General features: G+C 72.0%; 51 protein-coding genes and 3 tRNA genes (1 of these 54 cut by a window edge). 14 read left to right on the top strand and 40 right to left on the bottom strand.

The annotated features are described in order from the left end of the window. The 7 genes from ITJ54_RS00270 to ITJ54_RS00240 all read right to left on the bottom strand — a co-directional run. Positions 1–338: the 5' end (the start) of an AAA family ATPase gene (locus ITJ54_RS00270; protein ID WP_194625380.1), read on the bottom strand. Its footprint begins 3,382 nt before the window's first position; only the first 338 of its 3,720 coding nucleotides appear in the window; it begins with the start codon at positions 336–338; its stop codon lies off the left edge, out of view. 31 nt (positions 339–369) lie between these two features. After that, positions 370–1,368 carry a bifunctional DNA-formamidopyrimidine glycosylase/DNA-(apurinic or apyrimidinic site) lyase gene (mutM, locus tag ITJ54_RS00265; protein ID WP_194625379.1) on the bottom strand — a complete coding sequence of 333 codons (999 nt, stop codon included), beginning with the start codon at positions 1,366–1,368 and terminating at the stop codon, positions 370–372. A gap of 4 nt (positions 1,369–1,372) precedes the next feature. Next, positions 1,373–2,158 (bottom strand): ribonuclease III, encoded by a 786-nt coding sequence (gene rnc / locus ITJ54_RS00260; RefSeq protein ID WP_194625378.1) that lies wholly within the window; start codon positions 2,156–2,158, stop codon positions 1,373–1,375. 14 nt (positions 2,159–2,172) lie between these two features. Continuing rightward, positions 2,173–2,376 (bottom strand): 50S ribosomal protein L32, encoded by a 204-nt coding sequence (rpmF, locus tag ITJ54_RS00255; RefSeq protein ID WP_071273047.1) that lies wholly within the window; start codon positions 2,374–2,376, stop codon positions 2,173–2,175. Positions 2,377–2,422: 46 nt separating this feature from the next. Then, positions 2,423–3,010 carry a DUF177 domain-containing protein gene (locus ITJ54_RS00250; protein WP_323741536.1) on the bottom strand — a complete coding sequence of 196 codons (588 nt, stop codon included), beginning with the start codon at positions 3,008–3,010 and terminating at the stop codon, positions 2,423–2,425. A gap of 134 nt (positions 3,011–3,144) precedes the next feature. Beyond that, entirely contained in the window at positions 3,145–3,636 is a 492-nt protein-coding gene (coaD, locus tag ITJ54_RS00245) for a pantetheine-phosphate adenylyltransferase (RefSeq protein ID WP_194625377.1), read from the bottom strand. Positions 3,637–3,691: 55 nt separating this feature from the next. Beyond that, on the bottom strand, positions 3,692–5,893 hold the full coding sequence (locus ITJ54_RS00240) for an ATP-dependent DNA helicase RecG (RefSeq protein WP_194626156.1): 2,202 nt from the start codon (positions 5,891–5,893) through the stop codon (positions 3,692–3,694). 196 nt (positions 5,894–6,089) lie between these two features. On the opposite strand from ITJ54_RS00240, the gene ITJ54_RS00235 reads away from it, so the two are divergent. Continuing rightward, entirely contained in the window at positions 6,090–6,653 is a 564-nt protein-coding gene (locus ITJ54_RS00235; protein ID WP_194625376.1) for an RsmD family RNA methyltransferase, read from the top strand. Positions 6,654–6,770: 117 nt separating this feature from the next. Here ITJ54_RS00235 and thiL read toward each other — a convergent pair whose 3' ends face one another. After that, positions 6,771–7,796 carry a thiamine-phosphate kinase gene (gene thiL / locus ITJ54_RS00230; protein ID WP_194625375.1) on the bottom strand — a complete coding sequence of 342 codons (1,026 nt, stop codon included), beginning with the start codon at positions 7,794–7,796 and terminating at the stop codon, positions 6,771–6,773. A gap of 24 nt (positions 7,797–7,820) precedes the next feature. Here thiL and ITJ54_RS00225 point away from each other — a divergent pair, with 24 nt between their 5' ends. Beyond that, entirely contained in the window at positions 7,821–8,306 is a 486-nt protein-coding gene (locus ITJ54_RS00225; RefSeq protein ID WP_194625374.1) for a DUF3515 family protein, read from the top strand. A 396-nt stretch (positions 8,307–8,702) separates the two neighbouring features. Here ITJ54_RS00225 and ITJ54_RS00220 read toward each other — a convergent pair whose 3' ends face one another. Genes ITJ54_RS00220 through leuC form a run of 6 tightly spaced genes read right to left on the bottom strand, consistent with a single transcriptional unit; the run spans position 8,703 to position 15,208 of the window. Next, positions 8,703–9,788, bottom strand: a complete 1,086-nt coding sequence (locus ITJ54_RS00220; RefSeq protein WP_194625373.1) for a D-alanine--D-alanine ligase family protein — start codon at positions 9,786–9,788, stop codon at positions 8,703–8,705. 32 nt (positions 9,789–9,820) lie between these two features. After that, the gene (locus ITJ54_RS00215) at positions 9,821–10,948 is read right to left on the bottom strand and encodes an NAD(P)H-dependent glycerol-3-phosphate dehydrogenase (RefSeq protein WP_416354882.1); all 1,128 of its coding nucleotides are present in this window, start codon (positions 10,946–10,948) and stop codon (positions 9,821–9,823) included. Then, positions 10,941–11,807, bottom strand: coding sequence for a lysophospholipid acyltransferase family protein (locus ITJ54_RS00210; RefSeq protein ID WP_194625372.1), 867 nt, complete (start codon positions 11,805–11,807; stop codon positions 10,941–10,943). Before ITJ54_RS00210 ends, ITJ54_RS00215 begins: the two co-directional genes overlap by 8 nt. Position 11,808: 1 nt before the next feature. Beyond that, on the bottom strand, positions 11,809–13,176 hold the full coding sequence (murA, locus tag ITJ54_RS00205) for a UDP-N-acetylglucosamine 1-carboxyvinyltransferase (protein ID WP_071273028.1): 1,368 nt from the start codon (positions 13,174–13,176) through the stop codon (positions 11,809–11,811). Continuing rightward, complete coding sequence (gene leuD / locus ITJ54_RS00200) at positions 13,176–13,772, bottom strand: 3-isopropylmalate dehydratase small subunit (RefSeq protein ID WP_071273025.1); 597 nt, start codon at positions 13,770–13,772, stop codon at positions 13,176–13,178. Before leuD ends, murA begins: the two co-directional genes overlap by 1 nt. After that, positions 13,772–15,208, bottom strand: coding sequence for a 3-isopropylmalate dehydratase large subunit (leuC, locus tag ITJ54_RS00195; protein ID WP_194625371.1), 1,437 nt, complete (start codon positions 15,206–15,208; stop codon positions 13,772–13,774). Before leuC ends, leuD begins: the two co-directional genes overlap by 1 nt. Positions 15,209–15,377: 169 nt before the next feature. Here leuC and ITJ54_RS00190 point away from each other — a divergent pair, with 169 nt between their 5' ends. Both ITJ54_RS00190 and ITJ54_RS00185 read left to right on the top strand, forming a co-directional pair. Beyond that, positions 15,378–16,445, top strand: a complete 1,068-nt coding sequence (locus ITJ54_RS00190; protein ID WP_194625370.1) for an FUSC family protein — start codon at positions 15,378–15,380, stop codon at positions 16,443–16,445. A gap of 60 nt (positions 16,446–16,505) precedes the next feature. Beyond that, entirely contained in the window at positions 16,506–16,931 is a 426-nt protein-coding gene (locus ITJ54_RS00185; protein ID WP_194625369.1) for a GNAT family N-acetyltransferase, read from the top strand. Here ITJ54_RS00185 and ITJ54_RS00180 read toward each other — a convergent pair. The 3 genes from ITJ54_RS00180 to ITJ54_RS00170 are packed head-to-tail and all read right to left on the bottom strand — an operon-like array spanning position 16,928 to position 18,326. Further along, positions 16,928–17,530 carry a histidine phosphatase family protein gene (locus ITJ54_RS00180; protein WP_194625368.1) on the bottom strand — a complete coding sequence of 201 codons (603 nt, stop codon included), beginning with the start codon at positions 17,528–17,530 and terminating at the stop codon, positions 16,928–16,930. The two genes, ITJ54_RS00185 and ITJ54_RS00180, sit on opposite strands and share 4 nt — an antisense overlap. Continuing rightward, positions 17,527–17,901 (bottom strand): fluoride efflux transporter CrcB, encoded by a 375-nt coding sequence (gene crcB, locus ITJ54_RS00175; protein ID WP_194625367.1) that lies wholly within the window; start codon positions 17,899–17,901, stop codon positions 17,527–17,529. The genes ITJ54_RS00180 and crcB overlap by 4 nt, the downstream gene beginning before the upstream one ends. After that, entirely contained in the window at positions 17,898–18,326 is a 429-nt protein-coding gene (locus ITJ54_RS00170; RefSeq protein WP_194625366.1) for a fluoride efflux transporter FluC, read from the bottom strand. The genes crcB and ITJ54_RS00170 overlap by 4 nt, the downstream gene beginning before the upstream one ends. An 84-nt stretch (positions 18,327–18,410) precedes the next feature. On the opposite strand from ITJ54_RS00170, the gene ITJ54_RS00165 reads away from it, so the two are divergent. From ITJ54_RS00165 to ITJ54_RS00150, 4 genes are all read left to right on the top strand, one after another. Further along, a complete protein-coding gene (locus ITJ54_RS00165; protein ID WP_194625365.1) occupies positions 18,411–18,596 on the top strand; it encodes a hypothetical protein in 186 nt (61 codons plus the stop codon). Between the two features lie 26 nt (positions 18,597–18,622). Beyond that, positions 18,623–19,840 carry a cupin domain-containing protein gene (locus ITJ54_RS00160; protein WP_194625364.1) on the top strand — a complete coding sequence of 406 codons (1,218 nt, stop codon included), beginning with the start codon at positions 18,623–18,625 and terminating at the stop codon, positions 19,838–19,840. 95 nt (positions 19,841–19,935) lie between these two features. After that, positions 19,936–20,772: a sucrase ferredoxin gene (locus ITJ54_RS00155; RefSeq protein WP_194625363.1), complete on the top strand. Its 837-nt coding sequence runs from the start codon at positions 19,936–19,938 to the stop codon at positions 20,770–20,772. 69 nt (positions 20,773–20,841) lie between these two features. Beyond that, positions 20,842–21,969: a GntR family transcriptional regulator gene (locus ITJ54_RS00150; protein ID WP_194625362.1), complete on the top strand. Its 1,128-nt coding sequence runs from the start codon at positions 20,842–20,844 to the stop codon at positions 21,967–21,969. Here ITJ54_RS00150 and ITJ54_RS00145 read toward each other — a convergent pair. The 5 genes from ITJ54_RS00145 to ITJ54_RS00125 all read right to left on the bottom strand — a co-directional run bounded on the left by ITJ54_RS00145 (position 21,923) and on the right by ITJ54_RS00125 (position 27,515). After that, the gene (locus ITJ54_RS00145) at positions 21,923–22,978 is read right to left on the bottom strand and encodes a glycoside hydrolase family 76 protein (protein ID WP_194625361.1); all 1,056 of its coding nucleotides are present in this window, start codon (positions 22,976–22,978) and stop codon (positions 21,923–21,925) included. The genes ITJ54_RS00150 and ITJ54_RS00145 overlap by 47 nt on opposite strands. Then, on the bottom strand, positions 22,975–24,231 hold the full coding sequence (locus ITJ54_RS00140; RefSeq protein ID WP_194625360.1) for an ABC transporter substrate-binding protein: 1,257 nt from the start codon (positions 24,229–24,231) through the stop codon (positions 22,975–22,977). Before ITJ54_RS00140 ends, ITJ54_RS00145 begins: the two co-directional genes overlap by 4 nt. Before the next feature lie 64 nt (positions 24,232–24,295). Continuing rightward, positions 24,296–25,234, bottom strand: coding sequence for a carbohydrate ABC transporter permease (locus ITJ54_RS00135; protein WP_194625359.1), 939 nt, complete (start codon positions 25,232–25,234; stop codon positions 24,296–24,298). Then, the gene (locus tag ITJ54_RS17730; RefSeq protein ID WP_194625358.1) at positions 25,231–26,214 is read right to left on the bottom strand and encodes a carbohydrate ABC transporter permease; all 984 of its coding nucleotides are present in this window, start codon (positions 26,212–26,214) and stop codon (positions 25,231–25,233) included. The genes ITJ54_RS00135 and ITJ54_RS17730 overlap by 4 nt, the downstream gene beginning before the upstream one ends. Further along, positions 26,211–27,515: a glycoside hydrolase family 125 protein gene (locus ITJ54_RS00125; RefSeq protein WP_194626154.1), complete on the bottom strand. Its 1,305-nt coding sequence runs from the start codon at positions 27,513–27,515 to the stop codon at positions 26,211–26,213. Before ITJ54_RS00125 ends, ITJ54_RS17730 begins: the two co-directional genes overlap by 4 nt. A 142-nt stretch (positions 27,516–27,657) precedes the next feature. Here ITJ54_RS00125 and ITJ54_RS00120 point away from each other — a divergent pair, with 142 nt between their 5' ends. Then, positions 27,658–29,196, top strand: coding sequence for a glycoside hydrolase family 76 protein (locus ITJ54_RS00120; RefSeq protein ID WP_194625357.1), 1,539 nt, complete (start codon positions 27,658–27,660; stop codon positions 29,194–29,196). A 53-nt stretch (positions 29,197–29,249) separates the two neighbouring features. Here the strand turns inward: ITJ54_RS00120 and ITJ54_RS00115 are convergent. The 8 genes from ITJ54_RS00115 to ITJ54_RS00080 form a co-directional block, all read right to left on the bottom strand. Then, positions 29,250–29,325 (bottom strand) — tRNA-Glu (locus ITJ54_RS00115). A gap of 60 nt (positions 29,326–29,385) precedes the next feature. Further along, positions 29,386–29,461 (bottom strand) — tRNA-Glu (locus tag ITJ54_RS00110). Positions 29,462–29,583: 122 nt separating this feature from the next. Further along, the gene (locus tag ITJ54_RS00105; RefSeq protein ID WP_194625356.1) at positions 29,584–30,213 is read right to left on the bottom strand and encodes an MBL fold metallo-hydrolase; all 630 of its coding nucleotides are present in this window, start codon (positions 30,211–30,213) and stop codon (positions 29,584–29,586) included. A gap of 220 nt (positions 30,214–30,433) precedes the next feature. After that, positions 30,434–31,513 (bottom strand): LacI family DNA-binding transcriptional regulator, encoded by a 1,080-nt coding sequence (locus ITJ54_RS00100; RefSeq protein ID WP_194625355.1) that lies wholly within the window; start codon positions 31,511–31,513, stop codon positions 30,434–30,436. Between the two features lie 23 nt (positions 31,514–31,536). After that, entirely contained in the window at positions 31,537–31,821 is a 285-nt protein-coding gene (locus ITJ54_RS00095) for a hypothetical protein (RefSeq protein ID WP_194625354.1), read from the bottom strand. Positions 31,822–31,826: 5 nt separating this feature from the next. Continuing rightward, positions 31,827–32,738 (bottom strand): carbohydrate ABC transporter permease, encoded by a 912-nt coding sequence (locus tag ITJ54_RS00090; protein ID WP_194625353.1) that lies wholly within the window; start codon positions 32,736–32,738, stop codon positions 31,827–31,829. Then, a complete protein-coding gene (locus tag ITJ54_RS00085) occupies positions 32,735–33,757 on the bottom strand; it encodes a carbohydrate ABC transporter permease (protein ID WP_416354881.1) in 1,023 nt (340 codons plus the stop codon). The genes ITJ54_RS00090 and ITJ54_RS00085 overlap by 4 nt, the downstream gene beginning before the upstream one ends. 111 nt (positions 33,758–33,868) lie before the next feature. Beyond that, positions 33,869–35,128, bottom strand: a complete 1,260-nt coding sequence (locus ITJ54_RS00080; protein WP_194626152.1) for an ABC transporter substrate-binding protein — start codon at positions 35,126–35,128, stop codon at positions 33,869–33,871. Between the two features lie 303 nt (positions 35,129–35,431). On the opposite strand from ITJ54_RS00080, the gene ITJ54_RS00075 reads away from it, so the two are divergent. Further along, positions 35,432–36,763 (top strand): glycosyltransferase, encoded by a 1,332-nt coding sequence (locus ITJ54_RS00075; RefSeq protein ID WP_194625352.1) that lies wholly within the window; start codon positions 35,432–35,434, stop codon positions 36,761–36,763. 488 nt (positions 36,764–37,251) lie between these two features. Here ITJ54_RS00075 and ITJ54_RS00070 read toward each other — a convergent pair whose 3' ends face one another. Next, complete coding sequence (locus ITJ54_RS00070) at positions 37,252–38,565, bottom strand: glycosyltransferase family 2 protein (protein ID WP_194625351.1); 1,314 nt, start codon at positions 38,563–38,565, stop codon at positions 37,252–37,254. 159 nt (positions 38,566–38,724) lie between these two features. Here ITJ54_RS00070 and ITJ54_RS00065 point away from each other — a divergent pair, with 159 nt between their 5' ends. The 4 genes from ITJ54_RS00065 to ITJ54_RS00050 all read left to right on the top strand — a co-directional run bounded on the left by ITJ54_RS00065 (position 38,725) and on the right by ITJ54_RS00050 (position 42,803). Beyond that, a complete protein-coding gene (locus ITJ54_RS00065) occupies positions 38,725–38,934 on the top strand; it encodes a hypothetical protein (protein WP_194625350.1) in 210 nt (69 codons plus the stop codon). 103 nt (positions 38,935–39,037) lie between these two features. Then, positions 39,038–39,946, top strand: a complete 909-nt coding sequence (locus tag ITJ54_RS00060; protein WP_194625349.1) for a beta-1,6-N-acetylglucosaminyltransferase — start codon at positions 39,038–39,040, stop codon at positions 39,944–39,946. Next, entirely contained in the window at positions 39,943–41,565 is a 1,623-nt protein-coding gene (locus tag ITJ54_RS00055; RefSeq protein ID WP_194625348.1) for a lipopolysaccharide biosynthesis protein, read from the top strand. Before ITJ54_RS00060 ends, ITJ54_RS00055 begins: the two co-directional genes overlap by 4 nt. Then, positions 41,562–42,803, top strand: coding sequence for a glycosyltransferase family 4 protein (locus tag ITJ54_RS00050; protein WP_194625347.1), 1,242 nt, complete (start codon positions 41,562–41,564; stop codon positions 42,801–42,803). The genes ITJ54_RS00055 and ITJ54_RS00050 overlap by 4 nt, the downstream gene beginning before the upstream one ends. 157 nt (positions 42,804–42,960) lie before the next feature. On the opposite strand, the gene ITJ54_RS18180 is transcribed toward ITJ54_RS00050, so the two are convergent. From ITJ54_RS18180 to gltX, 9 genes are all read right to left on the bottom strand, one after another. Beyond that, the gene (locus ITJ54_RS18180) at positions 42,961–43,932 is read right to left on the bottom strand and encodes a glycoside hydrolase family 16 protein (protein WP_194625346.1); all 972 of its coding nucleotides are present in this window, start codon (positions 43,930–43,932) and stop codon (positions 42,961–42,963) included. Beyond that, entirely contained in the window at positions 43,929–46,046 is a 2,118-nt protein-coding gene (locus ITJ54_RS00040; protein ID WP_194625345.1) for a PIG-L family deacetylase, read from the bottom strand. The genes ITJ54_RS18180 and ITJ54_RS00040 overlap by 4 nt, the downstream gene beginning before the upstream one ends. Further along, the gene (locus ITJ54_RS00035) at positions 46,033–49,611 is read right to left on the bottom strand and encodes a glycosyltransferase (RefSeq protein WP_194625344.1); all 3,579 of its coding nucleotides are present in this window, start codon (positions 49,609–49,611) and stop codon (positions 46,033–46,035) included. Before ITJ54_RS00035 ends, ITJ54_RS00040 begins: the two co-directional genes overlap by 14 nt. Next, positions 49,608–50,576, bottom strand: a complete 969-nt coding sequence (locus ITJ54_RS00030) for a glycosyltransferase family 2 protein (protein WP_194625343.1) — start codon at positions 50,574–50,576, stop codon at positions 49,608–49,610. Before ITJ54_RS00030 ends, ITJ54_RS00035 begins: the two co-directional genes overlap by 4 nt. Next, positions 50,573–51,394 (bottom strand): glycosyltransferase family 2 protein, encoded by an 822-nt coding sequence (locus ITJ54_RS00025; RefSeq protein ID WP_194625342.1) that lies wholly within the window; start codon positions 51,392–51,394, stop codon positions 50,573–50,575. Before ITJ54_RS00025 ends, ITJ54_RS00030 begins: the two co-directional genes overlap by 4 nt. A gap of 334 nt (positions 51,395–51,728) precedes the next feature. Further along, positions 51,729–54,485: an alpha/beta fold hydrolase gene (locus tag ITJ54_RS00020; RefSeq protein WP_194625341.1), complete on the bottom strand. Its 2,757-nt coding sequence runs from the start codon at positions 54,483–54,485 to the stop codon at positions 51,729–51,731. A 282-nt stretch (positions 54,486–54,767) separates the two neighbouring features. Further along, positions 54,768–54,842, bottom strand: a tRNA-Gln gene (locus ITJ54_RS00015). A gap of 44 nt (positions 54,843–54,886) precedes the next feature. Continuing rightward, entirely contained in the window at positions 54,887–55,831 is a 945-nt protein-coding gene (locus ITJ54_RS00010) for an NAD(P)/FAD-dependent oxidoreductase (protein WP_194625340.1), read from the bottom strand. Positions 55,832–55,845: 14 nt separating this feature from the next. Next, a complete protein-coding gene (gltX, locus tag ITJ54_RS00005) occupies positions 55,846–57,333 on the bottom strand; it encodes a glutamate--tRNA ligase (protein ID WP_194625339.1) in 1,488 nt (495 codons plus the stop codon). Positions 57,334–57,484 lie beyond the last annotated feature (151 nt).

The following is a 57,484-nucleotide window of genomic DNA, read 5'->3' as shown; positions in this document are numbered from 1 at the left end:
GCGTACTCGCTGCCGCCGTTGCGGAACAGCGTGCGGGCGATCGTGACCTCGGTGTAGTCGATCGGCAGCAGGCCGTCGGTGTTGTCGATCGTGAGCAGCACCTGCGCGCGGCCGAGCGGGCCCCGGCTCGAGGTGCCGGCGAAGATGACGTCCTCCATCGTGCCGCCGCGGAGGGTCTTCGCCCCCTGCTCCCCCATCACCCAGGCGAGGGCGTCGACGACGTTGGACTTGCCCGAGCCGTTCGGCCCGACGATGCACGTGACGCCGGGCTCGAACGCGAACGTCGTCGGCTGCGCGAAGGACTTGAACCCCTTGATGGTCAGGCTCTTCAAGTACATGCGGTCTCCGGGCTCCCTCGTTGCCGGAAGGCTAACGCCTGGTGGCCCTCGGGCGCGGTTGGCACACGGGGCAACGGTGGCTGGACCGGTTCATGAAGGCCTCGCGCACGATCGGGGTGCCGCAGCGGGGACACGGCTTGCCCTGCTGGCCGTACACCGCGAGGCGTTGGGAGAAGTACCCGGACTGCCCGTTCACGTTGACGTACTGGGCGTCGAAGCTCGTGCCGCCGTCCTCGAGCGCACGGCCGAGCACGGCGCGGACCTCGGCGAGGAGCAAGCGCAGGTCGGCCCGGGTCAGGCGCTCGGCTGGGCGGTCGTAGTGGAGCTTCGCGCCCCACAGCGACTCGTCGGCGTAGATGTTCCCGATGCCGCTGACGACGCCCTGGTCGAGCAGGACGCGCTTGATGCCGCTCGCACGCTTCCGCGCCATCGCGATGAAGCGGTCGTCGTCGAACGCGGGGTCGAGCGGGTCGCGGGCGATGTGCGACACCTGGCTCGGGATGCTCCGGCGCCAGGCCGCGTCCGGGTGCTCGTCGTCGACGTGTCCGGCGTACCCGGCTGCTGCGCCGTCGATCGTCGGGACCATCGTGTCGATCGCCATCGAGCCGAACGTGCGCTGGTCGACGAACTCGAGCTCGACCGGGGGTTCCGGCGTGCCGTCGCGGTCGGTGCCGGCGGGCTGCACCGCGAGCAGGATGCGGCGGTGCTTCGCCGCGGGGCGGTCGCCGCGGCCGAGCAGGATCTGGCCGCTCATGCCGAGGTGGGCGACGAGGGCCTCGGGGTGCTCGGGGTGCTCGGTGGTGGTGGCTTCGCGGGTCGGTGCTGGTTCGAGCGGCATCCAGAGGAACTTGCCCCGTCGGACGGCCGCCGCGATCGTGCGGCCGGTCAGCCGGTGGGCGAAGTCCTCACCGGGGCCGTCGTGCCGGGTGAGCGCCCGCTCGTCGAGCACCTGCACGGCGAGGACCCGGGCACCGCTGACCGCGGGTTCGAGGCCGGCGCGGACGACCTCGACCTCGGGGAGTTCCGGCACCTGGTCAGGCTCCGCGCGTGCTGGATCCGCGCGTGCTGGCCGCGGTCGCCGCTGGGTCGGCCGTCTCGTCGGCGCGACCGGACAGGCGCGTCCAGGCCTCGAGCGCCGCGGACATCTCGGCGGTCTTCTTGCTCGACCCTGATCCGGTGGCGACGTCCTCGCCCTGCAGCACGACCGTCGCGTGGAAGGTCTTGTCGTGATCGGGACCCTCTTCGGTGACCCGGTAGGCGGGGTTGCCGAGCGTCAGGGACGCCGCGAGCTCCTGCAAGCTGGTCTTCGGGTCCATCGCGGCACCGAACCGGTCCGGGTCGATGAGCAGCGGGTCCACGAGCCGCAGCACGAGCGCGGTGGCGGGGTCGGGGCCGGCGGAGAGGTAGGTCGCGCCGATGATGGCCTCGACGGTGTCCGCCAGGATCGAGGACTTGTCGCGGCCGCCGGTCTGCTCCTCGCCCTTGCCGAGACGGAGCCAGGCACCGAGGCCGTTCAGCCGGGCGATCTCCGCCAGGGCCACCGTCGACACCAGGCTCGCCCGGCGCTTGGCCAGGTCGCCTTCGTCGAGGTCGGGGAAGTCGCGGAAGAGCTTGACCGTGACGGCCTGTCCGAGGATGGAGTCGCCGAGGAACTCGAGGCGCTCGTTGTGTCGGATGCCGCCGTGCTCGTACGCGTACGAGCGGTGGGTGAGGGCGAGCTCGAGCAGGTCGAGGTCGACGTCCACCGCGAGGAGTGCACGCAGACGAACGACGTCCGACCCCACCGGGTTGGACCCCGCGGAGCCGGACGTCGCTGTCATGCGTTCAGTCCGGATCAGACGTCGGCGACCTTGCGGCCCTTGTACTCCATGTACAGGGGCGTGCCGGCCGAGTCCTCGACGACCTTCGCGCGGTGCGGGAGGCTGTAGGTGACCTGACCGTTCTCGATCGTCTTCACGAGCTGGACCGGTGCGGCCTTCCACTGCGAACGACGGGCGTGCGTGTTGGAACGTGACTGCTTGCGCTTCGGAACGGCCATGGTGGTTCTCTTTCGGTTGGTCGGTGGTCAGTCGGTGGGCGTGCGGTCACTCAGCCGTGTCGGCTTCGGTCCGCGCCGCGCCATCGGTGGCATCGGGGGCGGTGGTGGTGCTGTGCGTCGTGCTGCTGTCGTCGAACCGGAGCCCGTCCAGCGCGGCCCAACGAGGATCCGTGGGCCCGGAAGCGGGACGGTCACCGAGGTCTGCCAGACGTTCGCCCGTCACCGGGTCGAGGCCTGGGCAGTCCGGTCGGCAGACCGGCTGGAACGGCAGTGACAGCACCACTGCGTCTCGAACGACCGGTTCACAATCCACGAGGTCGTCGTGAACATGGAAGTCGAAATCCTCCGAGGGATCATACGCGAACAGCTCGGCGAAATCGACCTCGACGGGTTCGGAGATGTCGATCAGGCAGCGCGAGCACTGCCCGGTGGCGTCGGCCGAGGCGTGGCCGGAGACCAGCACGCCCTCGTGGAGGCCCTCGAGCCGGAGTTCGATGTGCATGTCGTCGCCCTGGCGGACGGCGATGACGCCCGCTCCGAGGTCCTCGGGAACGGCGATGTCGAGCGTGTGCTCGCGCATCTCGCCCGGTCGGTGCGCGAGGTCACGCACGCGCAGGGCGTAGGGGCTGTTCACGGGGGAAGACACGATCGACCATCCTAGCGCGGGACCGCTCCCACGTCGAGGAGCGGCGTGCCGTGTCGGGGCGCGTCGGGCTGCTGTCGAGTCCGGCGTGCGGGGTGCGCCGGGCTGCTGGCGTCCAGCCGGGGTCAGCGCAGGCGGTCCTGCAGCGCGCGTTCCACCACGGCGGGGACGTACGGCGTCACGTCGCCGCCGAGCGTGGCGACCTGGCGGATGAGCGAGCTGGAGACGTGCGCCCGCGAGGCCTCTGGCAGCAGGAACACCGTCTCGACGTCCGCGAGGTGCCGGTTCATGATCGCCATGGGGGTCTCGTAGGCGACGTCCTCCCCGGAGCGCACGCCCTTCACCAGGACCGTGGCGCCCACCTGGCGGCAGTAGTCGACGAGCAGCCCTGCGGTCCACTCCCCGACCCGGATGTTGCCCGGCGCGCCGACCTCGGCGAGCGACTCCTCGATCAGGCGCACCCGGTCGACGGCGTCGAACATCGCCGTCGACTTGGCCGGGTTGTGGACCACGAGGACGTGGACCTCCTCGAAGAGCCCCGCCGCACGCCCGATCACGTCGAGGTGCCCGAGGGTCACGGGGTCGAACGAACCGGGGACCACCGCGATCTGCGTCATGCCCCCGACGATACCGGCGGTGCCCGCGGGGGCGCCTCGGCCGGTGCCGCTCGGGTCAGTTCTTGCCGAGGAACGCCGCGTCGGACTCGTCCAGCCGCCGAGCCAGGGCGTCGCGCAGTTCGGCCTGGTCGGCGAGGGTCGGGTCGCGCTCGAGCAGGCGCTCGGCTTCTTCCCGCGCGTCGATGATGACGTCGGCGTCTCGCACGACCCGGAGCAGGTTGAGCGACGAGCGCCCACCGGACTGTCGTTCGCCGAGCACGTCGCCCTCGCGCCGGAGCTCGAGGTCGACCCGGGCCAGCTCGAAGCCGTCGTCGGTGGCCGCCACCGCGTCGACGCGCTCACGGGAGGTCGTCTCGTCCTCGGCCGCGGTGACGAGCAGGCACACGCCAGCGTACTGGCCGCGGCCGATGCGCCCGCGGAGCTGGTGCAGCTGCGAGACACCGAAACGGTCGGCGTCGAGGATCGCCATCATCGAGGCGTTCGGGACGTCCACTCCGACCTCGATCACGGTGGTCGCCACGAGCACGTCGACGTCCCCGGCGGCGAACGCCGTCATCACGCGGTCCTTCTCGTCGCCGGACATCCGGCCGTGCAGGACCTCGATCCGCCGGCCCTGCAGCACGGACATGGTGCGCATGCGTTCCGCGGTGGCCAGCACCGTCGCGGGGGTGCGCTTCGGGGCGTCCTCGTCCGTCTCCGGGTCCGGCTCGCCGTCGTCCTCGGCGTGGGCGTCGTCGATCGCCGGGCACACCACGAAGGCCTGGCGCCCGGACGCGAGCTCCTCGGCCATGCGTGTCCAGATGCGCGACTCCCACCCGGGGTGCTCGGCGAGGCCCACGGTGAAGGTCTCGACGCCGGCACGGCCGGACGGCATGCCCGCGATCGTCGAGACGTCGAGGTCGCCGAACACGGTCATCGCGACGGTGCGCGGGATCGGCGTGGCGGTCAGCACGAGCACGTGGGGCGGAGCCTGGCCCTTCGTCCGGAGTGCCTCGCGCTGCTCGACGCCGAACCGGTGCTGCTCGTCGACGACGACGAGGCCGAGCTCGGCGAAGTCCACGCGGTCGCCGAGGAGCGCGTGCGTGCCGACGACCAGCCGCGACCCGCCCGAGGCCGCGGCCAGGAGCGATCGTCGTCGTTCGTCCGTCGACTGCGACCCGGTCAGGATCACCGGTCGCAACTCGGCGGCGAGGTCGGGTCCGAGGAACTTCACGATGGACCGGAGGTGCTGGGCGGCGAGCACCTCGGTCGGGGCGATGAGCGCGGACTGGCCGCCGGACTCGGCGACGGTGAGCATCGCGCGGATCGCCACGAGGGTCTTGCCGGAGCCGACCTCGCCCTGCACGAGACGGTGCATCGGCCAGTCGCCCGCCAGGTCGTGCGCGATCTCGTCGCCCACGGAGCGCTGGTCGTCGGTCAGGGTGAACGGGAGCGTGGCGTCGAAGCGCTCGAGGATCCCGCCCGGGGAGGCCGTGCGCGGGGTCGAGGCGGTCGCGCGGGCGGCGATGCGGCGCTGGACCAGGGCGGTCTGCAGCACGAAGGCCTCGCGGTACCGGAGGGCGTCCTGGGCGCGCTTGAAGTCGGCGACCTTCTCGGGGCGGTGCAGCAGCTCGAGGGCACGACGGAACGGCACGAGATCGAGCCGTGCGCGCACCGACGAGGGCACCGGGTCGGCGATCTCCGGCAGCGTGTCGAGCACCACCGCCATGGCCTTGGCGATCTGCCACGACGACAGCGACGCGGTGGCCGGGTAGATCGGGATGGGCTGGCGCGAGAAGCGGATCGCTTCTTCGGACTCGGGGTCCGCCGTGGCGCGGGGGTCGTCGGCGTCGAAGAGCTCGTAGTCCGGGTGTGCCAGCTGCCGGGCGCCGCGGTAGTCGCCGACTTTGCCCGCGAAGATGCCGCGGGCACCGACGACGAGGTCCTTCGTCCGCCAGCCCTGGTTGAAGAACGTCAGCGTGAGCAGGCCCTTGCCGTCGCCGATCTTGGCTTCGAGGATGGAGCCGCGGCGCTGGCGCATCGTGCGTTCGCGGACGTCGACGACCTCGGCGACGATGGTGACGGACTCCCCGATCGCGAGCGAGTCGAGCGCCGTCAGTGCCCCGCGTTCGGCGTACCGACGCGGCGCGTGCTCGAGGAAGTCGCCCACGGTGCGGTACCCGAACGCCTTCTCGACGGCCTTCGCGGTGCGGCCACCGAGCACGTTCGCCAGGCGGGTGTCGAGCGGCGCCGGTGCCCAGGCGGTGCCGGCGGGCAGGTCCGTCCCTGCGGGCGACTTCTCTGCTGGCACGTCGACTGCTCCGGCGGGGTCGCCGGATGACGCCTTCGTGCGCGCAGCGGCTCGTGAGGTGACCACACGGCAACGGTACCCGGGACGGCCGACGTGGTCCGAGCCTCCGAACCGGCCTGTGGACAACCCCTGCGAGCCAGCGGACGGCCGCTACGGTTGCTGCATGACCCGCATCATCGCCGGCGCCGCCGGCTCCACGACGCTCCGGGTGCCGAAGTCGGGCACCCGTCCGACGAGCGACCGCGTGCGCGAGGCACTGTTCTCCTCGCTGGAGTCACGCGGGCTCGTCGACGACACCGCGGTGGCCGACCTCTACGCGGGCACCGGGGCTCTGGGGCTCGAGGCCGCGTCGCGCGGGGCGGTGGAGGTCGTCCTCGTCGACCGTGCGGCGGCGGCCGCTGCTGCCTGTCGTGAGAACGCGCGGATCGTCAAGCAGCGGGTGCCGGGCGCCCGCATCGACGTGCACGCGCAGCCCGCGCTCGGGTTCCTGCGCGGGACCGTCCGGACGTTCGACCTGGTGTTCATCGACCCGCCGTACGAGGTCACCGAGCACGAGATCGCCGAGGTGCTCGAGGCCCTGGTGCCGCGGCTGACCGCCCAGGCCGTGGTCGTGGTGGAGCGCAGCAAGCGCTCCCCCGAGCCGAGCTGGCCGGCGGGGCTGGAGCCCTTCAGCAAGCGCAGCTACGGCGAGACCGTCGCGTGGGAGGCCGTGGTCGCAGCGGCGTGAGGCGGGGGCTGCGGCGCCCGACTCGGAACGACACCACCGCTGTCGTACGACCTCGACGGTGTCGCACGCTCGCCAGCGCTCACGATGCCCGACTCGGAACGACAGCACGCGCCACCCTCAGCCCGCGACGCCGTCCCAGTCCGCGTAGGGGTCCCACCCCGTCGTCGGCACAGGCTCCCCCGCGCGCACCAGGTCAGCATCGCCACGCGGGACGACGACGCCGACACGACGGAACCCACCGGGCAGCTCGACGTCCGCGGGGAAGGTCGCGAGCAGGCCGTGGTCCTCGCCCCCGTGCAGCGCGATCTCGTCCAAGACGACACCGGCACCGGCACCGGCGTCGAGCTCGAGCGTCACCCCGCTGGCCCGTGCGAGCCTCCCGGCGTCGATCGCGAGTCCGTCGGACAGGTCCAGCATCGCCGTGGCACCGGCGACCCCGGCAGCGGGGCCGTCGGCGATCGGCGGCACCGGGCGACGCTGCCGTGCGACGTCGGGGTCGGTGTCCAGCCCGGACGCCCGCACAGCAGCGGTCGAGGGTTCCCCGTGCGCGTCGACGCCGTCGCGGAACAGGCGCCCGAGTCCTCGCGCCGCGGCCCCGAGCTCGCCGGACACCGCCAGGACGTCGCCGACCCGCGCGCCCGACCGGAGCACCGGAGACCGGCCCTCGAGGTCGCCGAACGCCGTCACCGCGACCGTGAACGCCGACGAGGTCGACAGGTCCCCGCCGACGACGCCGCACCCGGGCACCAGTGCCGCGACGGCCAGTCGGAAGCCGTCCGCGATGCCCTCGAGCACCGCGACGGGGGTGTCCTGCGGCGCAGCCAGCGCGACGACGAGCCCGGACGGCACGGCGCCCATCGCCGCGACGTCGGAGAGGTTGGTGGCGGCGGCCTTCCAGCCGACGTCCTCGGGCGAGGACCACGCCCACCGGAAGTCCGGCCCGTGCACCATGAGGTCCGTCGTGACGACGAAGCGTCCGTCCGGCGCGGCCACCACGGCGCAGTCGTCCCCCGGGCCCACCAGCGGCGAGCCCGTCGGCAGCCGCGACGTCACCCGGTCGAGCACGACGAGCTCGCCCAGCTCCCCCACGGTCGGTCCGGTCCAGGGGTCCACGGGTCCGCTCGACTCGTCCGTCTCGTCCACACGAGAACGGTAGCCTGGTCGGCGATGGACACCGCGCGCCGCACCACCCGGATCACCGCCGGTCTCGCGCTGCTCGTGGCCGTTGCAGGTGTGCTCACCGGCTGTACGAACGCCGTCCCGATGACCGCTGCCCCGTCGGCGAACGCCGCGGCGTGCGCGAACGCGCAGGTCCGGCTCCCGGAGACGGTCGACACGAAGTACGCGCTCCGCAACACGACCGCGCAGTCGACTGCCGCTTGGGGTGACCCCTCGGCCGCGGTCTACCGCTGCGGCGTGGCCGTCCCGACGGTGTCCGACCTGCCGTGCTTCTCGCAGGGCTCCGTCGACTGGATCCGCGACGACCGCGGCAAGCAGGTCGTCTACACGACGTTCGGGCGCGACCCGGCCGTGCAGGTCGTCATCGACACGTCGAAGGCGACGTCGTCCGTGCTGCAGGACATCGGCAACGCGGTCGACTCGCTGCCGAAGGACGGCCACGAGTGCCTCGACCCGTCCCAGGTGCAGGGCTGACCGGTCACGACACCCCGCTCACGGGTGCCGAGCGGTCGAGACCCGTCGCCTGACGGCGCCGCAGGCGACGGCGGGTGACCACTCGGCGGACAGCGCGGTGCGTGGCGACCAACCGCCGGACGGGAGGCTCGGCGCACGTCCGGCACCGAGCCTCCCGTCCGGTGGAACGCGCGTTCCCACCTGCTGACGCCCCGGCGGCGAGTCGGATCGCGCGTTGGAGGTCAGGACTTCCGACGACCTACGCGCGAAATGACCCACCACGCGCGAGTCGACCTCCTCCGCGCGGGACGACGCACCACGCGGGACGACTGCCCGCGTGCGGAAGGACTCACTACGCGCGAAACGACCTGCTACGCGCGGAACGACTCAACACGCGCGGGACGACGCACCGGCACGTCAGCGGATCGCGGCGCGACCCAGCTCGATGAGCTCGGCGACGAGCTCCGGGTAGGACACCCCGGTGGCCGCCCAGCACCGCGGGTACATCGAGAACGGGGTGAAGCCGGGCATGGTGTTGACCTCGTTCACGACGAAGCCGTCGTCGGTGAGGAAGCAGTCGACCCGGGCCAGACCCGAGCCGCCGATGGCCTCGAACGCGCGGGCGCCGATGGAGCGGATCGCATCCGTCTCGTCCTCGGTCAGGGGCGCCGGGCAGAGGAGCTGCTCGTCGCCACCGAGGTACTTGGCGGCGAAGTCGTAGAAGCCGTCCTCGGCGACGACGATCTCGCCCGGCAGGCTGGTGCGCGGAACGCCGTCGCGGCCCTCGAGCACGGCGACCTCGACCTCGCGGCCGAGGACCCGCGGCTCGACGATGACCTTGCTGTCGTGCTCGAAGGCCAGGTCCATCGCGGCGCCGAGCTCGGACGGCTCGTCGACGCGCGAGACGCCCATGCTCGAGCCGGCCCGAGCGGGCTTGACGAACAGTGGCCAGCCGTGGATGGCGATGCTCTCGGCGGTCCCGAGCCGGTCCGCGTCCCACTCGCGGCGCAGCACCGTCGACCACGGTGCGACCCGCAGGCCGGCGTGCTCGAGGACCGCCTTGGCGACGTGCTTGTCCATGGCCAGGGCGCTGGCGAGCACGCCGTCCCCGACGTAGGGCAGCCCGGCGATCTCGAGCATGCCCTGGATGGTGCCGTCCTCGCCGAACGGGCCGTGCAGGATCGGGAAGACGATGTCGACCGCGACGGTGGTGACGGAGCCGTCCGGGTGTTCGACCGTGAGCTCGCGGGGTTCGGCCGCGCTCGGGAACCGCACACGCGTGCCGTTGTCCGGCACCACCGGCAGGTGCTGGCCACGGAGTGCCCACGCCGACGGGTCGTCCGGCTGGAGCGTGAAGTCGCCGTCCTTCGTGATGCCGACGGGGACGATGTCGTACGCGGTCCGGTCGACGGCGTCCATGATGCCGCCGGCGGTGACGCAGCTGATCTCGTGCTCGCTGGAGCGGCCGCCGAACAGGACGACGACGGTGGTGGTGCTGGTCATGGACGCTCCTGGTTGCAGAGTGGCCGGACCGGTCACTCGCCCTGGGGCTCGTCGGTCTCGGTGAGGTGCGGTGCGATGTTGCGCGGATCGAGCCTACCGGCGAGGACCTCGGCCACCTGGCCCACGATGGGCATGTCGACGCCGTTCGCCGCGGCGAGGGCGAGGATCGGCGCGACGGACGCGAGCCCCTCGGCGGTCTGGTTCATCTGCCGGACGACCTCGTCGAAGCGGTACCCCTGGCCGAGCAGCCGGCCGGCGGTGTTGTTGCGCGAGAGCGGCGACTGGCACGTGGCGATGAGGTCGCCGAGGCCCGCGAGCCCGGACAGCGTCGACGGCTGCGCACCGAGCGACACCGCGAAGTCGGTCATCTCGGCGAGGCCGCGCGTGATGATCGACGCCTTGGTGTTCTCGCCGTAGCCGACGCCGTCCACGATGCCGATCGCGACGGCGATGAGGTTCTTGAGCACCCCGCCGAACTCGGTGCCGATGACGTCGGTGTTGATGAACGACCGGAAGTACGGGTTCGTCGCGACGGCGGCGACGGCGGTCGCGGTGTCGATGCTCGAGGACGAGATGACGGCAGCGGTCGGCTGACGCCGGGCGATCTCGAGCGCCAGGTTCGGGCCGCTCGCGACGGCGATGCGGTCCTGGTCGATGCCGAGGCCCTGCAGCAGGACCTCGCTCATCCGCAGGCCCGTGCCCTTCTCGACGCCCTTCATCAGGCTGACGACGGGCACGCCGGCTGGCAGCAGTTCGCGGATCGCGTCGAGGTTGGACCGCAGGGTCTGCGACGGCACCGAGACGTAGACCTGCTCGACGCCCTCGAGCACCCGGGCCAGCGAGGTGTTCGCGGTCAGGGTGCGGGGCAGGTTGATGCCGGGCAGGTACTCCGAGTTGCGCTTGGTCTCGGTGATCTCGCGGGCGATCTCCGGACGGCGGGCCCAGAGGACCGTCTCCGCGCCGCCCTCCGCGAGGACCTTCGCGAAGGTGGTGCCCCAGCTGCCGGCACCGATGACGGCGACGCGCGGCTTGTCGGTGGACTGCATGACGACGCGGATGGCCGCGGTGTCGACGGCGCCGCGAGCGGCGACGGAGGGGTCCGGGTGGTCGTCGTGCGGGCGGAGGCCGGGCGCGGTGGTCCGGTCGGCTGCGTCACTCAAACTTGCCGGTCTCCTTCTGGTTGTTCGCGCTCGGGTCCCAGCGCTTGGCGGGGGCCTGCTCGCCGCGGAGCTGTTCGACGAGCGCGGTGATCTGCGCCATCAGCTCCGCCGTCACCTCGGCCAGCAGCTGCTGGTCGAGGGGCTTGCCGCGGTACGCCGACAGGTCCATGGGCTTCCCGACGATGACGTCCACGTGCGCCTGGCGGAACAGGTGCAGCCGCTTGGAGTACCGCGGCATGATCCGCTGCGTGCCCCAGTGGGCCATCGGGATGAGCGGCACGTCGTTCTCGAGCGCGATCCTGGCGGCACCGGTCTTGCCGCGCATCGGCCACAGGTCGGGGTCACGGGTGAGCGTGCCCTCCGGGTAGACGATCACCGCGCCGCCCTGTTCGACCAGGCTGCGGCCGCCGCCGAGCGGGTCGTTGAGGCGCGTGCGCCCCGACCGCTCCACCGGGATCTGGCCCATGCCGGTCATGAGACGCCCGACCAGCGGCACGCGGAAGATCGACGCCTTGGCGAGGAACCGCGGCAGGCGTCGACTGACCCAGACCGCGGTGCCGACGACCAGCGGGTCGATGTTCGTGTAGTGGTTCGGCGCGAGGACGAACGCCCCGTGCTCGGGCAGGCGGTTCGGCCCGTGCCAGCGGTACGCCGACACCCAGCGGAACAGCGGGATCACGAAGACCGAGGTGATGCGGAAGGCGGTGTTGCGCTCGCCCCGCTTCCACCGCCTGCCCGGGTTGGGCAGGCCGGTGGTGACGGTGTCGAGCGCGCGGGCGTCGTCGGGGCGGTCGACGCCGTCACGCCCGCTGCTGCGGTCGCGACCGGCGCCGTGCGCGGCGGCGTCGTCGTGCGTCATCTCAGCCGGCGAAGTCGAAGTCCGCCCCGAGCTTGCGCAGCTTCGGGATGAAGTGCTCGTACCCGCGGCTGATGATGCCGACGTTCGTGATGTGCGACTCACCCTCGGCGGTCAGCGCCGCGATGAGGTGGCTGAAGCCACCACGGAGGTCGGGGACGCGGACGTTCGCGCCGTGCAGCTTGGTCGGGCCGGTGATGACGGCGGCCTGCTCGAACGGACGGCGGGCGACGCGGCGGTCGTGCCCGGGCAGCCCCTCCTTGTGCACGACGATGTCGGCACCCATCTCGTTGAGGGCGTCGGTGAAGCCGAAGCGGTTCTCGTAGACGGTCTCGTGCACGACGCTGCGGCCCTCGGCCTGGGTCAGCGCCACGACGAGCGGCTGCTGCCAGTCGGTCATGAAGCCGGGGTGCACGTCGGTCTCGATGACGACGGGCTTCAGGACCTCGAGCTCCCGGTAGAACCGGATGCCGTCCTCCTGGATGTCGAACCCGCCGCCGACCTTGCGGAAGACGTTGAGGAACGTCATGAGCTCCTGCTGCTTCGCGCCCTCGACGAAGATGTCGCCGTTGGTCGCGAGCGCGGCGGACGCCCAGCTGGCTGCCTCGTTGCGGTCGTTGATCGCCCGGTGGGTGTAGCCGCGGAGCGACTTCACGCCCTCGATGAAGATCGTGCGGTTCGGCTCGACCGTGATGATCGCGCCCATCTTCTGCAGGATCGCGATGAGGTCCATGATCTCGGGCTCGATCGCGGCGTTGCGGAGCTCGGTGGTGCCGTCGGCGAGCGTGGCGGAGAGCAGGACCTGCTCGGTCGCACCGACGCTCGGGTAGGGCAGCTCGATGTCCGCGCCCTTGAGGCCGTTCGGCGCCGTGATGTGGATGCCGGAGATCTGCTTGTCGACAACCGCGCCCATGGCCCGGAGGGCGTCGAGGTGGAAGTCGATCGGACGGTCGCCGATGCGGCAGCCGCCGAGGTCGGGGATGAAGGCCTCACCGAGCTTGTGCAGCAGCGGGCCGCAGAACAGGATCGGGATGCGGCTCGAGCCGGCGTGGGCGTCGATCTCGGCGAAGTGGGCCGACTCGACGTTCGACGGGTCGAGGATGAGCTCGCCTCGTGCAGGGTCCGTGATGCGCACACCGTGCACCTCGAGCAGCGCCCGGACGACCTTGACGTCGGAGATGTCCGGGACGTCCTTGAGGATCGACGGAGTGTCGCCGAGCAGGGAGGCCACCATGGCCTTGGTCGCGAGGTTCTTGGCCCCGCGGACTTCGATGCGCCCGACCAGCGGCTTGCCACCGCGGATGACGATCTCGTCCGACTTGAGTCCCACGCGGGCTCCTGCTGCTGCTGCGTCCTGTACGAGAGAGTTCACTACTTCACCGGCAATGTTTTCGGCCGCCAGTTTCCACGGCGGGATTCGAACTCCGTGATCGAGGTCTCGTCACGGAGGGTGAGCCCGATGTCGTCGAGCCCTTCCATCAACCGCCAACGAGTGTAAGCGTCGATCTCGAAAGCCACGTCCACATCGCCCAGCGACACGCGCTGCGTCACGAGGTCGACCGTGGCCTCGATCCCCGGGTGGGCCTCGATCTCGGCCCAGAGCCGCTCGACGTCGGGCTCGGTGACCATCGCGGTGACCAGGCCCTGCTTGCCGGCGTTGCCCTTGAAGATGTCGGCGAAGCGGGGCGAGACCACCACGGAGAACCCGAAGTCGCGGAGGGCCCACACGGCGTGCTCGCGGGACGACCCGGTGCCGAAGTCGGGCCCGGCGACCAGGACCTTCGCGCCCTGGTACCGCTCCTGGTTCAGGACGAACTCGGGGTCCTGGCGCCACCCGGAGAACAGCGCGTCCTCGAAGCCCGTCTTCGTGACGCGCTTCAGGTACACGGCCGGGATGATCTGGTCGGTGTCGACGTTCGACCGCTTCAGCGGTGCGGCGATCCCGGTGACGGTGGTGATGGCGTCCATCAGACGGCTCCTTCGAGTGCGGACTCGTGCTCGTTCGTCAGGTCCCAGGGGCTCGACAGCGTCCCGCGCACCGCGGTCGCGGCGGCGACGAGCGGTGACACGAGGTGCGTGCGGCCGCCCTTGCCCTGGCGTCCCTCGAAGTTGCGGTTCGAGGTGCTCGCGCAGCGCTCCCCCGGCGCCAGCTGGTCCGGGTTCATGCCGAGGCACATCGAGCACCCGGCGAAGCGCCACTCGGCGCCGAAGTCGGTGAAGACCTTGTCGAGCCCCTCGGCCTCGGCCTCGAGCCGGACGCGGGCGGACCCCGGCACGACCATGACGCGCACGCCCGGTGCCTTCTCGCGGCCCTTGATCACGGAGGCGAAGGCCCGGAGGTCCTCGATGCGGGAGTTGGTGCAGGACCCCATGAAGACCGCGTCGACGGCGATGTCCTTCATCGGGGTGCCCGCGGCGATGTCCATGTACTCCAGCGCCCGGGACGCCGCAGCGCGGTCGTTCGGGTCGGCGTAGCTGGCCGGGTCGGGCACGGACTGCGACAGCGAGACGCCCTGCCCGGGGTTGGTGCCCCAGGTGACGAAGGGCTCCAGCGTGTCGGCGTCGATGAACACCTCGGCGTCGAAGACAGCGTCGTCGTCGGTGGCGAGGGTGTCCCAGTACGCGACGGCCTCGTCCCAGTCGGCGCCGGTCGGGGCGTGGTCGCGGCCCTGGACGTAGTCGTAGGTGGTCTGGTCGGGTGCGACCATGCCGGCGCGGGCGCCCGCCTCGATCGACATGTTGCAGATCGTCATGCGGCCCTCCATGGAAAGCGCCCGGATCGCCGAGCCGCGGTACTCGAGCACGTAGCCCTGCCCACCGCCGGTCCCGATCTGCGCGATCACGGCGAGGATGATGTCCTTCGCGGTGACGCCGGTCCGGAGCGTGCCCTCGACCGTGACGGCCATCGTCTTGAAGGGCTTCAACGGCAGGGTCTGTGTCGCCAGGACGTGCTCGACCTCGCTCGTGCCGATGCCGAACGCCATGGCGCCGAACGCCCCGTGGGTCGAGGTGTGCGAGTCACCGCAGACGACGGTGATGCCCGGCATGGTCAGGCCGAGCTGCGGGCCGACCACGTGGACGATGCCCTGCTCCTTGTCGCCCAGCGAGTGCAGGCGGACGCCGAACTCCTCGCAGTTGCGACGGAGCGTCTCGATCTGGATGCGGCTCGTCGGGTCCGCGATGGGGCGGTCGATGGCGAGCGTCGGCGTGTTGTGGTCCTCGGTCGCGATCGTCAGGTCGAGACGACGCACCGGGCGACCGGCCTGCCGCAGCCCGTCGAAGGCCTGGGGACTCGTCACCTCGTGCACGAGGTGGAGGTCGATGTAGAGGAGGTCGGGGTTGCCGTCCTCGCCCTTGACGACGACGTGGTCGTCCCACACCTTCTCGGCGAGCGTCCTGCCCATGCTCTCGACCCTTCGGTTCGTGTCCGTCCACCCCGCTGTCGCGGCGCGGTGCAGCGATGCTACCACTGGTATACCAACGCTCCCACCCCGCCGCGTGGCCGGTTCGGCACGGCCGGGAGGCTCGCCCTCCGTTCGGCGACACGTGTCGCGGTGAGAGGATGGCCGGGTCATGCAGAAGCCGCCGCACTCGTCCCGCACCGTCAACCTCGAGGGCGCGACGCGCGCCGCGATCGCCGGTGGGGCACCGCTCGCGCTGCTCATCGCCCTGGGCATGCCGGACTACGCGGCCTTCGCGATGTTCGCCGGGTTCACCGCGGTGTTCGGGCAGACCGAGCCCTACCGGCAGCGGGCCGTCACCACCGGGGTCGCCGGGGCGCTGCAGACGCTGTGCATGTTCGCAGGCATCGGGGTCGCGCTCGTCGGGTCGCCGCTGTGGCTACAGGCGGTCGGGCTCGTCGTCGTGCTCGTCGTCGCGGTCGGCACGCTCAGCGCGCTGCGGGCGATCCCGGCGCAGCCGATCTTCCCGGTGTTCGCGTTCGTGGTCTCGGCGCTCGTGCCGCTCCGGCCGTCGGACCTGCCCCTCGTGACGACGATCATCCTGGGGTCCGTCACGTGGGCCTGGCTCGTCGCGATGTCCGGCGCCGTGGTGCGTCGGGTCGGCCATCCGCGCGCCCCGCACGCCTTCCGCCCGCTCGGCGACCGGAAGCACCGCGACCTGTCGGTGCTCCGGACCGCCGCGCTCTGGGAGACCGTCGCGCTCAACGTCGTCGGAGCACTCGTCGCCGGGTCGGTCGCCGAGACGATCCCCGGACTCGGGCACCCGTACTGGGCGGTCATCGCGGTGGTGTCGATCCTGCCGGCCCTGCGACAGCGCCACACGGTCGTGCGCGCGGTCCAGCGCCTGGTCGGCACGGCGGGCGGCACGGTCATCGCGGTCGGCATCCTGCTGCTCGAACCGGGCCTGTGGTGGATCGTCGTGATCGCGGTCGTCGGGCAGTTCTTCGCCGAGGTCTTCGTGGCGCGGCACTACGCCGTGAGCCTGCTGTTCCTCACGCCGCTCGCGCTCGCGGTCTCGTGGCTGAGCCTGCCCGAGGCGCCGGAGCTGCTGGCGCTCGACCGGATCGCGCAGACGACCCTCGGCGCCCTGGTCAGCGTCGCCCTGCTCGTCGTCGGACGGGGCATCGAGCGGCGGCGTGGGCGAGCGCTCGGGGCCACGAGCACGATCCGCACCGTCTGACCGGCGGTTCCGTCTGTTCGGCGGTTCCGTCTGACCGGCGGTCTCGGGCAGGATCGCGTCATGGACACGAACACCATGCGGCTCGTCGAGGGCCCGCCGCCGCTGGCCCACTACCTCCGCCTCCGCCGCGACTCCGGGCTGACACCGGTGCGCGCCGACCAGGGTGCCGCCGCGGTCACCGGCAGCTGGACGGCGTGCCACGTGGTCGACGCCGACGGCGTGCCGGTCGCGATGGGTCGTGTGATCGGCGACGGCGGCTGGTACTTCCACGTGGTGGACGTCGCCACCGACCCGGACCACCAGCGGCGGGGACTCGGGCGCCGGGTCGTCGAGTGGCTGATCGCCGACGTCCGCGCCCGGGCACCGGAGGGCGCCTACCTGTCGCTCGTCGGCGATCCCCCCGGGCAGCGGCTGTACCGGTCGCTCGGGTTCGACGACGTCGCCCCGAGCCTCGGGATGGCGATGGTGCTCGGGGCGGACGACTAGCGCGGCTGCAGGTTCCAGGTGTCGATGACCGGGCGGCCGTGCTCGTAGCCGAGGATGCTGACCGAGGCCGTGCCGAGCTTCAGCACCGCGCCGTCCTGCGGGGCGAGGCGGATCCACGCGGCGCCGATCGCACGCAGGACGTGCCCGTGCGCGACGAACACGGCGTCGTGCCCCTCGGCGAGGAACGGCCGGGCGCGGTTCAGGACGCGTTCCGCCCGCACTCGGACCTCCGCGGCGTTCTCCCCCGGCGTGGCACCCGCCGGGACACCGTCGGTCCAGAGGTCCCACGGCCCGTGGCGCTGCACCTTGATCTGCGGCGTGGTCAGCCCCTCGTACGCGCCGTAGTCCCACTCGTACAGGTCGTCGTCGAGCTCGGGGTCGACACCGATGAGCGCCGCCGTGGCCCGGGCGCGCTGCAGGGGGCTGGACAGCGCGAGCGCGAACTCGCGGTCGGCGAGGTACCGGCCGGCCCGTTCCGCCTGTTCGATGCCGTTGTCGGTGAGCGGGATGTCCGTGCGGCCGGTGTGCTGGCCGCTCTTGGACCACTCCGTCTCGCCGTGGCGGACGAGGACGAGTTCGCCGGGGCGTTCCGAGGTCATGGGTTCCTTCCGATCCAGAGGCCGAGCGCGGCTGCGCCGACCGAGACGACGAGCATCCCGAGGCCGTTCAGGACGGCGAGCCGGGTCTTGCCGGATCGGAGGAGCTGCACGGTCTCGACGCTCGCCGTCGAGAACGTCGTGTACCCACCCATCATGCCCGTGCCGAGGACCGCGACCGCCGGGAGCGGCAGGGTCCCCGCCTCGCCGAGCCCCGTCAGCAGGCCGAGGACGAACGACCCGGAGACGTTGATGACCATCGTGCCGAGCGGGAACCCGGCGACACGCGCCTTCACGGTGCCGTCCAGCACGAAGCGCAGCGCCGCACCGACACCGCCCCCGACGGCGACGAGCAGCAGTTCGAGCGGGGTCACCGTGCGCGCTCCTGCCCGCGCACGCGTCCGGCCGTCCAGAGCCCCGCGACGACCGCGGCGAGCCCGAGCAGCACGGAGAGCAGCGCGTACCCGCTCCCCACGGCCCACCGACCCGAGTCGAGCAGCCGTGCGGTGTCGTCGGCGAGCGTGCTGTAGGTCGTGAAGCCCCCGAGGACACCCGTGCCGACGAACAGCCGGACGGTGCGTCGTCGCCCGACGTCCGGCCCACGACGCGCCAGGACGTCGAGCAGCAGCCCGAGGCAGAACGCCCCGACCACGTTGATGCCGAGGATGGTCCAGCTCACCCCGTCGACAGCCGGCAGGAGGTCCGCGAGCACCGCGCGGACGCCGGTGCCGAGCGCACCGCCGAGTGCGACCAGGCCGATGAGTCCCCAGCGGTGGTGGGGTGGTCGCTCGTCGTTCACCTGACCAATCCTGGACCGTCGCCAGCCGGACGTCCTACTCTCGGGCTCAGACGGCACTCCGGCCGACTGACGAGAGGGAGCTCCATGAGCATCAACGACGACGACATCACGACGGACACCCAGAACGCCGGCGAAGGCCCCGCTGACGGCGGCGCGAACCCGAACGGCCACGACGGCGGCGCGGACGGCTCCGCGGACGCCGGCGAAGGCCCCGCAGACGGCGGCGCCAACCCGAACGGCCACGACGGCGGCGCGGACGGCTCCGCGTGAGTCGAGGACCCGACACGACGGAGACGGTGAGCGCCCTCGACCGGTGCATCGCCGTCTCCGTCGCGGAGTTCGCCGCGGACCACTGGGGCAAGCGCGCGCTGCTGAGCAGTGCCGCTGACCTCGGCACCACGTTCGACGACCTCTTCTCCACCGAGGCCGCCGACGAGCTGCTCTCGGTCCGGGGGCTCCGCACGCCGTTCATCAGGATGGCGAAGGAGGGCTCGGTCCTGTCGCCCGGTGCCTTCACCGCGCCGGGCGGCTACGGTGCCGAGGTCGGTGACCAGGTCAGCTCCGAGAAGGTGCTGGCCGAGTTCGCCGCCGGGTCGACGATCGTGCTCCAGGGGCTGCACCGCACCTGGCCGCCGCTGCAGGAGTTCACCCGCCGGCTCGTCGCCGAGCTCGGACACCCCGCCCAGGTCAACGCCTACATCACCCCGGCGTCGTCCCGCGGCTTCGACCCCCACTACGACGTGCACGACGTGTTCGTGCTGCAGATCGCGGGCCAGAAGCGCTGGGTCATCCACGAACCCGTCCACGAGCTGCCCTTCGCCGACGAGCCGTGGGGCGACCGACGTGACGCGGTGGCCGCTCGCGCCACCGGGGAACCCGCCATCGACACCGTGCTCTCCCCCGGCGACGCCCTGTACCTGCCGCGCGGGTGGCTGCACTCGGCGACGGCACTGGTCGGCACCACGATCCACCTGACGATCGGCATGCCGGCCGTCACCCGGGCCGACCTGGCGCGGGACCTCATCGGTCGTGCGCTCCGGTCGGACCGGCTGCGTGCCTCGTTGCCGCTCGGCATCGACCTCGCCGACCCGGCACAGATCGCCGACGACGTCCGTGCCGCGGCGGAGGACCTCATCGCCTCCCTCCAGGGTGCAGCCGACGGCTCCGCCGTGGACGAGGTCGCGGTGCGGGTCGGGTCCCGGTTCCGCCGGTCGACCCGTCCGAAGCCGGTCCGCCCGCTGCACACGGTCGAGGTCGCCGCGGCCCTGACCGGGGCCGTCCAGGTGCGCTGGCGCGACGAACTGCACGCCGCCGTGCGGGAAGAAGGCGACCAGGTCGTCATCGTGCTCCCGACGAAGACGGTCCGGCTGCCTGCCGTGGCACTCGCGGCGGTCCGGGCGCTGCACGGCGGCGGGACGTTCGCCGTCGGGGCACTCCCCGCGCTCGACGAGGACGACGCCGTCGTCGTGGTCCGTCGGCTCCTCCGGGAAGGCGTCCTGGTACCCGTCCCGTGACCGAGTGGCGCCGAACGGGCCCTGCGCTCGGACCGCCCCGCTCCCGGGGCGGTCCGGCGTGCAGCGTGCGGTCCCGGGCGAGCGACGAGGACCTCGTGGCCACCGCCTCCCCGGGGCGGCGCTGGCTGCTCGTCGAGGTCGCGAGCGCCTGGGGCTGGGACGTCTGGACGCAGTCGCCGGCGCTCCCGCCCGAGATCGGCACCGCCCTGGCGCGGCGTGCCCAGCGTGCCGGCATGCGCATCCTCGCGATCCGCCGGACCGGGCGGCTCCGCGGTGCCGGACGCTGGCGGTGGGCCGTGGTCGACGCCGACGCCGACCAGCCGACGGTGCGCTGGGGCGAGGTCGACGGTCCCGAGGCGCTCCTGACGCTCCCGCTCGACGGCAGCACGGGCGAGCTGTCCGACCGACCCGTGTTCGCCGTGTGCGCCCACGGCCGTCACGACGAGTGCTGCGCGGTCCGTGGTCGCTCGGTCGTGGAGCGGCTCGCTGCCGCCTACCCCGACGAGACGTGGGAGTGCTCCCACCTCGGCGGCGACCGGTTCGCAGCGACGACGATGGTGTTCCCGCACGGGCTGAACCACGGCCGCGTCGACGAGCACGACCCCGTCGTCATCGCCGAGCAGTACCTGCGCGGCCGCGTCGCCCCCCTCGGGTTCCGTGGTCGGTCGACGCACACGCACGTCGAACAGGCAGCGGTCGCGGCCGCCGTCGCCGAGACCGGGGACGACCGGATCGACGCGTTCCGGCCGCTGTCGGTGTCCGAGCCGACGATGGACGGCACCGACTGGTCCGTCGACCTCGACACCGACGGACGCCGCGTGCGCGTCGACCTCGAGCGGGTGCGGACCGCCGCGACGTACACGACCTGCCGCGCGACGCTCGCCGTGGAGGTCCCGCGCTTCGTCGTGCGCAGCGTCACCCTCTCCGCGTGACCGTCGACCGAGGTCGAGCCATCGCTTCTGCTCTTGCCGTATTCTGAATAGACGGATTGAGGAGCGGCGATGCTGTACCAGACCACGTTCGAGGACCTCCGGTCCCGCATCACGAGCGGTGAGTTCCCCGTCGGGCAGCGTCTGCCGTCCGAGGCCGACCTGCTCGCGCACTACGACATCAGCGCGATCACGCTCCGACGTGCGCTCGACATGCTCCGGGAGGACGGCTACGTCGCGCGGCGACCACGCGTCGGCACCACCGTCGTGAGCGCGGAACCCACCACGGGCCGGCAGCCGACCGCACGCTCGGAGATCGGGGTCGTCCTGACGAACTTCGACGACACGTTCGGCACCCGGGTGCTCGAGGGGATGCTCGACGAGGCCGGCACGGAGACCGACGTCGTCGTCAAGCGCACCCACGGCGACCACGACGCCGAGGACACCGCCATCCGCGCGCTCGCGGGTCGCGTCCGGGGGCTCGTCGTGCTGCCGAGCAGCTCGGAGTTCATCCCGCCCGCCGTGCTCGAACTGCTGCCGGAGGGGTTCCCCGTGGTGATCCTCGACCGGCGGTACGAGGGCATCCCCGTCTCGGACATCTCGACGGACAACATCGCCGCGGGGGCCGCGGCCACCGAGCACCTGTTCGGCCTCGGCCACCGCACGGTCGCACTCGTGACCTCCGACAGCCGTGTCACCTCGAACGACGACCGCCGGCGCGGATGGGTTGGCGCGCACGCCCGCCACGACAAGGCCCTCGACGACCGGCTGGCCTTCCACGACGTCGAGTCGACGCTCCCCGGTGCCACGGACAGCCCGGATGACGACGTCGCCCGGCTGACGGCGTTCATCGAGGCGCACCCGGAGGCCACCGCGTTCGTCGCCGGCGAGTACAACATCGCCCTGCTCCTCCGCGACGCCCTGGAGCGGGTCGGCAAGCGGGTGCCGGACGACGTCTCCATCGTGTGCTTCGACCATCCCGACGCGACCTTCGACCGGCGGCTGTTCCGGTTCACGCACATCGCGCAGGACCAGCCGGGGGTGGGCCGTCAGGCCGTGGCGCAGGTGCTGCGACAGGCACGAGGCGAGAGCGGCTCCCGGAAGATCCTCGTGCCTGCGCAGCTGGTGCCCGGCGCGTCGACGGCTCCGCCGCCTACCGGTCGAGCCGGGCGCGCAGCTCGGTCGCCATCGCGGCGCTGAGCTGCGTGGAGAACGGCACCGGACCCACGGAGGCCGTGGTCCAGTCGTTCGCGGCCGGCCGGTCGAGCTCCTCCGGGAACGTCCCCCAGAGCGCGTCGGTCCCGGCACGGACGAACGCCGTCAGGGCGACGCGGTCGGGGTCCCCGTCCGGCAGCCGCTCGAGGAGGAGCCCGAGGTAGCGGTAGTACACGCCCTTGAACAGTCCCTCGTCGCCGCCGTCGCCCTCCTGGCGGAAGACGACGCCGTCGGACAGCTCGGTCACCGCCGTGCGCGCCGTGCGGACCGCGACCGCCACCAGGTCCTCGTCCGGTCGATGGTCGGCGAGCTCGACGGCGGCCCCGACGTACAGGCCCTGGTTGTAGGTGAACCGCCACTGCGTGTCCACCCGCCCGTCCCCCTCGCGGTTGACGCCGTCCTCGACGAACCCGTCGCGCGGGTCGACGAGGTGCTCGGTCAGCCAGTCGAACGCGGTGTCCGCGTACCGGGCGAACCGGTCGTCGTCCGTGAGGCGGTGCAGGCGTGCACCGAGGATGACGAGCGGTCCGTTGGCCGGCGTGTTCTTGTACGCGAGCTGCTGCCTGCGCCACGCCAGGCTGGTCCCGCCGTGGTCGTTCCACCCGTGCTCGACCACGTGGTCGAACAGGGCGACGACGTCCTCGAGGTACCTCGGGTCCCCGGTCGCACCGTGCAGGCGCAGGGTCGCGAGGGCGAACCACAGCATGTCGTCGAAGTAGTCGTTGAACAGCGATCCGCCGTTCCGTTCGACGATGTTCCGGTGCACGCTCCTGGCCTGCTCGAGCCGGACCGGGTCGCCACTGCGCTCGTATGCGTCGAGGCGGACGTCGATGAGGTGGGCCAACCACCAGTAGTTGAAGGTGCCGTCGTCGGCGTCCTCCACCGGCCAGGCGTTGTGGAGGTACTGCGGCCAGGGCGCCCCCCAGAGCTGCTCGATGCTGTCCTGGATGCGGTCGGCGCGGTCGGCCCAGACGCCGGTCATGGTGTCGGTCACTTGCGGTTCTCCTGGAGGATGCGGTCGCCCTGCTTCGCGGCCTGGGCGAGTGCCTGCTCCGCCGTCAGCTGGCCGGACATGAACTTTTCGAGCGCCGGGGTGAGGGCCTTGCCCTCGACGTCGCTGTACCCGGGCACGGCCGGGCGGACCGACGCGTAGTCGAGCGTCTTCACGAACCCGGCGTAGCGCGGGTCGTCGGTGAAGAACGGGTCGTTCGCCGACGACCGGTTGGCGGGGATCCACCCGGAGACCTTGGCGAAGTCCACCCCGTTCTCGGCCTTCGTGGCCCACCACTTCTCGAACGCCCATGCGCCGTCGGCCTGCTGCGCACCGGTCGGGATCGCGAGTCCGAAGCCGCCCATCACGGCGCCCTTGTCACCACCGGGACCGGCGACCGGCTCGGTCACGCCCCACTTGAGCCCGTCCGCCTTCTCCAGGTTCGGCACGTCCCACGGGCCGTCGTACTTCATCGCCGCCTGGCCGGCCGCGAAGACGTCGTTGCTGTCCCCGAACCCGTTCGTGTAGACGCCGTCGTCCATCAGGCTCTTCCAGAAGTCGAGCACCTCGACGCCCTGCGGGCTGTCGAACGCCGTCGCCGTGCCGTCCTTCGTCAGGAGTCGCCCACCGGCCTGCTGGAGCCACATCGAGAACAGCCCAGGGTCGTTCAGCATGAACCCGGACTGCTGCAGCTTGCCGCCCTTCGCGACGGTCAGCTGCTTCGCGTCGGTCTTCAGTTCGTCCCACGTCGTCGGCGGCGTGAGCCCCGCCTTCGCGAACAGGTCCTCGTTGTAGACGAGCGACCGGTTGTCGACGAGGAGCGGCAGTCCGTAGAGCTTGCCGTCGACACGCATCTCGGAGAGCGCCTGCGGGTAGAACTCCTTCGTGTCGACGTGGTCCTCCTCGACCCGGTCGTCGATGGCCTGCAGTGCCCCCTTCGGCGCGTAGAGCGAGGTCTGGTAGCGGTCCCAGAGCACGAGGTCCGGGACCTTCCCCCCGGCGATCGCGGTGAGCAGCTTCTGCTCGACGAGTTCCTGCGGGACGTACTTGACCGTGTACTTCGTCTGCGCCTCGTTGAAGGCGCTGGTCATGGTGTTGATCTGGCTGACCTGGTCACCGGACCAGGAACCCCACATGGTCACCTCCTGGCGGCCGCCGGCGCCGGTGGCGCCGGACGACCCGGAGGAACACCCGGTGAGGACGAGTGCAGCGGCGGCGAGCGCAGCGGCTGCGGCGATGATGCGTCGTGACGTCATTGTCGTGGCCTTTCTGATGTGCGGGGACCGGCAGGACCGGCATCCCCGGGGAGGACGGGATGACCTACTTGGTGCCGGCGTGCGCGATGCCCTCGATGATCCAGCGCTGCGCGAGGACGAACACGAGCAGGACTGGGAGCATCGTGATGATGGTCCCGGCCATGAGCGGGCCGTAGTTCGTGGTGTGGTCGTTGACGAACCCGGCGAGGCCGACCTGGACGGTCATCATCTTCGGGTCGTTGAGGACGATGAGCGGCCAGAGGAAGTTGTTCCAGCCGGCCTGGAAGCTGAGCAGGCCGAGCACGGCGAGCCCGGCCTTCGTGAGCGGGAAGTAGATGACGGCGAAGATGCGGAACTCCCCCGCACCGTCGATGCGGGCGGCCTCGCCGAGCTCGTCGGGCAGCGACTCGAAGAACTGCTTCATGAAGAAGACCGCGAACGCGCCGGCTGCACCGGGGACGATGACGGCCCAGTAGGTGTTGATGAGGCCGAGGCCGCCGTTGCCGCCGACGTCGTTCCCGCCGAGCAGCGGGAAGTGTCGGAGGATGAGGAACGTCGGGATCATCGTCACGATGCTCGGCACCATGAGCGACGACAGGAACGTGACGAACACGGCCTGACGCCCCGCGAACCGGAGCTTGGCGAGCGCGTACCCGGCGAGCGAGCCGAAGAACAGGTTCGCCACGGCACCGCCGACCCCGAGGACGAGCGAGTTGACGAAGTAGCGGCCGTACGGGACGGTCGTCACCGCCTGCACGTAGTTGTCGATGGTCGGGTTCGCCGGGATCAGGGACAGCGAACTCGCCAGGATCTCACCCGCGGGTTTGAGCGAGGTCGCGAGCGTCCAGACGAGCGGTGCGACCGTGATGACGCTGACGAGACAGACGGCGACCCACCAGGCGATGGTCTTCGTGCGCTTCACGGCCGCGGCACGGCGGCGCAGCTGGTCGCGGTCCCGCTCGGTGGCGGCTCCGGAGGCGGGGCGGGTGGCTGTCGTGGTCATCGGTCGGTGTCCCGGTTCGTGAGGCGGGCGTTGACGAGGGAGAACGCGAGGATGATCACGAACAGGATGAACGAGAGCGCGGACGCGTAGCCCATCTGCAGCGACCCGAACCCGCGGTCGTAGATGTAGTAGACGATCGTGACGGTGGAGTTGCCCGGACCGCCCTTGGTGAGCACGTACGCCTGGTCGAACACCTGGAAGGCGTTGATGATGAGCAGCGTCGACACGAGGAACGTGGTGCGGCGGACGCTCGGCACCACCACGTACCGGAAGACCTGCCACGCGTTCGCACCGTCGAGCCGCGCCGCCTCGCGGAGGTCCGGCGAGACGCCCTGCAGCCCGCCGAGGAAGATCATCATGTTCCCGCCGAAGCCGGCCCAGACGCTCATCATGACGATGGCGGTCATGGCCCAGTGCGAGTCGTACAGCCAGGCCGGTCCGTTGATGCCGAACCAGCTGAGCGCCTCGTTGAGCAGACCGTGCTGCGGGTCGAGCACCCAGTACCAGATGGTCGCGGTCGCGACGGTGGACGAGACGACCGGGATGTAGAACAGCGTGCGGAAGACGCGTGCGCTGCGGGCGCTGCGGTTCAGCAGCAGCGCGGTGGCCATCGCGATGACGAGGCCGAGCGGCACGTACAGCACCGTGTAGAGCACGGTGTTGCGGAGCGCGATCCAGAAGAACGGGTCGGAGGCGATGTCGACGTAGTTGTCGAACCCGGTCCAGGTGAGCGGGCCGATGACGGCGTAGTCGCTCAGGCTGACGACGGCGGCGATGACGACCGGGAGCGCCGTGAAGAGCAGGAACAGTGCACCCGGCAGCGCGAGGAACACCCACGCTGCCCGGGTCTGCTGCTTCCGGGTCGCGCTGACACCGCTCCCCCGCTCGGTCCGCCGCCGTCTCGGGGGCGTGGCGTCGAGGGCATCGTCGGCTTCGCCCGCGACGACGGCCTGCTCCTCGGGGGTCGTGACGACGCTCACCGCGTGCCCCGTCCCGAGACCGGCACGCGCACGGGTGCGGCGCGCAGCCCGGCGAGGTCGAGCACGAACTCGCAGAACATCGCGTTCGCCCAGGAGAACCAGGGGCGGGTGTACGTGGTGGGGTCGTCGACGTCGAAGGACTCGTGCATGAGCTCGGTCCCCGCGTGCGTGGCGCAGAGCTGGCGCAGCAGGAGTGCCCGCTCGTCCGGGTCGGTGGCGGTGAGCCCCTGGACGGCGAGGGCGATCGGCCAGACGTTGCGCCCGGGGGTGTGCGGGCTGCCGATGCCGCTGCCGGCCGCCCCGCTGAACCAGGACGGGTTCGTGGGCGAGAGCACGGCGGCGCGGGTCCGACGGTAGAGGGCGTCGTCCGGGTCGCACCAGCCGAGGAACGGCAGGGACAGCAGGCTCGGCACGTTCGCGTCGTCCATGAGCAGGGAGGCGCCGGCACCGTCGACCTCGTAGGCCAGGACCGTGCCGTGGTCGGGGTGGTCGAGGACACCGTGCGTCCGTATGGCGTGGTCGATCTCGTCGGCGAGGGCCGTTGCCCGTCGTGCCAGGTCCGCGTCGTCCAGCACCGCCGTGGCGAGCTCGGCGACGTGTCGCAGCTCGGTGACGGCGAAGGCGTTCCCCGGGATGTTGAAGCCCAGCGTCGTCGCGTCGTCGCTCGGCCGGAACGCGCTCCAGGTCAGACCGGTCCGCACGGTGCGCGGGCCGCGCCCCTGGCGGACGAGCGTGTCGCTCGGCAGCAGCGGGTCGGGTCGCTCGAACCGGTACGACGAGCCCGTTTCGTGGTCCTGCTCGACGGTCCACAGCGCGATGGCCGCACCCGCGACCTCGGCGAACCGGTCGAGGTGGTCCGTGCGTCCGGTGCGTTCCCAGAGGTCGTACGCCAGACGGATCGGGTAGCAGAGCGAGTCGATCTCGTACTTGCGCTCCCAGACCCAGGGATCCATCGTCGTGGCGTCGTCGGCGTGCCCGGCACCGTCAGGGGCGCGGTTGAAGGCGTTGGCGTAGGGGTCGATGAGGACGTACTCGAGCTGCCGCCGCGACACGGACGCCACGGTGTCGGCCAGCGCCTGGTCCTCGGCGACGAAGTGCAGGTACGGGGTGAGCTGCGCGGTCGAGTCGCGGAGCCACATCGCCGGGATGTCGCCGGTGACCATGAAGGTCGTCCCGTCCGGCATCGCCGTCATCGTCGTCGACAGGGTGTTGGCGAAGCAGTTCGCGAACACCGCGCCGACTGCTGACCCCATCCGGTCCTCGACCTGCTGGGCGACCCTGCCCACGAGGTCTGCATGCATCTGAGCCACGTTGCTCCCTTGACATTCACTGGTACTGCTCCAACTATATGGATTACCCCAATCCACGCAAGAAGTAGTTCAAGTATACTTTTTACGCCTGCACGCGGCAGGGCGGATCGGACCTCGGATCGAAGGAGATCCCATGCAGCACAGACTCGTCGGCCTGCTCGTGGCCGGTGCCGTCGCGACGGCCACGCTCACCGGCGTGGGCGTCGCGGCCGACCCTGGCCGAGCCTCCGCCCTGACCACCACGCAGGCGACCGACGCGTACGACGCGTTCGTCGCCACCTACTGGGACGCGGACGCGAAGTACTTCACCACCTACAGCGACCGCCAGGTCCACCAGGAGCACGCGGTCGGCCCGCAGGGCGGGCTGTACACCGACTACTGGTGGGAGGCCCAGAACTGGGAGGCGGTGATGGACCGCTTCGAGCGCACCCACGACGCCGCGAGCCGACAGATGATCGACGACGTCTTCGACGGCTGGCAGGCCGCCTACCCGGACTTCCGGCAGAACGACTGGAACGACGACATGGGCTGGTGGGCGCGCGGCGCGGTCCGCGCCTACGAGCTCACCGGGGAGCAGCGGTTCCTCGACGAGTCCGAGGAGGTCTTCGGCTTCATCGCACAGTACGAGGACACCACGTACGGCGGCGGCATCTGGTGGAAGAACGTCGACGTCGGCGACGGCAGCAAGAACGAGAAGAACGTGGCGACGAACGGCACCGCCGTTCAGACCGCGCTCCGGCTCTACGCGGCGACCGGGGACACGACCTACCGGGACACGGCCGAACGCCTCTTCGCCTGGCTGCAGACCGACTTCGACCGGAACGGGCACATCCGCGACCACGTCAGCGGCACCGGGCAGTTCACCGACTACGACTGGACCTACAACCAGGGGCAGTACGCCGGGGCCGCGCTGCAGATGTACCTGGTCACGAACGACCAGCAGTACCTCACCGCCGCCACCCGCTCGGTCGACTGGGCGATCGCGAACCTCACCGTCGCCGGCACCTTCGTGAACGAGGGCTCGAGCGACACCCAGGGCTTCAAGGCGATCCTGACCCGGGACATCCGTGACCTGATCGACGACGCCGGACAGACGCAGTACGAGTCGGTCCTGACCGCGAACGCGTCGCAGGCGGCCGCGCACGTCTCGCCCGAGGGGATCGGTGGGCCCGACTGGACGGCGCCCACACCGTCGATCGGCACGACGCCGCAGCAGTCCCTCGCCGCGTCCGCGACCGTCGCGGTGCTGCAGCAGGCCACGCCCGACGGCTCCACGGCCGTGGTGCAGGGCGACGGGGTGTACCAGGCCGAGAACATCGACCACCCGGGCATCGGGAGCGAGTCGTCGAACGCCGGGTTCACCGGCCGCGGCTACCTCGCCGGGTGGAACGCCGTGGGCACCGCGGCGACCGCCCACGTCAACGTCGCGGCCGCGGGGTCGCACACGCTCACGCTGCGGTACGCCGCGGCGGCCGGCACCGCGACCCGGACCGTCAGCGTCGGCGGTGGCGCACCTGTCACGGTGACCTTCCCGGCGACCTCGTCGTGGTCGACCTGGGCCACCGTCACCGTGTCCGTCCCGCTCGGCACCGGGTCGAACGCGGTGACGATCAGCAACGCATCGAGCAGCGGCAACTACCTGAACCTCGACCGGGTGGCCGTCTCGCTCTGAGGGCGCCGGACGACGACGAAGGCCCCCGCCGGATCCGGCGGGGGCCTTCGTGCTGGTGACCCCAGCGGGATTCGAACCCGCGTTACCGCCGTGAGAGGGCAGCGTACTAGGCCGCTATACGATGGGGCCGCGGCTGGCTTCGGGAACGACGTTCCCATGCCTGTTGTCGGACTCGGAGCATGTCACCTGTGGTGACCCCAGCGGGATTCGAACCCGCGTTACCGCCGTGAGAGGGCAGCGTACTAGGCCGCTATACGATGGGGCCGTTCCGACAACTCGACAAGTATGGCACAAGCCGCGCAGGCTGCCAAAACGCGGTGTGTCGCACGGGCGTGCCGCGTGACGGAGCCGAGCCGGGCCTCCCGTCCGCCCTGACGGTGACCCGCGTCAGACCGTGAGCGACTCGCCCGGAGCGAGCACGACGACCGAGCCGGTCGGGGCGACCGCGTCGCGGAGGCGACCGACGTGCATGTCGAAGCCGATGGCGGAGAGCGTGGCCTCGTGGACCGGGTACGCACGGCGTGGAGCCACGGCTGCGACGAAGTCCATCATCTCGGCGACCTTCAGCCACGGAGCGCCGACGGGCGCGGCGAGGACCTCGACCGGCACACCGGGGACCGTGTAGGCGTCGCCTGGGTGGAACAGCCGGCCGTTCACGAGCACCCCGGTGTTGTCGACGACGGGGACGGAACGGTGGATGACGTTGTGCCGGGTCCCGTGGAAGGTGAGCGCGAACGGGCCGATCTCGCGGTGGTCGCCGCCGGTGACGACCTCGACGTCGATCTCGGGCAGCACCCGGGCGACGCCGGCCGGGCCGAGGACGACGGCTCCGGGGTTGCGCTCGAGGATGCCGGCGACCTGCTCGGGCGTGACGTGGTCGGGGTGCTCGTGCGTGACGACGACGGCGACGACGCCGGTGGCCTCAACCGGGCGGGTGAAGCCGCCGGGGTCGATCACCAGGCGGGCGTCGCCGATGGTGACGACCTGGCACGCGTGCTCGAGCTTGGTGACGTCCATGCCGGCGAGCGTACGCGGGGGGCGGCGGGCGGCGGTTGCGGCGGGGCTGGCGGTGCGGCGCTGGCGGCGGGCGGCGGCCACGGCAATGCGTCGCCGCGGGTGCGCACGGCAGGATCGCGCCCCGGTACGGACATCGCGCCCCGTCAGACCAGGGCGCGATGTCCACGGCAGGGCGCGGCACGCGGCAGCCCCCCCCTACCCCGGCCCCGGCCGGCGCCCCCTACCCCCGCGGCACCCCCGTCGTCCCCCGCACCACGAGGGTCGCGGGCGCGGGCGGCACGGCCTCGGGCCGAGCCCCGTCGACCTCGGCGAGCACCGCCCGCGCGGCCACCCGCCCCTGCGCCTCGGGGTCCTGCGCGACCGTCGTCAGGCCGACGGCAGCGCCGTACTCGTGCCCGTCGATGCCGATCACCGACAGGTCGTCCGGCACCCGGAGCCCGAGCCGCCGTGCCGCGAGCAGCACCCCGAGCGCCATCTCGTCCGAGGCGCAGAACACCGCGGTCGGACGCCCGGACACGGACGCAGACCCGCACCCCGCCGCAGACCCGGACGCAGACCCGGACCCCGCCACGGACGCGGACCCGGTCCCGGACCCGCCGAGCAGCATGGCCCCCGCGGCCACTCCCCCGGCGAACGAGAACCGCCCGTCCGCCAGCCACGACGGCGGCACGTGCAACCCGGCAGCCGCCATCGCCCCGAGGAACCCGTCCCGCCGCCGGTACGGCACCGCGACGTTCATGCCGGCCTCGTCCTGCCCTCCGACGTACGCGATCCGCCGGTGTCCGAGGCCGAGCAGGTGCCCGACCGCGGTGGCCGCGACCGCGACGTCGTCGACCCCGACGTTCCGCAGGCCGGGTGCCGGTCCCCCGATCACGATCATCGGGTGCCTGGTGAGCTCCAGCTCGGAGCGCTCCGTCTCGTCGAGGACCAGCGAGAGCAGCACGAGCGCGTCGACCCGGTGCCGCAGCATCGACCGTCGGAACGCCCGGTCGCGGTCGCCGCCCGGCCCGCCGAGGTTGTAGAGCACCAGGTCGTACCCGGCCCGGCGCAGCTCGACGTCGACACCGCCGATGGCCTTGGCGTAGAACCACCGGTCGATGACCGGCACGACGACGCCGACCGCGCGCTGCCGTCCGGTGGCCAGGCCGGCCGCCGCCGAGCTCGGCACGTACCCGAGCTCGTCGGCGACCCGCCGCACGTGGTCGACGGTCGTCTCCGCCACCGACGGCAGCCCGCGCAGCGCCCGGGACACCGTCGCCTTCGACAGCCCGGTGACGGTCGCGATCTCCTGGATCCCCACCGCGGTGCCGGCCAGGAGGCTCGTCAGCCGTCCGACGCGCGCGTCGCGTCCCCGGGACCCCGGCTCGCGACCACGGGCGACGGTGCCGACGTCGTGTCCGCGCTCCGCCGGAGCACCAGGACGCGCCAGCGGTCGAGCACGACGACGACGAGGACCAGGGCCAGGAGCGTCAGCGCCCAGCCGAGCGCCGGCCGACCGGAGAGCTCGCAGGCGATGGTGACGACGAGGAACACGACACCGAAGAAGCCGACGAAGCCCATGGCCTCCTCGATCGGTGCCGAGGGGCGACGGGGTGCTCTGAGCGCCACGGTCGTCAGCCCTTCACGCCGCCGGCGGTGAGGCCCGCCACGATGCGTCGCTGGAACACGAGCACCAGGATCACGAGCGGGATCGTGACGATCGTCCCGGCGGCCATCACCGCGGTGTACGGCTCCTGGTGCGGCTGCGACCCCGCGAACGACGCGATCGCGACGGTGACCGGCTGCGTGGCGTCGCTCGAGAGCTGGGACGAGATGAGGTACTCGTTCCAGGACGAGATGAACGCCAGGATCGCCGTCGTGAACACCGCGGGGGCGGCCAGCGGCAGGATGATCCGGCGGAACGCCTGCACGCGGGTGCACCCGTCGATGCGGGCGGCCTCCTCGAGGTCCCACGGCATCTCGCGGAAGAACGACGCCAGCGTGTAGACCGTCAGCGGCAGCACGAACGAGATGCTCGGCAGGATGAGTGCCTGGTACGAGCCCATCCACCCGATGTCCGTGAAGAGCTGGAACAGCGGGGAGATCAGCGCGACGCCGGGGAACATCGACGCGGCCAGGATCGCGCCGGCGATGAGGGACTTGCCGCGGAACTCGAGCCGGGCCAGCGCGTAGGCGGCGGTCGTGCCGACGAGCAGCGCGATGACCGTCACGACCGCACCGATGAACACGCTGTTGAGCAGCGCGCGGCCCAGGTGGTTGCCGAGGGCGGTCGAGAACGCCGTCGCGTAGTTGTCCAGCGTCACGTGCGTGAACCACGGCGTCGGGTCGAACGTGTAGCCGACGTCCCGGAAGCTCGTGACGATCATCCAGTAGAACGGCAGGAGGCACCACACGGCGATGACGAGCGCCTGGATCGCGGTGCGGACCCGGGGGCCCGTGTGCCGCTTGACGCGGACGTCACTGGTGTCGACGGCGTGGTCGCGGGACCGGGCCGACGCCCGGGGACGGTCTGCTGCGAGGGTCACTTGAGTTCACCCTTCTGCTGGGCTGCCTGGGTCTGCACGACGTTCGCCCCGAGGAACCGGACGAACACGAACGCGACGAGGAAGACGATGACGAAGGTGATCGTGGACAGGGCCGACGCGGCGTTGAAGCCCTGCCGGATCTGGTCGACGACGAGCACCGAGAGGGAGACCGTGGCGTTGCCGGAACCACCGCCGCCGCCGGTCATGATGGCGATGAGGTCGTAGATGCGGAGCGCGTCGAGCACGCGGAACAGCACGGCCACCATGAGCGCGGGCCGGACGAGCGGCAGCGTGATGAGCAGGAAACGCTGCATCGTCGAGGCGCCGTCCATCTTGCTCGCCTCGTACACCTCGTCCGGGATCAGCTGCAGCCCGGCCAGGATGAGCAGCGCCATGAACGGCGTCGTCTTCCAGGTGTCCGCGATGACGATCGCGAACCGGGACGCCCACTCGTCGGAGAACCAGAGGACCTGGTGCCCGATGACGTGGTTGAGCACGCCGTTCGCGTCGAAGATGAAGTACCAGAGCTTCGCGGTGACGGCGGTCGGGATGGCCCACGGCACGAGGATCGCGGCCCGGACGAGCGCACGGCCCCGGAAGTTGCGGTTCATGATGATGGCCATCCACAGCCCGATCACCGTCTCGAGCACGACCGTGACGAGGGTGAAGAAGAACGTGTTGCCGAACGCCACCCAGAACTGCGAGCCGAGGCTGCCGGGCGGGCAGGTGACCTCGCCGCACCGCTGTCCGAGCCAGTGCACGTAGTTGGTGACGCCCGCGAAGCCTCCGGCGACGAACAGCCCGGTCGCCTTGTCGAGCCCGGCGTCGAGCTGGAACGACTGGATGACCGCGCTGACGACGGGGTAGCCGATGACGATGGCGAGGAGCACGATCGTCGGCCCGATGAGGTACACGGCCCACCGGCCGTGCTCGGCGTTCAGCCCGCCCTTCCGCCGCTTGCGCGGCTCCAGCCCCTGGGGGTTCGGGATGGCTGCGGGGATCTCGGTTGCTGCTGACACGGACGGCCTCCTTGCCGGTGTCGGAACGCATGGTGGGGCGGACGGGAGGATCGTGGCCAGGCCGCCACGAGCCTCCCGTCCGATGCGGCGCGAGCCGCGCGACCGGGGCCGCTAGTTGCTGCTGGTCGCCGACTTCAGGGCAGCGTCCATGTCCTTCATGGCCTCGTCGACGCTCTTCGAGCCCTTGAGGGCGGCGTACGAGTTGTCCTGGATCGCCTTCGTCACCGCCGGGTAGAAGGGCGTGACCGGGCGGGGCTCGGCGCTCTTGATCGACTCGAGGAGCGTGGGCAGGTACGGCAGCTTCGCCGTCAGCTCGGAGTCCGTGTAGAGGTCACCGATGACCGGGGCGAGCGATCCCTGCGTCGCGAAGAACTTCTGCGTGTCGTTCGAGATCAGGAACTCGAGGAAGTCGTGCGCCGTCGCCTTGTGCTTCGAGTACACGCTGATCGCCGCGTTGTGGCCACCGAGCGTCGACGCACCGACGCCGTCCGCGCCCGGGATCGGGGCGATGCCGAAGGTGTCCTTCACCTTCGACGAGCCGTCGGTCTTGGCGAGGTTGTAGACGTAGGGCCAGTTGCGCAGGAACAGCAGCTTGCCGTCCTCGAACGCGGTGCGACCCTGCTCCTCCTGGTACGTGATCGCCTCGGCCGGGATGTTGCCGTCCTTGAACGCGTCGACCAGGTTCTGCAGGCCGGCCTTGGCCTTCGACGTGTCGACGTCCGGGGCGCCCTTCGCGTTCAGGATCGAGCCGCCGGAGCCGTTCACGGCCTCCGACGCGTTCACCGTCAGGCCCTCGTACTTCGCGAACTGGCCGGCGTAGCAGCCGATGCCGGCGTCCTTCGCGATCGAGCAGTCCTGCATCATGTCCGCCCAGGTGGTGGGCGGCGTCTTGACGAGGTCCTTGCGGTAGTAGAGCAGGGCGCCGTCGGAGGTCTGCGGGGCCGCGTAGAGGGTGTCGTTGTACGTGGCCGTCTTCACGGTCGACGGCAGCAGCTTCGAGGTGTCGAGCGCCATGTCGCCGGTGAGCGGGGTGAGCCAGCTCTTCGCCGCGAACTCCGCCGTCCACACGACGTCGACGTCCACCACGTCGTAGCCGTCGTCCTTCGCCTGGAAGTGCTGCACGAGGTCGTCGTGCTGCTGGTCGGCCTGGTCGGACTGCTCCTTGAAGGTGACCTTCTCGTCCGGGTGGGCCTTGTTCCACTTGGCGATGAGCGGGCGGACGACGTTCGAGTTGTCCTTGCCCTGCACGTAGGTGATCGGACCGCGGCTGTCCTGGCCGGTCTTCGCGTCGTCCGAGGCCGAGCTCCCGCTCGAGCAGCCGGCCAGGGTCAGGCCGATCACGGCGACCCCGGCCACCGATGCCAGACGCATCTTCTCGCGTGTGTTCTTCACGGCGTTGTCTCCTCATCGAGATCACCAGGCAGCGCGCATCGTGTCACGACAGCACCGGCCTGGAGCAGGCGACGCTGCCTGCTGGGCGGTGACGCTACGCCCGGTGCACAGTGGGCGCAACCGGTTGCAGGCGGTCCGTGACCTGAGTGTGACCTTCCGATCGGCAGGGAGTTCGCCGGTGAGCGCTCACTCCATGAGGGGGCCTGCGGAACCCCGCATGAACCCCGCCACGGACTCCGCCGTCCGTTGTCCACAGGATGGGGGAACCGTAGCGTCCCCCTCATGGTCTCCCTCCCCGCCGTCAACGTGCCCGGCCCGCGCCGTGTCATCGGCATCAACCTCGACGCTCCCCTGCCCGAGCTCGTCGCGGACGAGACCGGTGCCTCCGCGCTGGTCATCGGCTACCGCGACGGGTACCCGGTCACCACCCTCGACCTCCTGCTCACCGCCGACCCGGCCGACGCCTCCCGTGCGCTCGCGCCGCTGGTCTCCTCCATGGTCGAGGAGGGCGCCTTCGACGACCACGCCCCCGTGACCGACGAGGAGCTCCCGACGATCTCCGTCGTGGTCTCCACCGTCGTCGACCGCGTCGAGGACCTCGGGAAGCTGCTCGACGTGCTCGAGCACCTCGACTACCCGGACCACGAGGTCATCCTCGTCGACAACCGCGTGAAGCTCCCCGACATCGACGCGCTGCCCGCCATGCTCGAGGGCCGCAACGTCCGTCTGGTCACCGAGCGACGCCCCGGGCTCTCCGCCGGGCGCAACGCCGGTGTGGCCGCCGCGACCGGTAACGTCATCGCGTTCACCGACGACGACGTCCGCGTCGACCCGCAGTGGCTCCGCGCGATCGGCACCCGGTTCGTCCGCGAGCCCGGCCTCGACGCGGTCACCGGCGTGATCCTGCCCGTCGAGCTGACCACCCCGGCGCAGATCTGGTACGAGGCCTACTACGGCGGGTTCAGCGCCGAGCGCACCTTCGCCCCGGTGACGATCGTCCCGGACGACGTCAAGGGCGCGATGCGGCACGCCCGCGTCTCCGCCGTGCGTCCCGACGGGACCGTCCGCAAGACCTTCGCCGTGTACGGCATCGGTGCGTACGGCGCCGGTGCGAACATGGCGTACCGCCGCTCCCTCATCGACACCGTCGGCGGGTTCGACACCACACTCGGTGCCGGCTCCCCCGCCCGCGGGGGCGAGGACCTGGCGATGTTCATCGAGACGCTCTGGCGCGGAGGCCGCATCGGCTTCGAGCCGAAGGCCGTCGTGCACCACCGGCACCGCCAGACCGTCGAGGACCTGCACAAGCAGCTGCACGGCAACGGCGTCGGGTTCACCGCGCTGATGTGTGCGCTCGCCGCCAAGGACAAGCGGCACCTGACGGTCCTCGCGCGCCTGATGCCGCTCGCCGCGAAGGTCAAGGCGAAGCAGATGGCGTCCCGGCTCGCGGGTCGTCGTGACGCGGCAGCCGAGACGACGAACGAGGCCTCGACCACACGCATCCCGCGGTCCCTGGCGTACCACGAGCTCCGCGGCTTCCCGGCCGGTCCCGCCGCCTGGTACCGCAGCCGCCGCCGCTGGCGTGACGTGGAGGCCGGTCGCTTCCGCGCGTAGGGCGCTGGCGGCACTGCTGCTGCGTCGTCCGTCCGACGCCGGGGTCCTCGTGGCCCCGGCGTCGTCGTGCGTGCGGGGGCGCGACACCATCGCTGTCGTCGGACGTCGGACGTCGACGGTGTCGTTCGGCGTCGATCCGTCTGCATGCTCCGACACGGCACGAGTCGAACGACGCGTGCGGTGTCGACCCATGCGCACGCACCACATGCGTCCGCACAGAACGACACGGCACCGGTCGAACGACGCGTGCGGTGTCGACCCATGCGTACGCAGCACATGCGTCCGCATCAGACGACACGATCGCTGTCGTACGACGACGACGATGTCGTCCGGCGTCAGCGGCTCGCTCGGGTCGGCGGGCGCGCGACAACGCGGCTGTCGTACGACGACCACGATGTCGTTCCGAGTCGGATCAGCGAGGCAGATCGTCAGCGGGCAGCTGCCAGACGCGCCCCAGCGGGCAGCAGGCAGCCGGACCGCCCCGCGCGTCAGCCCCGCCGCGACCGCAGCCGGCCGAGCAGGTAGCGCCACGGCCCGCCGAGCGCCGCGACGAGCTCGACGCGCTTGAGCCCGGCGGTGGCCGCGCGGAACTCCTCGTCGACGGGCCACCCACCGACGGCGTCCACGGCAGCGGACACCTGGTCGGTCCCGGCGCCCTGGCCGAGCGCCCCGAGCTGCTTCAGCGCACCGGTCGCCCGCCGGAACACGGCGAACGCGGTGGCCGGGCGCAGCATCAGCTTCGTGACCCAGGCGCCGAGCCCGGTGCCGTACCCGAGCGCCTGCGACCGCAGCGCCGCCCGGTCCGCACGGTGCCGGTGCCACACGAAGGCGGAGGGCTCCACGGCGAGCGCCCCACCCGACAGCAGCACGCGGGTGAACAGGTCGGGGTCCTCGCCCGCGCGGGACGGGGTCCCCGGGCCGAGCGCGACGTCGAACCCGCCGAGGGCGATGGCGGGTGCGCGTCGGAGCGACATGTTCGCGCCGGTGCCGAACGCCCCGACGGAGAACGGGAAGAGCGGCAGGTCGGCGGGCGGCGTCGCGGTGCGGAACACCCGACGCTCGAGGTTCCGCGCCCACGTCACCCGCTCGTCGAAGTACCGCTGGGTGGGCGTGCGCAGTTCGCCACTCGGCACGAGCCCGGTCACGCAGACGACGTCCGCGTCGCGGGCGAAGGCGTCGGCGACGCCGGCGAGCCAGGACCGGTCGACGACGACGTCGTCGTCGACGAAGGCGACCACGCTGCCGGAGGCGCGGGCGAGACCGGCGTTCCGTGCGCGGGAGACGCCGGGTCGGGCCTCCAGGACGTAGTGGAGGCGCGGGTCCGCGAACGACGCGACCACGTCGCGGGTCGCGGTCGTGGACGGCGCGTTGTCGACGACGAAGACCTCGAAGTCGTCGTACGCCGACGCCAGGACGGACTGCACGCAGGTGCGGACGTCCTCCGGACGGTCGCGGGTGCCGATGACGACGGAGACGCGGCCGACCGGCGTGCCGGCGGGGCCGGACGGGAGGCTCGTGGTGCGGAGTGCGTCGAGGGCCGGTCGCAGCTCGGTCAGGTCCACGTCGCCGCTCGCGTCGACGGCGACGTCGACGAAGCCGGCGACCTCGCGGCCGTCGCGGACGAGCAGGCGGGCGCGGCGGAAGCCGGCGGCACCGGCGAGCTCGACGGCGGAGGCGGCGAGCGCCTCCTGCCGGTCGACGGCGCCGACCCAGGCCGCACCGGCCCATGCCGGGGCGTCGGGCGAGGGCATGGCGGGCGTGAGCGTGAGCACGCGGGTCGTGGTCGCCTGGGGGTCGGTCATGTCGTCGATGCTCCGGTGGCCAGGTGACGTGGTCAACGGTGCCGGCGGGTGGTTGCGGCGACGGTCGCGGCTCTTGCGGTTTGCCGCTACGGGGGCGGCGTGTTCCCCCTAGAATCAGCGTACGACCTGACGGCAGCACGTCGGGCACGAGGAGGACGCATGCCGCTGGGCCCCACGACCGAGCTCGGTGTCCCCCGTACGGCCGACGGCGCCGCTGCGCCCACGTCCGGTCCGACCCTCGTGGCGGTGCCGGCGGCCGAGGACTCCGCGACCTGCGTCTGCGGTCACCAGCAGGCGGCGCACGAGCACTACCGGCCCGGCAGCGACTGCGCGCTCTGCGACTGTCCCCGGTTCCGCAAGAAACGCTGATCACACCCCGGTTCGGCGGGTGGGTGCGGGAAACCGCCGCTTCCCCGCAGAGGGCCCCTGATCGCCTTGTCGGCCCGGGAACGCCGCCGTTAGCGTCGCGTCCATGGCCATCTCCCCAGCCGCTCTCGCGTGCATCGTCCTCGCTCATGAGGACCCTCGGCACGTGCGCCGACTCGTCGAGGCGCTCGATCCGTTCCCGGTGTTCCTGCACTGCGACGCGCGCACCTCGGAGTCCGTCTTCCGGGCGATGACCGACGGCCTGCCCGAGCGCGTCCGGGTGCTGCCCCGGATCCGCACCGGGTGGGCGAAGTGGGAGAACGTCGCCGCCGAGGTCGAGGGGTACCGTGCGGCGCTCGCCGAGACGGACGCCTCGCACGTGGCGGTCCTGACCGGGAGCGACTACCCGCTGGCGAACGCGGCGGAGATCCAGGACCTGCTCGAGGCGCACCCCGAGGAGTCGTTCATCGACGCCCGTCCGCTGCCGCACCCCGCGTGGGGTCGGGACGGCGGGGCCGCGCGGATCCGTTTCCCGCACTGGGCCTGGCGGAAGCACATGCTCCGCGTCCCGGTCCCCCGCCGGGTCCCGCGTGACGTGGTGTTCGCCGGTGGTTCGCAGCTCAAGGTCCTCGCCCGGCACCATGCCGAGGCCGTCGTCGAGGTCGTCGACAGCCGTCCCGACCTGGTCCGGTTCTGGAAGCGCGTGTGGATCGCCGACGAGACCTTCGTGCCGTCGGTGCTGCGCTCCCCCGCCCTGGTGCCGGACTTCGCCGACGAGCACGTCCCGCACGCCCTGTGGTGGATCGGGTGGGACGGCACCGCGCAGAAGAGCCCGCCGTGGCTGGGCACCGCCGACGCCGGGCGCCTGCTCGAGCGTCGGACGGAGCCGGGCGTGGCGCCGCAGCACGTGTTCGCGCGGAAGTTCTCCACCGCTGTCAGCTCCGACCTGCTCGACGTGATCGACGCCGCGTTCGACCTCCACACCGAGGCCGCCCGCGAGGTGGTCGCACCGTGAGCGCCCCCCAGACCCGCCGCGAGGCCCGCGCCGTCCGCGACGCAGCCGCCCGCGACGCCGCAGGCACGCCCGCAGCCGCTGCCCCCGTCGCTGCCCCGGCACCCGGTGCCGCCGCTGTCCCCGCCCCCGGCGCCACTGCGACCGGCACCATCACCGTCCCGGACCTCGCCCCCACCGAGGGCGCCGCGGAGGCCCTCGACACGGGCAGCGTCGCCGTCCGCAAGGGCGCCTCGGTCCTGTTCGGCCGCGGCCTGCTGTACGTCGTCGTCTGGTCGATGCAGCTCGTCGTCTCCTCGCTGATCTCCCCCGTGCTGGCGCACCTCATGCCGCCGGCGGAGTTCGGCGTCCTGGCGTCCGCGATCGCCCTGTACCAGGCGCTCGTCGTCCTCGCCGTGATGGGCATCGACCAGGCGTCGGTGCTGCAGCGCGCCGAGGACGGCACGGACACCCGCGCCCGCGGCCTGCTCGCCGTCGGCATGATCACGGCGAGCATCGTCACGGTCATCGCCCTGACGACCATCCCGCTCTGGGGCGACGCCGCCGGGTTCATCGGCAACCACCCGCTGCTCCTCGTCGCCGTGCTGTGGACCGGACCCGCGGCGATCGTGCAGATCTCCCTCGCGCTCCTCGTCGCGCAGGACCGCATCAAGGTCTTCGCGGTGACGAGCCTGCTGTCCTCGATCGGCGGCTCGATCATCGGGCTCGGTCTCCTGACGTTCGTGCGGGCCGACGCGACCACGTACGCCTGGGGCGGTGTCGTCGCGCAGGGCGTGGCGATGGTGATCGGCATCGCGGCGACGAAGCCGCGCCTGGCCGGGCTCCTGGACCGGAAGACGACCGCCAGGGCGTTCCGCCTCGGCATCCCGGTCGCCCTCGGCAGCCTGTCCTACTTCGTGCTGAACGCCGGGGACCGCCTCGTCGTGCAGCGGCTGCTCGGCCCGGACGAGGTCGCCCGCTACCAGATCGCCTACGTCGTCGGGTCGGCCGTCATCCTGCTCCTCACGTTCACGAACCAGGCCTGGGCGCCGCTCTTCGCCGCCCTCCGCGACGGTGTCGCCCGCCGGCAGCTCGCGATGCACTCCCGCGACGAGCTGTACAAGCTGCTCGCCCCCGTGCTGCTCGCGGTGACCCTCGTGTCGCCGATCGCGCTGCCGATCCTCGCCCCGGCGTCGTACCGCGTGGAGCACCTCACCGTCGTCGTGTTCGTCGTCGCCATCACCGCGTTCCCGGTCGTCGCGAGCGGTGCCACCGGACGGCTGCTGCTCATCGAGCGTCGCGGGGTCGCCGTCGGGGTCATCGGTGCGGTCGCCGGCGTGGTGAACATCGGCGCGAACCTGCTCCTGGTGCCGGTCCTCGGCATCGCCGGGGCCGGCCTCGCGACGGTCATCTCCTACGCGGGCCTCGCCGCGCTGCAGCAGGCGTCGCTGTCCGACCGGCGCGAGTGGCACGGTCCGCCGTTGCGGGTCGTCCTGGTGGTGCTCTCGGCCCTGACGGTCGCCGGTGTCTCGGTGTTCGTCCCGCAGGACCTGTTCTGGAACTGCGTCCGGATCGCCGGCGTCCTCGGCTGCATGCCCTGGTTCTTCCGTCGCCTGCGCGCGGCCCGCGGCGGTGTCGCATGAGCCACCGCGGCATCGACCGTCGCCGTCCGCGCCGTCGGCACCGGACCACCGCGGCGCGTCCCCCGCGGGTCGGCGTCGTGACGAACGGCCTCGCGATCACGGGCGGGGTGGAACGCTGCGTCCTCGAGGACACCCGCGAGCTCGTCGCCGCCGGCCTCGACGTCGAGGTCTGGCACCGTCCCGCCGTCTCCGGCCCCGCCGACGCCGGTCGTGCCGCGTACGACGACCTCGGCGTCCGCCTGCACCACGCGAGCGACTACCGCTTCGGACTGCGGTCCGCGGTCGGTGACGCCCTGCGCTTCGTCCGGCAGGGCCTCGCCGTCCGTCGGGCCCGCCTCGACGTGCTCTGGCTGAACCGGCCGGAGTTCCTGCCGTGGGGCCGCCTCGTCTCGACGGTCGCCGGCGTCCCCCTCGTGGTCCACCTGCACCACGCGCCGAACTACGCGCGCCTCGGGCTGCTCGCCGGCGGACGCACCGAGTACCTCGCTGTCTCGCACGCGATGGCGCGTGCCTGGGCCGCAGCCGGTGTGCCGCCGCAGCGCATCACCGTCGTGCCGAACGGGGTCGACACCGACGCCTTCCCCGCGTCCACGCCGCACCAGGTGCGCGCGGCCCGGGTGACGCTCGGCATCGACGACGCCACGCCGACGGTCCTGTACTACGGCCGACTGACCCCGTCGAAGGGCGTGCTCGCGCTCCTCGAGGCCTGGGGCCGCGTCCTCGCGACCGCCTCCGACCGCCTGCCGGTGACCACCGTCACGACGGGCGCCACCGCCCCGCGCCGCGAGCCGCTCCTGGTGCTCGCCGGTGCGCTCCGCCCCGGAGACGCCCCCGCGGTGCAGCGCGCGATCGACGCGCTCCCCGACGGCTCGGTCCTCGTGCTGCCGGAGCGGGACGACGTCGTCCCGCTCCTGCACGCGGCCGACCTGGTCGTGGTGCCGTCGATCGAGCCGGAGGGCTTCGGCCGCGTCGTCGTCGAGGCCATGTCCGCCGGCCGTCCGGTCGTCGCAGCGGCGTCCGGCGGCACCGGCGAGATCCTCGCCGACGAGTGGGCGCGGTTCACCGTCGACCCGGAGGACACCGCGGCACTCGCGAAGAAGGTCCTCGACGTCCTCGACGAGGCCGTCCACGACCCCTCCCTCGGCGCACGGTGCCGCGAGTGGGTCCGGGAGCACTACGGCCCGGAGCCGCACCTGGCCGGGCTGCTCCGCGCCCTCCGCGCCCACGGACGCCGCTGACGCGAGCTCGTCCCACGGCGTGGTGGCACGACACGGCGGCACGACGAGGTGGCCGGTCCTGTCAGGGCCGGCCACCTCGTCGTGTCGTCACCACACGACGGACGGGAGGCTCGGTGCCAGCTGGCACCGAGCCTCCCGTCCGTGACGGGGTGACCGCTCAGCCGGCCGCCGGCTTCGTCGGGGGGGTCGCCTGCGGTGCCGCGCCGTCGGCCGGCACGTCGATCGTCATCCAGTCGATGAGCAGGGACCCGTCGGCGTCGGCCGGCGGGTTGCCGGAGTTCGAGCCGGCCTGGATGACGAGGTGCATCCGTGCGGTCGGGATGTCCTCCGTCGTCGAGCTGACGACCTCGTCGTCGATGAGGAACGACATCCGTGTCGGGGTCCACTCGATCGTGTAGGTGTGCCAGTCGGCCAGGGACGCCGCGGTCTCCAGGTGGATGCACTTCTCCGCGGGGTCGGCGAGGCAGTGGACGTTCAGGTACGCCGGCGCACCGAGCGCCCCCTCGGGGAAGTCGATCTCGCCGTCCGCCCAGATGTTCTGGTCGCTCCAGAGGAGCATCGCGACGCCGTACCCGGCGACCTCGTCGCTCCGCATGCGCACGGTGTAGCGGCCGGAGGTCTGTCCGCCCCACTGACCGTCGACGAGCGGGACGATGCCGCCTGCGAGCGGTGTGCCCGCCTCGGTCGTGCGGAGCCGCATGTCGAGCAGGCCGTCGTGGGCGGTGAGCACGTCGGCTTGGTAGCGGCCGGTCCCCGCGGTGTCCGCGAAGCCGTGGTACACGGAGAAGCGGTCGGCGTAGGGCTCCTCGAACCCGCCGGTGGGCGTGGTGTCGGCGAAGTCCTCCGAGAACACGCGCTTCCAGCCGTCGCCGTCGGTGGTCGGCATGGACACTCCACTCGGGTCGTGGCTCTCGCCGTCAGCGGTGCTCGTGACCGAGGCGGCGACCACCCCGGCGACCAGCACCAGGGCGCCGACGCCGAGCGCCAGGCGCCGGGCGCCGCGGCGGGCCGTCGGGCGGTGGCGTGCGAGCCCCGCACCGTGGGCCGGTGCGGCACCGTGCGCTGCGGCCGCCGTGTCGTCCACCGGCGGGTCGTCGACCGGCGGGTCGTCGATCGACGTCCCCGTCACCTGGCTCCCCACGCGCGGATCTCGGAGAGCCCGACGTTCGTCGTGCTGTTCGAGACGCCGGTCGTGGTGAAGCGCACCCACTTCACGTTCCGGGCGCTGAAGTCGACGGTGAGGGCCGAGCCGTCGTCCGGCAGCGAGCCGACCTGCACCTGGCTGCCGTCCGAGAACGTCAGCGTGCCGCTCGTGATGTGGTCGGACAGGTTCGGCCGGTCGTTCAGGACGATGCGCTGCAGGGAGACCGACGACGACCAGTCCAGCTGGTACCAGACGCCGGTGCGACCCCACGGTGCGACCCACTCGGCCGCCGAGTTCGTCGGGTAGCCGGACACGATGCCGTCGACGCCCTTCGCGACGGTCTGGCCGTCGGCGGGGTTGTCCCACGCGGCGGTCGGGGTGGCGCTGCCGGTGATGTCGGCGGACGTCGGCGTGGGGGTCGGGGTGGGCGTCGCCGTCGGGGTGGACGTGGGCGTCCCGGTGGGTGTCGCCGTGGGCGTTGCGGTCGGCGTCGGCGTCGCGGTCGGGGTGGGCGTCGGCGTCGGGGTGGGCGTCGGCGTCGGGGTGGCCGTGGGCGTCGCGGTCGGGGTGGGCGTCGGCGTGGACGACGTGGCCGGGCCGTACACGCGGATCTCGGACAGGCCGACGTTCCGCGTGGTGCTGCTGACCGCCGTGACGGTGAACCGGGCCCACGTGACCTTCCTGGCCGTGAACGCCAGGCGGGTCAGGGAGCCGCCGTTGTCGAGCGACGGGACGGTCAGGCTCGAACCGTCCGAGAACGTGAGGGTGCCGCCGGTGACCTGGTCGTCGGCGTTGGGCCGGTCGGCCAGGTCGACCTCGCCGATGGTCGTCGCGCTGGACCACCCGAGCTGGATCCAGGTGCCGACACCGCCCCACGGGACGGCCCACTCGGCGGTCGGGGCGTCGGGGTAGCCGCTGACGACGCCGTCGACGGCCTTCTTCGCCGTCTGCCCGTCGGCCGCGTTCTCACCGCTGGCCGTGACGGTGGCAGCGCCGGTGACGTCCGTGCCGCGGGTCGGGCTGGTCGGCTCGGTCGGCGTGGTGCTGCCGGGGTTCGTGGGGTTGCCGGGGTTCGTCGGGACGCTCGAGCCGGCCGTGTACTGGCGGCTGAGCCACGAGCCCTCCGGCTTCGAGGAGCAGGCCTGCCACGAGGCGCAGGTCTCCCCGTCGTGGGCGGCGTACGAGTAGAACACGGCGCCCTTCGCGTCGGTCTGCGCCTGGGTGAGGTTCGACGGACGGTTGGCGATCGGGTACCCCATGTACCCGGTGAAGGCGTGCGTGCCGGTGTACTGCTTCTGCACCTGGTCGGTCAGGTAGCCGATCGTGTGGTGGTCGCTGTGGTCCCCGTCGCCGTACCCGCCCACGTGGTCGAGGGTGTGGACGTCGGTCGGGGCGAAGTCCTGCATGACGCCGAGCAGCGTCGCCGTGAGCTGCGGCAGGGTGTACGTCGTGGGCTGGGCGGCACCGGTGAGCGTGTGCATCGTCGTGATGCGGCCCTGGTACAGCTTCTGCAGGCTCTCGCTGCCGTCCACGGCGAAGCCGGAACCGTCGACGTTGCCGTCGGGCAGCTCGAGGAAGACCAGGCTCAGTCGCGGGTTCGTGGTGAGCGTCGCGGTGCGGAGCGTCTTGCCGGCGGCGGTGAGGGTGCCGGACGCCCACTGCGGGGCGACGCCGGCCAGGTTCGCGTAGGCGGCCATCAGCCCGTCCTCGCGGCCCTGCCAGTACCAGGCGGGCTTGCCGGCGTCGCCGCCGGTGACGACGACGGAGCGCACGCAGCGCCCGGCGTCGACGTCGGTGCGGAGCGCGGTGCCGTCGAAGAGCAGGTCGTCGTCGGCGTGGGCCACGACGGTCAGCACACGGCCGGCGCTGCAGTCGGCCGCGCCGCTCGCCGTGGTGCCGGTCGCCCGGGTGACCGCTGCCGTGCCGTAGGTCGCGCCCGACGTCGTCGTCGTGCTCGTCCTGGTCGCACCGGTCCACGCGCTCGCGGCGACGGGGGCGACCACCAGGCCGACGACGGCGACCGCGGCGACGAGGACGGCCGCGACGGGCGCGGTGATCGCTCGCCGCGCCCGTCGGTGTCTGGCCCTACTCGGCGCCATGTCGCAGTCCGGCCGGGGTCAGCTGGTACATCGCGGTGGTGCCGGAGGACCAGACGCGCTCCCAGTACGGGGACTTCGCCATCGCCGCGCCGAACTGCTGGTAGTCGGCGTCGCTCTGGTAGCCGTAGCGCTCGTCGTAGGCGCCGAAGGGCTCCGCCACCAGGGCGTAGTACTTCGTGGCCGGCCAGGTGCTGACGAGGTCCTGGGTCACCTTCGACACGTCGGCGGTGGCGTCGTACGACCCGGTCGGGTCCGGGTACGCCCCGAGGACCTCGCGCGACAGGTAGCCCACGTCGAAGTACCGGGCGCCGGTGTTGCTCGGCACGGCGTTCGCGGACCCGGTCAGGAGCATCAGGGAGCCCTTCGGCGCCGTCCGGTCGTAGAGCTGCGTGGCCTCGGACTGGCTCCGCGTGGGGACGCGGTTCCAGTCGAGCGAGGTCTGCCCGAACGCCCCGACCGCGACGAGCGCCGCGACCCCGGCGGCCGCCACCGCGTACTTGACGGCGGTCGGACGCATCGAGCGTTCCACCAGTCGACCGGACCAGGCGAGGCGCCCGGCCGGAGCCGGCAGCGCCGCGGCGAGGATCGCGATCCACGGGGTGGCGAACAGGACGACGCGGAAGATGCCCTCCTGGCCGTAGTTCGTCGCGACGAGCAGCGAGATCGGGCTCGCAGCTGCCGCCAGGAGTCCCCAGTGCAGCCGGTCCCGACGGAGCAGGACGGTGATGAGCGCGATCAGCCCGAGCACGATGAGCGCGGCGGCCGGGATGTCGAACGCCAGGCGGGTGACGAGCGGCTTCGGGAGCACGGTCATGTCGTGGGTGGGGGGCTGCACGTTGTCGAGCACCCGGCCGACGGCGGCCAGCGAGAGGAACTTGCCGAGGACGTCGTCGTTGAGCAGCGCGAACACCACCGCGGGGACGAGGACCACGACCGGCAGCCACCACGGGCGGAGCAGGCGGAAGACGACCAGGGTGACCAGCGCCGCGACCGTCAGGTACGGCGAGATCTGGTGCGTCACGGCGAGGACGATCGCGATGCCGGCGATCGCGATGATCCTGGACAGCCCGACCTTGCGGGCACGCAGCGTCTCCACGGCCTCGCCGTTGGTGCCGGTCACGACCGCGGGGCGGAGCTGGCCGGTGGCGAGCACCAGGATCACGACCGACATCAGGATGCCGGTCGACTGCGGGGAGAAGTACGTGGTGTTCAGCGAGCCGGTCATCGCGGTCAGGAACGCCGCGATCCAGGGACGACGGGCGCCGGGCAGCCAGCTGGCCGCCAGGACGCCGACGGCGATCGTGGTGCTGAACGCGAGGAGGACGGGGAACCAGGCGGCGATGAGCATCGCGTTGGCGATGCCCCCGACGTCGGCGACCCACGCGCCGGCGGCGAAGAGCCCCGACCAGGTCTGGAAGATGTCGGCGGTCGGGTTCGTGCCGCCGTACTGGCGGATGTACTCGAGCACGCCGACGTGCCGCGCTGCCGCCGTCACGGTGGGCATGCCGTACGTGATCGCCTGGGCGAGCTGGACGACACCACCGAGGACCACGACGGGCACGGCCACGCCACGCCCACGGACGAGCGCCACGACGGCCGCGGCGACGATGACCAGGATCCCGATGACGAGACCGGGGCCGAGCGAGCCGAACAGGCCGGCCGGCACGGGGTCACCGATGTGCGTGAGTGCTGCGACGACCACGATCGCCAGGCCGACGAGCGTCAGCGCGGTGACGGTCGCCGTGGTGCCCCAGCGGGAACGGAGCGCGCCCTCGGGCGTGGCGAGGCGGTTGCGGCGCAGGTCGGCGACGTCCCGCGGGACGGCGATCGCGACGGCGAGGGCCGTCAGCACCGTGACGCCGACGAACGGCACGACGGGAGACCAGATGTGGAACGTCGCCATCGTGTAGCCGATGCCGATCGTGCCCACGAGCGAGGCGGTGACGGCGAACGCCGAGAACCGTGCCAGCGGCATCGGTCGGACGAGCAGCAGCGGGGCGACCCCGAGCAGCGCGAAGAGGTACACGGCGATGGCGCTGGCGCGCAGCGTGGGCATCCCGGCGATGGTGCCGATCGCGGCCAGCAGCAGGGTCGCCACGACGATGCCGGCGGCGACGAGCCGTGCGACGGGGCCCATGGCGCCGTTCTCGGTGGTCCGCGACGGGCCGGCGGTCGTCAGGCCGCGCTGCAGCTCGTGACGGCCACGTGCGGTGCGGTCGATCGTGCCGGCACCACCGAGGCGTTCGCGGAGCGCCAGGAACGGCGCAGTGAGGACGGAACGTCGCTCGACTCCGCGCAGGCGGTGCTTCGTGGCGCGGAACTCCGCGTCGACGGCGTCCGCCGGCACGGCGCCGGTGTCGGCGTCCGGCTCGACGCCCGTCGCGCGGCGTGCGAGCGCGCCGACGTCGGAGGCGTGGTCGCCCTGCTCGAGGCCGAGTCGCGCGAAGGCGCTGACTGCCCCGGGCGCGGCGTCGACCGACGCGGTGAGCGTCTCGCGGTCGAAGGCGTTCTTGGTCATCCATGCTCCGAGTCCGTGGCCGTGCGCCGCAGCTGCCGCGCGGAGCGACGCGACGTCGTCCGCTGAGCGCTGCCAGACGATGGCGGCCGGTTCGACGGCGATCGCGGAGCCCGCGGACAGCAGTCGGGTGAAGAGGTCGAGGTCGTCGCCACCGCCGACGCGGGTCCCCGGACCGAAGGCGGTGTCGAAGCCGCCCATCCGGAGGACGGTCGCGCGGTGCACGGCGAGGTTGCCGCCGGTGCCGTAGGCGGACGCAGCGAAGGGGTGCAGCGGGGTGCCGTCCTGCTCGTCGTCGCGACGGATCACCCGGCGGCGGACGGTGCGGGCGGCCGGGGTGCGGTCGTCGTGCCAGCGCTGCGCAGGCGTGCGCAGCTCGGCGCTCGGGACGAGCCCGGTCACGCAGGCCACGTCGGCGTCGGCGGCGAAGGCGGACGCGATGGCCGAGAGCCAGCCGTCGTCCACGATCGCGCCCTCGTCGAGGAACGCGACGACCTCGCCGGTGGCGGCGAGGAGTCCGGCGTTGCGGGCGGCGGCGAGGCCGCCGGTCGGTGCGGCGATCGTCGTCACACGGCGGCCGTCGATGGTGACGACCGTGGCGTCCCCGTCCTCGGCGGCGTGCGAGACGACGACCACGTCGAAGTCGTCGTGGCGCACCGCGAGCAGCGAGCGCATCGTCTGGTCGGCGGCGCCGTCGGTGCAGAGCACCACGGTGACGGACGGCAGCACCTGGTCTGCTGCCGGCCGTGCCATGGGTGCGGACATCGGGCGCATCGCACGCTGGAGCGTGCGGACGTCGATCGTCGCGCCGATGCGCCGGCGCTCGGTGACGTCCGTCTCGACGAAGCCGAGCGGCTCGCCGTGGTCACGCACGAGCAGCCGTGCGCGCCGGTAGCCCTCGGCCCCGCGGAGCGCGATGACGTCCCGGTGGCTCGAGGCGTGCACGTCGGCGCGGTCGACCTCGCCGACCCACACGGCGCCGTCCCACGTCGGGAACAGCGGCCCCGCGACGACCGGCGAGATGACCATCGCCAGGGTGGAACGGGTCACGGTGCACCGACGGTCTGCGGCGCCTTCACGGGGGCGGCCGGCGACACGACGACGCCACCGAGGACCCGACCGACTGCGTAGCCCGTGATCGTCGACGCCACGGACAGCGCGATCGCGAACGCACGGGTCCCACCGCCGCGTCCGAGCGCACCGAGTTCCCGCAGCAGCGCGCCGGGGAGCACCTTCGTCAGGTACGTCGACTCGCTGGAGAGCGAGTCACCCGTGCCGACACGACGGCTGAGGACGGCCTTGGAGATGCCCTCGTAGTAGCTGCGGCGACGGACGTAGCGCATCTCGACGCGGTCCGGGGACACCCGGTGCGAGACGTTGGAACGCGGTTCGTAGCGGATGCGGGAGGAGGGCTTCGCCTGGGCGATGCGGATGCAGAGCTCCGTCTCCTCGCAGCCGAGCGGCTGGTTGCCGACGCGGCCGATGCCCGAGCGGAACCCGCCGGCGGCGAGCAGCACGTCACGGCGGAAGGCCATGCTCGACCCGATGACGTTGCGCACGTCGCCGGCCGCGGTGGGCAGACCGGCGTAGCTGCAGCCGACGATCCAGAGCAGTTCGGCCGGGTACGGGCCGGCGCCGGTCGTGGTGGGCCAGGACGGCGTGGCACGGCCGCCGACGCCGACGACGTCGGGCAGCTCGAGCGCTGCGACGAGGTGCTGCAGCCAGTCGGCGTCCGCCGTGGCGTCGTCGTCGAGGAACGCGACGACGTCGGCGTCCGTCAGGGCGACGCCGGTGTTGCGTGCGCCGGACAGGCCGCGGTCCTCGGAGTTCTCGACGACGCGCAGCTCGGGCCAGCGGGCCTTCGCGCGGAGGTACAGCTCGGGCTCGTGGTCGATGACGACGACGACCTCGGTGGCCTCCGGCTGGCGCTTGGCCGACTCGACGGAGTCCTGCAGGTCGCCCCAGCGCTGCTGGGTGTACGCGCAGATGACGACCGCGACGGTCGGGGCGTTCACGCCGCTTCCTCGTCGAGCGCCGGCACGGCGGTCGGGACGGCGCGGGTGACGGGGGCCATGCGGGCGCGGGCAGCGGCCTCGGAGACGCGGCGACGCTCGTGCATGATCGACTTCAGCACGCGGATGCCGTCGGAGATGGCGTTCAGGTTGCTGGTGCCGTGCACGCGGAGCTTCTCGTGGCTCGGGACCTCGGAGATGACCAGGTCCGCGGCGGACCAGCGGCAGGTGAGGATGGTCTCGATCTCGAAGCCGTCGCCCCACAGCATCGAGCCGTCGGTCGGCTTCGGCAGCGTCGAGGACAGCAGGCCGATCTTGGGCAGCGTGTCGGCCCAGAAGGCGTTGTAGCCGTAGCAGAGGTCCGTGTAGCGCGCGCCGAGCAGGACGTTGCTGACGACGTTCAGGCCACGGTTGCCCAGGCTCCGGACGATCGTGATGTCGTCGCTGCCGCCACCGAGGGCGTAGCGGGTGCCCTTCGCGACGTCGGCGCCGGCGACGAGCGCGTCGACGAAGCGCGGGATCTCGTCGGGGTCGGCGGAGCAGTCGGCGTCGAACATGACGACGACGTCGCCGGTGACGGCTTCGAAACCGCAGACCAGGGCGTTGCCCTTGCCCTTGCGGGTCTGCTGCACGACCTTGATCGACGGCATCAGGCGCTGGGCCGTGGCGATCGTGTCGTCGACCGAGTTGCCGTCGACGAGGATCACCTCGTACACGGGCGGGAGCTTCGGGAGGATGATCTCGAGGTTCCTCGCTTCGTTCCGAGCGGGGATGACGACCGAGACGCGGGGGTCTCGGGGTCGGGAGGTGCTGGCGGACATGGTGCTCCTGTCGGGTTCAGGGGGCATACGGATGAGTTCGTGGGAAGCGAACGGTCGTCCGTGGGTGACGGAGGACGAGACGCTGAGACGTCGGCGACGATGCCTGCGGAGTCGAGTGCCCCCGCCTGGTGGTGGAGAACGGTGGTACGCCGTTCCCTGGTGATTCCCACCCTCGCGGCGGCAGCAGTGAGGGTCAATGCGATGCGCGGTCCCTTGCGGACCACCGAGTGCGGATACGGAAACCCGCAACGGCCCGCGGTGCGCGGGCTGGGACCAACGGACTGGAGGCTCGTGGCGGCGCTGCCACGAGCCTCCAGCCGGTCCTGTGTGGGCCCTAGGGCCGCGCGTCGGTCGGCGCGAGCGCCTCGCGGAGCACCGCCGCCAGTTCGGCCACGTGCGGCTCGCGCAGGAGCGAGCTGTGCTCGCTCTGGATGCGAACGGTGCGCGTGTCACCGCGCAGGACGGCGGACCAGCCCTGCACGTCGGGGTTGCCGTCCGCGAGGACGAACGTCGACCGCCCGTGGTACGGCGTGGCCGTGTGCCGTCGGGTGACGAGCTCCGCCTGGTCGAAGAAGGCGTCGAAGTCCTTCTGCCCGCCGAAGCGCAGCACCCCAGCGCCGTACGCCCGCAGGCGGCGACCGAGCAGGCCGCCCCACGGCAGACCGGACGGCATGATGCGCTTGGTGACCCGGTCGAGCCCACGCTTGACGGACCGCGCCGCCGTGTTCTGGGGCTCCCGCTGCTCGATCCGTCCGAAGTGCAGCTGCGCGCTCTCCGAGCGGGTCCGCGGCAGGTAGGTGTCGAGCAGGGCGACGTGGTCGACCTGCTCCCCCGCCTCCGTCAGCATCCGGGCGACCTCGAGTGCGATGAGCCCGCCGAGGGAGTGCCCGACGAGCAGGTACGGGCCGTGCGGCTGCACGATGCGCATCAGGGCGATGTAGCGGCGGGCGGCGCGGGCGATGCTCCAGTCCGGCAGCCCACGGCGCTCGATGCCGTGCTGCTGCAGGGCGTAGACGTCGTGGTCGGGCAGGTACCGGGACAGCGGCAGGAACGTGAGCGCGAGGGCCCCGCCGCCGGACAGGCAGAACACCGGCGGGTGACCGGGGTTCCGCGCCTCGGCGACCTTGACGATGTCCGGGTGGCTCGGCAGGGCGCTGGCACCGGACCGGACGTGGCGGGCGAACGAGCGTAGCGTCGGGTGCTCGAGGAGCTCCGAGGCGCGCAGGTCCACGCCGAGGCGCTCCTGCACGATCGCGAGCATCTCCTCGGCGGACAGCGAGTCGCCGCCGAGCGCCGAGAAGTCCTCGTCGAGGTGCACGCCGCGCAGGCCCAGGACCTCGGCCCAGATCTGGCCGACGACGAGCTCCCACTGGTCGTACTCGCCCTCGACCATCTCGACCTCGATCGCCGGCGCACCGGGCAGCTCGGCACGGTCGACCTTGCCGCGCTCGGTGCGCGGCAGCGCGGGCATCGGGACGATCGTCGCGGGCACCATGTACTCGGGCAGGACGTCGCGGAGCGCACGGCGGATCGCCGCGGGCGACGGGGTGCGGCGTCCGGGACGACCCACGACGTAGGCGACCAGCCGGGTGACGGCGGGCGGTTCGACGAGCGCGGTGACGGCCACGTCGTGGACCTCCTCGAGCCCGCGGATGGCGGCCTCGATCTCACTCGGCTCGACGAGGTACCCGCGCACCTTGACGGCGTCGTCGGAACGGCCGAGCAGCACGATGCAGCCGTCCGGCTCCATGCGGGCCAGGTCACCCTGGCGCCAGGTCGGGACGCCGTCGGCGCTGACGCCGGCGTGCTCGGCGGTCTTCTCCGGCGCGCCCCAGTAGCCGGCGGTGAGACCGGTGGACTCGACGAGCAGCTGGCCCGCCTCACCGACCGGTGCCGGGGTGCCGTCCTCGCGGACGACCGTCACGTGCTTGTTCGGCAGGGCGTACCCGGCCGGGACGACCCCGGACGGGGCGACGTCACCGGGGGCCACGGGGAAGAAGGCGACGCAGCCCATCTCGCTCGCACCGAGCGCGTTCCACACCGTCGTGGTGTCGCTGAGGACCGGACGTGCGGCGACGACGTCGGAGCCGCTGATGGCCTCGCCGCTCGTGACGACGACGCGGAGCGCCTGCATGGCGGCGATCCGGTCCTCCTGGCCGGGACCCTGCAGCACCCGGTCCTGCGTCACGCTCGACACGATCGAACGGAGCAGGTGCGGGGTGCAGACGAGGACGTTGACGTCCTCGGCGGACATCCGCTCGAGGACCCGTTCCGTGCCGAGGTCGCGGGGGTCCAGCAGCACGATCGCCCCGCCGTTGAGCAGGGTGCTGAAGCCGAACAGGAAGCCGGCCGCGAACGACAGCGGCATCACGAGCGCCAGCCGGTCCCCCGGGGCGCTGCCGATCGCGACGGCGTCCTGCTCGACGTTGTCGATCTGCTGCTGGTGGGTGATCGCGACGCCCTTCGGCATCCCGGTGGAGCCGGAGGTGAACGCGAGCACGAGGGGGTCGCTCGCGCCGGGGCGGCCCGGGTTCGTGGTCGTGGTCGTGCTGGCGTCGTTGGTGGGCTCCGGCTTGCCGGCCTCGGCGTCTGCCAGCAGCGTGTGCAGGTCGTGCACCACGCCGGCGGCGCCGAGGACGGCGGCTGCGGCAGCCGACCGCTCGGTGTCTGCCAGCACCTCGGTGACACCGGCCAGCTCGACCACGTGCCGCAGGCGCGCGGCGGGCAGGTGGTCGTCGAGGACCACGACGAGGCGCTCCGCCATCACGAGTGCGAGGATCCCGACGACCGCCTCGGTGGTCTGCCCGGCCATCACGCCGATCGGCACCGGGGCACCACCCGGCGTCAGCCCCGTGCCCGTGCCCGAGTGGTCGTCCGGACGCAGGCGTTCCCCGAGGTGCAGCGCGAGCGAACGGGCCAGACCGTCGGCCTGCACGAAGCTCAGCTGGCGGCCCTCTCCCGCGAGTGCCGGCGCGTCCGGATGTGCTGCCACGACCCGGTCCCAGCGGTCCACGACGGAGTGGTCCGCGGCGGCGGGGACGGCAGCGCTGTACGCCCAGGGGTGTCGGGTGTCGGGTGCTGTTGTCGTCAAGGAGGTGCCCTCAGGGATCGTCAGGAGACCGGTCGCTCCGGCTCACTCCAAGGGACACTAGGTCGGATCGTCACCCTCGTTCCAGGGGCACCGACGCGGGTGCGGACATCCTGCGGTTCTGCGCATCGTCGCGACTCCCCCAGAACCGACTGCGAACCAGCGCAGAACGGGCTGCGAACCCGCGCAGACTCCGCGGTCGTCGGGGATGCGGACGAGCGACGGGGAGACCGGGGGCGGAAACGCGAACAGCCCCCGGGAAGACCCGGGGGCTGTTCGTCAGTCTGGCTGGGGTACCTGGACTCGAACCAAGAACGACGGTACCAGAAACCGCTGTGTTGCCAATTACACCATACCCCAAGAAGCCTGTCGGCCTCGCGCCCCGTCATCCGGGGCACGGTCATCTACTGTACATGATCCCGGAGGTCCGCGAGACCACCGACCAGGTCACGGTGCACCGCCGCAGCCGTGGTCGCCCCGTGGCCCGCCGCGACGATGAGCTGCTCGGGTCCGGGCGGTGTGACGTCGCCGACCGCGTAGAGCCCGGGCACGCTGGTGCGGCCCGCCCGGTCGACGACGACCAGGCCCTCGGGGTCGCGCTCGAGCGTGGCGTCGACCCAGTCCAGGTCGACGTGCCACGTCGGCCGCACGAACCCACCCGTCCGCGGCTCCACGTGCCCGTCTGCGAGCCGGACACCGGTCATCCCGGACCGGTCCCCCTCGAGGTCGGCGACGGGCCGCTCCTCGACGCGCACGCCCGCCGCAGCCAGCCGCGCACGACCGGCCTCGTCGAGCGGCGCGACGCCGTTCGTGAAGACCACGAGGTCGTCGGTCCACGAGGCGATGAGCAGGGCCCGGTCGACCACGTCGGGCGTCTCGCAGACGAACGCCAGCGGCTGCCCCGCCTTGTCGTACCCGTCGCACTCGACGCAGCTGTGCATGGCGCTGCCGTAGAAGGCCCGCAGGGAGGGCAGCGCCGGGAACTCCTCGCGGAGCCCGGTGGCGATGACCACGGTGCGCGCCGTGGCCTCGACCTCGGCGCCGCGCCACGTGCCGTGCAGGCGCCAGCCGGCGTCGTCAGGACGCACGTCGTCGATGACGGCCTGGACGACCGTGGCCTCGGGGTACTGCTCGACCTCCGTGCGCCCGAGCTTCCGCAGCTCGAGCGGCGAGATGCCGTCACGCGTCAGGAACCCGTGCGAGCGCAGCGTCGCGGCGTTCCGCGGGCGGTTGGCGTCGACCAACAGCACGGTCCGCTTCGCGCGCACCAGGTTCAGTGCGGCGCTGAGTCCGGCCGGGCCGGCACCGATGACCGCGACGTCGTGGACCGTCTGCCCGTGCTCGTCCATGCCGTCCGCGTGTCTCAGCGAGCCGCGAGGGCGCGCAGTCGGGCGAGCGTGGAGTCCTTGCCGAGGATCTCCATCGACTCGAACAGCGGCGGGCTGATCCGACGACCGGACACCCCGACGCGCAGCGGACCGAACGCCACGCGCGGCTTCAGCCCGAGCCCGTCGATGAGCGCCGTGCGGAGGGCCGCCTCGATCTGCTCGGTGCGCCACTCCTCGACGCCCTCGAGCGCGGTGGTGCTCGCCTGCAGGACCTCGGTCGGGTCGCCCTTGAGGCTCGCGAGGGCGTCGTCCTCGACCACCAGGTCGGCGTCCGCGGTGAAGAGGAAGCCGAGCATGGCCGGTGCCTCGCCCAGCAGCTGCATGCGCTCCTGCACCAGCGGCGCAGCGAGCTCCAGGACACGCTCCTGCTCCGGAGTCGCAGGGACGTCGACGTACTCGGTCAGGTACGGCTTCAGACGGTCACGGAAGTCGACCGGGTCGAGCAGCCGGATGTGGTCGCCGTTGATGGCCTCGGCCTTCTTGTGGTCGAACCGTGCCGGGTTCGGGTTGACGTCCGCGACGTCGAAGGCCTGCACCATCTCGTCGATGGAGAAGACGTCGCGGTCGGGTCCGATCGACCAGCCGAGGAGCGCCACGTAGTTCATGAGCCCCTCGGGGATCATGCCCGCGGCACGGTGGTGGAACAGGTTCGACTCGGGGTCACGCTTCGAGAGCTTCTTGTTGCCCTCCCCCATGACGAAGGGCAGGTGCCCGAACGCCGGGATGAACCCGGTCAGGCCGATCTCGTACAGCGCCTCGTACAGGGCGATCTGTCGCGGGGTCGACGACAGCAGGTCCTCGCCGCGGAGCACGTGCGTGATGCCCATCAGTGCGTCGTCGAGCGGGTTCGTGAACGTGTAGAGGGGCTTGCCGTTCGGCCGCACCACGACGAAGTCGGGGAACGTGCCCTGCTTGAAGGTGATCTCCCCGCGCACGAGGTCCTGGAAGCTCAGGTCGCGGTCCGGTACCCGGAGTCGCAGCGCCGGCGCCCGGCCCTGGTCGCGGAACGCCTGACGCTCCTCGTCGGTGAGGTCGCGCTCGTGGTTGTCATAGCCCTGCTTCGGGTCGCGGCCGGCGGCGACGTTGCGGGCCTCCATCTCCTCGGGCGTGACGAAGGACTCGTACACGTGCCCGGAGGCCTGGAGCTTCGCGATCACGTCCTGGTAGACGTCCGTGCGCTCCGACTGGCGGTACGGGCCGTGCGGTCCCCCGACCTCGACGCCCTCGTCCCAGTCGAGCCGCAGCCAGCGCAACGCGTCGATGAGCTGCTCGTAGGACTCTTCGCTGTCGCGAGCGGCATCGGTGTCCTCGATGCGGAACACGAGCTTGCCGCCGGTGTGCCGGGCGTACGCCCAGTTGAACAGGGCCGTCCGCACGAGTCCCACGTGCGGTGTGCCCGTCGGGGACGGGCAGAAGCGGACGCGGACATCGGACCCAGTGGCAGTGGTGAAAGGCGCAGTCATGACGCCCACGATCCTACCCGTGGAACGCAGAAAACCCCTGACCACACGTGGTCAGGGGTTCCCTGGTCGTACAAAAGAAGTCCGGCGGCGTCCTACTCTCCCACAAGGTCCCCCTTGCAGTACCATCGGCGCTGAGAGGCTTAGCTTCCGG

Source organism: Curtobacterium sp. VKM Ac-2865, assembly GCF_015350905.1.
In the GTDB taxonomy this organism is placed as follows: domain Bacteria; phylum Actinomycetota; class Actinomycetes; order Actinomycetales; family Microbacteriaceae; genus Curtobacterium.
The sequence above is the reverse complement of the archived record's forward strand: the minus strand, read 5'-3'. Positions and strand labels throughout refer to the sequence as shown.

Coding starts and splice junctions, on each gene's coding strand:
- rnc (WP_194625378.1), bottom strand. CDS start 2,158: ATGACAGCGACGTCCGGCTCCGCGGGGTCCAACCCGGTGGGGTCGGAC.
- rpmF (WP_071273047.1), bottom strand. CDS start 2,376: ATGGCCGTTCCGAAGCGCAAGCAGTCACGTTCCAACACGCACGCCCGT.
- coaD (WP_194625377.1), bottom strand. CDS start 3,636: ATGACGCAGATCGCGGTGGTCCCCGGTTCGTTCGACCCCGTGACCCTC.
- ITJ54_RS00235 (WP_194625376.1), top strand. CDS start 6,090: ATGACCCGCATCATCGCCGGCGCCGCCGGCTCCACGACGCTCCGGGTG.
- ITJ54_RS00225 (WP_194625374.1), top strand. CDS start 7,821: ATGGACACCGCGCGCCGCACCACCCGGATCACCGCCGGTCTCGCGCTG.
- ITJ54_RS00220 (WP_194625373.1), bottom strand. CDS start 9,788: ATGACCAGCACCACCACCGTCGTCGTCCTGTTCGGCGGCCGCTCCAGC.
- ITJ54_RS00210 (WP_194625372.1), bottom strand. CDS start 11,807: ATGACGCACGACGACGCCGCCGCGCACGGCGCCGGTCGCGACCGCAGC.
- leuD (WP_071273025.1), bottom strand. CDS start 13,772: ATGGACGCCATCACCACCGTCACCGGGATCGCCGCACCGCTGAAGCGG.
- leuC (WP_194625371.1), bottom strand. CDS start 15,208: ATGGGCAGGACGCTCGCCGAGAAGGTGTGGGACGACCACGTCGTCGTC.
- ITJ54_RS00190 (WP_194625370.1), top strand. CDS start 15,378: ATGCAGAAGCCGCCGCACTCGTCCCGCACCGTCAACCTCGAGGGCGCG.
- ITJ54_RS00185 (WP_194625369.1), top strand. CDS start 16,506: ATGGACACGAACACCATGCGGCTCGTCGAGGGCCCGCCGCCGCTGGCC.
- ITJ54_RS00180 (WP_194625368.1), bottom strand. CDS start 17,530: ATGACCTCGGAACGCCCCGGCGAACTCGTCCTCGTCCGCCACGGCGAG.
- ITJ54_RS00165 (WP_194625365.1), top strand. CDS start 18,411: ATGAGCATCAACGACGACGACATCACGACGGACACCCAGAACGCCGGC.
- ITJ54_RS00150 (WP_194625362.1), top strand. CDS start 20,842: ATGCTGTACCAGACCACGTTCGAGGACCTCCGGTCCCGCATCACGAGC.
- ITJ54_RS00140 (WP_194625360.1), bottom strand. CDS start 24,231: ATGACGTCACGACGCATCATCGCCGCAGCCGCTGCGCTCGCCGCCGCT.
- ITJ54_RS00135 (WP_194625359.1), bottom strand. CDS start 25,234: ATGACCACGACAGCCACCCGCCCCGCCTCCGGAGCCGCCACCGAGCGG.
- ITJ54_RS00125 (WP_194626154.1), bottom strand. CDS start 27,515: ATGCATGCAGACCTCGTGGGCAGGGTCGCCCAGCAGGTCGAGGACCGG.
- ITJ54_RS00120 (WP_194625357.1), top strand. CDS start 27,658: ATGCAGCACAGACTCGTCGGCCTGCTCGTGGCCGGTGCCGTCGCGACG.
- ITJ54_RS00105 (WP_194625356.1), bottom strand. CDS start 30,213: ATGGACGTCACCAAGCTCGAGCACGCGTGCCAGGTCGTCACCATCGGC.
- ITJ54_RS00080 (WP_194626152.1), bottom strand. CDS start 35,128: ATGCGTCTGGCATCGGTGGCCGGGGTCGCCGTGATCGGCCTGACCCTG.
- ITJ54_RS00075 (WP_194625352.1), top strand. CDS start 35,432: ATGGTCTCCCTCCCCGCCGTCAACGTGCCCGGCCCGCGCCGTGTCATC.
- ITJ54_RS00070 (WP_194625351.1), bottom strand. CDS start 38,565: ATGACCGACCCCCAGGCGACCACGACCCGCGTGCTCACGCTCACGCCC.
- ITJ54_RS00065 (WP_194625350.1), top strand. CDS start 38,725: ATGCCGCTGGGCCCCACGACCGAGCTCGGTGTCCCCCGTACGGCCGAC.
- ITJ54_RS00060 (WP_194625349.1), top strand. CDS start 39,038: ATGGCCATCTCCCCAGCCGCTCTCGCGTGCATCGTCCTCGCTCATGAG.
- ITJ54_RS00050 (WP_194625347.1), top strand. CDS start 41,562: ATGAGCCACCGCGGCATCGACCGTCGCCGTCCGCGCCGTCGGCACCGG.
- ITJ54_RS00040 (WP_194625345.1), bottom strand. CDS start 46,046: ATGGCGCCGAGTAGGGCCAGACACCGACGGGCGCGGCGAGCGATCACC.
- ITJ54_RS00025 (WP_194625342.1), bottom strand. CDS start 51,394: ATGTCCGCCAGCACCTCCCGACCCCGAGACCCCCGCGTCTCGGTCGTC.
- ITJ54_RS00010 (WP_194625340.1), bottom strand. CDS start 55,831: ATGGACGAGCACGGGCAGACGGTCCACGACGTCGCGGTCATCGGTGCC.
- gltX (WP_194625339.1), bottom strand. CDS start 57,333: ATGACTGCGCCTTTCACCACTGCCACTGGGTCCGATGTCCGCGTCCGC.